Source organism: Amaricoccus tamworthensis, assembly GCF_049800875.1.
Classification (GTDB): domain Bacteria; phylum Pseudomonadota; class Alphaproteobacteria; order Rhodobacterales; family Rhodobacteraceae; genus Amaricoccus; species Amaricoccus tamworthensis.
In genome coordinates this window covers 1-57,671 of record NZ_JBNAFV010000010.1, presented here as the reverse complement: position 1 = coordinate 57,671, position 57,671 = coordinate 1, and the positions used below count along the sequence as shown (strand labels likewise).

Annotated in this window: 43 protein-coding genes, 1 tRNA gene and 1 pseudogene (1 of these 45 running past the window's edge); 28 read left to right on the top strand and 17 right to left on the bottom strand. The window is 59.0% G+C overall.

What is annotated here, in order from left to right:
* Positions 1-1,781, bottom strand: partial view of a CheR family methyltransferase gene (locus ACP15P_RS15100; protein ID WP_424929290.1) — the 5' portion only. Its footprint begins 763 nt before the window's first position; the window shows 1,781 of its 2,544 coding nt (coding positions 1-1,781); it begins with the start codon at positions 1,779-1,781; its stop codon lies beyond the left edge, outside the window.
* Between the two features lie 105 nt (positions 1,782-1,886).
* Between ACP15P_RS15100 and ACP15P_RS15095 the strand changes: the two genes are divergently transcribed.
* Both ACP15P_RS15095 and ACP15P_RS15090 read left to right on the top strand, forming a co-directional pair.
* Positions 1,887-2,252: a response regulator gene (locus ACP15P_RS15095; protein WP_424929289.1), complete on the top strand. Its 366-nt coding sequence runs from the start codon at positions 1,887-1,889 to the stop codon at positions 2,250-2,252.
* A gap of 62 nt (positions 2,253-2,314) precedes the next feature.
* A complete protein-coding gene (locus ACP15P_RS15090) occupies positions 2,315-4,612 on the top strand; it encodes an ATP-binding response regulator (protein WP_424929288.1) in 2,298 nt (765 codons plus the stop codon).
* Here ACP15P_RS15090 and ACP15P_RS15085 read toward each other — a convergent pair.
* Positions 4,590-6,458 carry a putative bifunctional diguanylate cyclase/phosphodiesterase gene (locus ACP15P_RS15085; RefSeq protein WP_424929287.1) on the bottom strand — a complete coding sequence of 623 codons (1,869 nt, stop codon included), beginning with the start codon at positions 6,456-6,458 and terminating at the stop codon, positions 4,590-4,592. The two genes, ACP15P_RS15090 and ACP15P_RS15085, sit on opposite strands and share 23 nt — an antisense overlap.
* Before the next feature lie 589 nt (positions 6,459-7,047).
* On the opposite strand from ACP15P_RS15085, the gene ACP15P_RS15080 reads away from it, so the two are divergent.
* The gene (locus tag ACP15P_RS15080) at positions 7,048-10,083 is read left to right on the top strand and encodes an ATP-binding protein (protein WP_424929286.1); all 3,036 of its coding nucleotides are present in this window, start codon (positions 7,048-7,050) and stop codon (positions 10,081-10,083) included.
* Positions 10,084-10,119: 36 nt separating this feature from the next.
* Positions 10,120-10,509 carry a response regulator gene (locus tag ACP15P_RS15075; RefSeq protein WP_424929285.1) on the top strand — a complete coding sequence of 130 codons (390 nt, stop codon included), beginning with the start codon at positions 10,120-10,122 and terminating at the stop codon, positions 10,507-10,509.
* 196 nt (positions 10,510-10,705) lie between these two features.
* On the opposite strand, the gene ACP15P_RS15070 is transcribed toward ACP15P_RS15075, so the two are convergent.
* Both ACP15P_RS15070 and ACP15P_RS15065 read right to left on the bottom strand, forming a co-directional pair.
* Positions 10,706-10,780: transfer RNA gene (locus ACP15P_RS15070), tRNA-Gln, on the bottom strand.
* Between the two features lie 91 nt (positions 10,781-10,871).
* Positions 10,872-11,900: a LacI family transcriptional regulator gene (locus ACP15P_RS15065; protein WP_424929284.1), complete on the bottom strand. Its 1,029-nt coding sequence runs from the start codon at positions 11,898-11,900 to the stop codon at positions 10,872-10,874.
* A 321-nt stretch (positions 11,901-12,221) separates the two neighbouring features.
* Between ACP15P_RS15065 and ACP15P_RS15060 the strand changes: the two genes are divergently transcribed.
* The 6 genes from ACP15P_RS15060 (at position 12,222) to ACP15P_RS15035 (ending at position 18,508) form a co-directional block, all read left to right on the top strand.
* The gene (locus tag ACP15P_RS15060; protein WP_424929283.1) at positions 12,222-13,457 is read left to right on the top strand and encodes an ABC transporter substrate-binding protein; all 1,236 of its coding nucleotides are present in this window, start codon (positions 12,222-12,224) and stop codon (positions 13,455-13,457) included.
* A gap of 95 nt (positions 13,458-13,552) precedes the next feature.
* The gene (locus tag ACP15P_RS15055) at positions 13,553-14,446 is read left to right on the top strand and encodes a carbohydrate ABC transporter permease (RefSeq protein ID WP_424929282.1); all 894 of its coding nucleotides are present in this window, start codon (positions 13,553-13,555) and stop codon (positions 14,444-14,446) included.
* On the top strand, positions 14,443-15,348 hold the full coding sequence (locus ACP15P_RS15050) for a carbohydrate ABC transporter permease (RefSeq protein WP_424929281.1): 906 nt from the start codon (positions 14,443-14,445) through the stop codon (positions 15,346-15,348). Before ACP15P_RS15055 ends, ACP15P_RS15050 begins: the two co-directional genes overlap by 4 nt.
* 4 nt (positions 15,349-15,352) lie before the next feature.
* Positions 15,353-16,438 (top strand): ABC transporter ATP-binding protein, encoded by a 1,086-nt coding sequence (locus ACP15P_RS15045; RefSeq protein ID WP_424929280.1) that lies wholly within the window; start codon positions 15,353-15,355, stop codon positions 16,436-16,438.
* A gap of 166 nt (positions 16,439-16,604) precedes the next feature.
* Positions 16,605-17,360, top strand: a complete 756-nt coding sequence (locus ACP15P_RS15040; RefSeq protein ID WP_424929279.1) for a sugar phosphate isomerase/epimerase family protein — start codon at positions 16,605-16,607, stop codon at positions 17,358-17,360.
* A gap of 14 nt (positions 17,361-17,374) precedes the next feature.
* On the top strand, positions 17,375-18,508 hold the full coding sequence (locus ACP15P_RS15035; RefSeq protein ID WP_424929278.1) for a Gfo/Idh/MocA family protein: 1,134 nt from the start codon (positions 17,375-17,377) through the stop codon (positions 18,506-18,508).
* Positions 18,509-18,714: 206 nt separating this feature from the next.
* Here ACP15P_RS15035 and ACP15P_RS15030 read toward each other — a convergent pair whose 3' ends face one another.
* From ACP15P_RS15030 to ACP15P_RS15020, 3 genes are all read right to left on the bottom strand, one after another.
* Positions 18,715-20,019, bottom strand: coding sequence for a TRAP transporter large permease (locus ACP15P_RS15030; protein ID WP_424929277.1), 1,305 nt, complete (start codon positions 20,017-20,019; stop codon positions 18,715-18,717).
* Entirely contained in the window at positions 20,006-20,500 is a 495-nt protein-coding gene (locus tag ACP15P_RS15025; protein WP_424929276.1) for a TRAP transporter small permease, read from the bottom strand. The genes ACP15P_RS15030 and ACP15P_RS15025 overlap by 14 nt, the downstream gene beginning before the upstream one ends.
* A gap of 77 nt (positions 20,501-20,577) precedes the next feature.
* Positions 20,578-21,558, bottom strand: a complete 981-nt coding sequence (locus ACP15P_RS15020; protein WP_424929275.1) for a TRAP transporter substrate-binding protein — start codon at positions 21,556-21,558, stop codon at positions 20,578-20,580.
* Between the two features lie 173 nt (positions 21,559-21,731).
* Here ACP15P_RS15020 and ACP15P_RS15015 point away from each other — a divergent pair, with 173 nt between their 5' ends.
* From ACP15P_RS15015 to ACP15P_RS14970, 10 genes are all read left to right on the top strand, one after another.
* Positions 21,732-22,511 (top strand): SDR family NAD(P)-dependent oxidoreductase, encoded by a 780-nt coding sequence (locus ACP15P_RS15015; protein WP_424929274.1) that lies wholly within the window; start codon positions 21,732-21,734, stop codon positions 22,509-22,511.
* 532 nt (positions 22,512-23,043) lie between these two features.
* Positions 23,044-24,621, top strand: a complete 1,578-nt coding sequence (locus ACP15P_RS15010; protein WP_424929273.1) for an arylsulfatase — start codon at positions 23,044-23,046, stop codon at positions 24,619-24,621.
* 157 nt (positions 24,622-24,778) lie between these two features.
* On the top strand, positions 24,779-25,762 hold the full coding sequence (locus ACP15P_RS15005) for an HAD family hydrolase (RefSeq protein WP_424929272.1): 984 nt from the start codon (positions 24,779-24,781) through the stop codon (positions 25,760-25,762).
* Positions 25,759-26,751 (top strand): AAA family ATPase, encoded by a 993-nt coding sequence (locus ACP15P_RS15000; RefSeq protein ID WP_424929271.1) that lies wholly within the window; start codon positions 25,759-25,761, stop codon positions 26,749-26,751. The genes ACP15P_RS15005 and ACP15P_RS15000 overlap by 4 nt, the downstream gene beginning before the upstream one ends.
* A gap of 1 nt (position 26,752) precedes the next feature.
* Entirely contained in the window at positions 26,753-27,739 is a 987-nt protein-coding gene (locus ACP15P_RS14995) for a DUF58 domain-containing protein (protein ID WP_424929270.1), read from the top strand.
* Positions 27,736-28,215 (top strand): DUF4381 domain-containing protein, encoded by a 480-nt coding sequence (locus ACP15P_RS14990; protein WP_424929269.1) that lies wholly within the window; start codon positions 27,736-27,738, stop codon positions 28,213-28,215. Before ACP15P_RS14995 ends, ACP15P_RS14990 begins: the two co-directional genes overlap by 4 nt.
* Entirely contained in the window at positions 28,212-29,195 is a 984-nt protein-coding gene (locus tag ACP15P_RS14985; protein WP_424929268.1) for a VWA domain-containing protein, read from the top strand. The genes ACP15P_RS14990 and ACP15P_RS14985 overlap by 4 nt, the downstream gene beginning before the upstream one ends.
* A complete protein-coding gene (locus tag ACP15P_RS14980; protein ID WP_424929267.1) occupies positions 29,192-30,763 on the top strand; it encodes a VWA domain-containing protein in 1,572 nt (523 codons plus the stop codon). The genes ACP15P_RS14985 and ACP15P_RS14980 overlap by 4 nt, the downstream gene beginning before the upstream one ends.
* Positions 30,760-32,067 carry a COG1361 family protein gene (locus tag ACP15P_RS14975; RefSeq protein ID WP_424929266.1) on the top strand — a complete coding sequence of 436 codons (1,308 nt, stop codon included), beginning with the start codon at positions 30,760-30,762 and terminating at the stop codon, positions 32,065-32,067. The genes ACP15P_RS14980 and ACP15P_RS14975 overlap by 4 nt, the downstream gene beginning before the upstream one ends.
* 178 nt (positions 32,068-32,245) lie before the next feature.
* Positions 32,246-33,241 (top strand): hypothetical protein, encoded by a 996-nt coding sequence (locus ACP15P_RS14970; protein WP_424929265.1) that lies wholly within the window; start codon positions 32,246-32,248, stop codon positions 33,239-33,241.
* 53 nt (positions 33,242-33,294) lie between these two features.
* Here the strand turns inward: ACP15P_RS14970 and ACP15P_RS14965 are convergent, their stop codons facing one another.
* Positions 33,295-34,281 (bottom strand): cyclodeaminase, encoded by a 987-nt coding sequence (locus tag ACP15P_RS14965; RefSeq protein ID WP_424929264.1) that lies wholly within the window; start codon positions 34,279-34,281, stop codon positions 33,295-33,297.
* On the bottom strand, positions 34,271-35,278 hold the full coding sequence (gene eutB / locus ACP15P_RS14960; protein ID WP_424929263.1) for a hydroxyectoine utilization dehydratase EutB: 1,008 nt from the start codon (positions 35,276-35,278) through the stop codon (positions 34,271-34,273). The genes ACP15P_RS14965 and eutB overlap by 11 nt, the downstream gene beginning before the upstream one ends.
* A 556-nt stretch (positions 35,279-35,834) precedes the next feature.
* On the opposite strand from eutB, the gene ACP15P_RS14955 reads away from it, so the two are divergent.
* The 4 genes from ACP15P_RS14955 to ACP15P_RS14940 all read left to right on the top strand — a co-directional run bounded on the left by ACP15P_RS14955 (position 35,835) and on the right by ACP15P_RS14940 (position 41,283).
* Positions 35,835-37,442, top strand: a complete 1,608-nt coding sequence (locus ACP15P_RS14955) for an ABC transporter substrate-binding protein (protein ID WP_424929262.1) — start codon at positions 35,835-35,837, stop codon at positions 37,440-37,442.
* 128 nt (positions 37,443-37,570) lie between these two features.
* Complete coding sequence (locus ACP15P_RS14950; RefSeq protein WP_424929261.1) at positions 37,571-38,527, top strand: ABC transporter permease; 957 nt, start codon at positions 37,571-37,573, stop codon at positions 38,525-38,527.
* A 12-nt stretch (positions 38,528-38,539) separates the two neighbouring features.
* On the top strand, positions 38,540-39,604 hold the full coding sequence (locus ACP15P_RS14945) for an ABC transporter permease (RefSeq protein ID WP_424929260.1): 1,065 nt from the start codon (positions 38,540-38,542) through the stop codon (positions 39,602-39,604).
* 2 nt (positions 39,605-39,606) lie between these two features.
* Positions 39,607-41,283, top strand: a complete 1,677-nt coding sequence (locus tag ACP15P_RS14940) for an ABC transporter ATP-binding protein (RefSeq protein ID WP_424929259.1) — start codon at positions 39,607-39,609, stop codon at positions 41,281-41,283.
* A gap of 85 nt (positions 41,284-41,368) precedes the next feature.
* On the opposite strand, the gene ACP15P_RS14935 is transcribed toward ACP15P_RS14940, so the two are convergent.
* The 3 genes from ACP15P_RS14935 to ACP15P_RS14925 form a co-directional block, all read right to left on the bottom strand.
* Positions 41,369-41,491, bottom strand: a complete 123-nt coding sequence (locus ACP15P_RS14935; protein WP_424929258.1) for a hypothetical protein — start codon at positions 41,489-41,491, stop codon at positions 41,369-41,371.
* A gap of 274 nt (positions 41,492-41,765) precedes the next feature.
* Complete coding sequence (locus tag ACP15P_RS14930; RefSeq protein ID WP_424929257.1) at positions 41,766-43,331, bottom strand: cisplatin damage response ATP-dependent DNA ligase; 1,566 nt, start codon at positions 43,329-43,331, stop codon at positions 41,766-41,768.
* The gene (locus tag ACP15P_RS14925; protein WP_424929256.1) at positions 43,328-44,338 is read right to left on the bottom strand and encodes a ligase-associated DNA damage response exonuclease; all 1,011 of its coding nucleotides are present in this window, start codon (positions 44,336-44,338) and stop codon (positions 43,328-43,330) included. Before ACP15P_RS14925 ends, ACP15P_RS14930 begins: the two co-directional genes overlap by 4 nt.
* Before the next feature lie 180 nt (positions 44,339-44,518).
* Between ACP15P_RS14925 and ACP15P_RS14920 the strand changes: the two genes are divergently transcribed.
* Positions 44,519-45,226 (top strand): tryptophan-rich sensory protein, encoded by a 708-nt coding sequence (locus ACP15P_RS14920; protein ID WP_424929255.1) that lies wholly within the window; start codon positions 44,519-44,521, stop codon positions 45,224-45,226.
* Positions 45,223-46,734: a cryptochrome/photolyase family protein gene (locus tag ACP15P_RS14915; protein WP_424929254.1), complete on the top strand. Its 1,512-nt coding sequence runs from the start codon at positions 45,223-45,225 to the stop codon at positions 46,732-46,734. Before ACP15P_RS14920 ends, ACP15P_RS14915 begins: the two co-directional genes overlap by 4 nt.
* Before the next feature lie 68 nt (positions 46,735-46,802).
* Here the strand turns inward: ACP15P_RS14915 and ACP15P_RS14910 are convergent, their stop codons facing one another.
* From ACP15P_RS14910 to ACP15P_RS14900, 3 genes are all read right to left on the bottom strand, one after another.
* Complete coding sequence (locus ACP15P_RS14910; RefSeq protein WP_424929253.1) at positions 46,803-49,934, bottom strand: efflux RND transporter permease subunit; 3,132 nt, start codon at positions 49,932-49,934, stop codon at positions 46,803-46,805.
* 3 nt (positions 49,935-49,937) lie between these two features.
* A complete protein-coding gene (locus ACP15P_RS14905; RefSeq protein ID WP_424929252.1) occupies positions 49,938-51,026 on the bottom strand; it encodes an efflux RND transporter periplasmic adaptor subunit in 1,089 nt (362 codons plus the stop codon).
* 242 nt (positions 51,027-51,268) lie between these two features.
* Positions 51,269-52,198, bottom strand: coding sequence for a LysR substrate-binding domain-containing protein (locus ACP15P_RS14900; protein ID WP_424929251.1), 930 nt, complete (start codon positions 52,196-52,198; stop codon positions 51,269-51,271).
* A gap of 124 nt (positions 52,199-52,322) precedes the next feature.
* Here ACP15P_RS14900 and ACP15P_RS14895 point away from each other — a divergent pair.
* Positions 52,323-54,757, top strand: a pseudogene (locus ACP15P_RS14895) (GcvT family protein).
* An 84-nt stretch (positions 54,758-54,841) separates the two neighbouring features.
* On the opposite strand, the gene ACP15P_RS14890 reads toward ACP15P_RS14895, so the two are convergent.
* Together ACP15P_RS14890 and ACP15P_RS14885 are read right to left on the bottom strand one after the other, a co-directional pair.
* Positions 54,842-56,104, bottom strand: a complete 1,263-nt coding sequence (locus ACP15P_RS14890; RefSeq protein WP_424929250.1) for an ABC transporter permease subunit — start codon at positions 56,102-56,104, stop codon at positions 54,842-54,844.
* Entirely contained in the window at positions 56,101-56,823 is a 723-nt protein-coding gene (locus ACP15P_RS14885) for an ABC transporter ATP-binding protein (RefSeq protein WP_424929378.1), read from the bottom strand. Before ACP15P_RS14885 ends, ACP15P_RS14890 begins: the two co-directional genes overlap by 4 nt.
* 81 nt (positions 56,824-56,904) lie before the next feature.
* Between ACP15P_RS14885 and ACP15P_RS14880 the strand changes: the two genes are divergently transcribed.
* Positions 56,905-57,671 (top strand): IS5 family transposase gene (locus tag ACP15P_RS14880; protein ID WP_424929249.1). Its coding sequence is split into 2 segments (ribosomal slippage): positions 56,905-57,229 and positions 57,229-57,671, totalling 768 coding nucleotides; the frame shifts between segments, so codons are not numbered across the junction.

Below are 57,671 nucleotides of genomic sequence, written 5' to 3'. Positions count from 1 at the left end.
TTGTACGGCTCCAACTGTCCCTGACGCAGTTTCTCTGTCGCAACGTTGATCGAAAAATGCAGATCCTTGTGGACTATGTCCTCGACGGTCCAGTCCGCCAAATTGTTCATGGTGTCGATAAAGGCGCTGGCAGCGCCGAACCAACCCAGGACCGAGCCATCAGCGGCCACGAGAATCGACGACGGCGCATACTTTTTGAGAAGCGCATCGTAGCTTTTGATGAGGGTGTCGCGATTGCGGATTTCCGCGATATCGGCTACCACCGAGCGATCCCGTCTCGGAATGTGCTGCTCTCTCACAACCGGTTCATGCTGGACTGACCGCAGCTTGTTGGGCATCAGCTGGCGATCGACAATTTTCTTGTGGGACGATTTCCGGAACAGCCGCCAGCGGTTGTCGACCACTTTGAACTCGTCCGTGAACCGCCCGAGGCTCTCGGACGATCCGAGCAGAAGGAAACCATCCTGGCGAAGACCGAACAGGAACATCGAAAGCACACGGGCCTGCGCTTCATCCTGAAAATATATGAACAGGTTGCGGCATGAAATCATGTCGAGGTTCATGAATGGTGGATCGCTCAGAACGTCATGTGTGGAGAAGATGATCTTCTGACGAATCATCGGATCGACAACGTATTGATCGCGGTTTTTCTCAAAATACCGGGACAGCAGACTTTTGGGCAGCCGGGCGACGGATTCCTCGCTGTAGATACCGGCAGAGGCCCGTTCGAGCGATGTGCGGTGGACGTCGCTGGCAATGATCCTGAAACGGCGCAGAGAGCCCGCCTTGGCCAAAGCCTCACTCAACTCGATGGCGATGGTATAGGCCTCTTCTCCGCTGGCGCAGGCGGGCACCCAGATGCGGATCGGCTTGTCGGTCGACTTGTCTGCCGCCAGAACATCGAGTGCCTTTGTCCGCAGAGCCTCCATGGCACCGGCGTCGCGGTAAAACTCCGTCACACCAATCAAAAGGTCGTGGTATAATTCATCCAGTACGCTCCGGCTTTCTGAAAGTAGCGCCAGATAATCTTCCGGATCGTCAATTCCACGCAGGAGGCGGCGCCGTTCGACCCTGCGGCGGACATTCGCGGATTTATAGGCCGAAAAGTCGACCTGGTAGGCATCCTCCAGAAGGCGGAATATCGCAGCGTGGGTCGTAACGCCGGCGGGGGGCAGTTCCGGCTTGTGATCCCGGTCAACCATGAATTCATGAATCGAACGTGGCATGTCTTTGGCTTTGAGGACACGGTCAACGGCGCCTTCACTGATGGCCGCGAGTGGCATCGAACTGAATGAGGATTCCGATGGAGACTGGACGAGAACGATCGCCCCCGCGTCGCGCAGGGCCCGCGCGCCACGGGACCCGTCGCTGCCGGAACCGGAGAGGATCACAGCCACGGTGCGGCTGACATCCCGCCTGGCGACCGACCGGAAAAACGCATCGATGGGCAGACGGGGCAGATGGTCCTGCTTGGTAAACTCATGGGTTCGGAACTCGTCACCGTCGAGTTCCGCAATCACGCTGGGGCGGTTGAGGTAGATCGTGTCGGCCTCAAGCTTCAGCCCGTTTTCGATATGCCTGATCCTCAACCTGGATTTGCGGCCAAGAAGCTCGTCCATCATGGATTTGTAATCGGGCGACAGGTGCTGAATTACCACGAAAGTCCATCCGGACTCCTCGGGAGCATTTGCAAAGAAACTTTCGAGAGGTTCCAGACCACCCGCGGAGGCGCCAATGACCACCAGCGGCACATCCGTGCTCATTTCACTGGAATCGGCCATTGGACTTCCTTCCTGGATTGGCTAATTATTCGCGCCTGATTTGCTTGGCGTTTTACGATTGTTAACACAGCATGTGGGCTTTTCAATCGATGGGGGAACAATACGGTGGCAAGAATACTTATTGCAGACGATGATGCCGATTATCTGCGGGTATTCCAAGAGGGAATGGAAGCTCTTGGTCACGAGGTCGAGGGGGTGCCCTCCGGCTCCGAAGTCGTTCCCATGCTCGAGAATGCCAAATTTGACGTGATTTTTCTTGATGTGGTCATGGCAGGTGGCGGAGCGATAACCGTGCTGCACGCCGTGAGGGAATACGACCCGGATATTCCTGTCGCCATTATTACTGGCCGGCTGGAACTGGCTGATTCTCCGCTGTTTTTGAATGGCCTGCGCCTGGCACAGGCAAAACTGCAAAAGACCGCCACGCTGGCGGAACTGGATAACGTCGTACGGATGCTGACCCGTCATTAAAATCTTTTGGGTCTGACACGGAGAAGCCCGCCCCGGAACCCAAACGCCCGGAAAGGACGCGAATGCTGTCCGAACGAACCAAGCAGACCAACGAACGCGACCGTATGCGCGGAAATGTCCGACAACTTGCGGTAATCTCGGACCTCGCGGCCGGCCTTGTTGCCCTGGTGGTATTGCTGGTTGGCTGGGGTGTCGGCATCGACTGGATCGTGCGTTTTGGAACGGGCGAATCCGCAATGGTGCCGGTGACGGCCGTTTGCGTTTTGCTGCTTGCCGTCGCGCAGTTGATCAGGGCGGTCAAACCCAATGCGCTATTGGGAACCATCGCCGGAGCTTTTGCGGGGACGGTGGTCCTGATCTGCCTCTGGTCCTACGCCACAGGTCCGCAGGAGCTGCCCGAGACCGACCGGATGTCACATGCGACCACCGCCAGCCTGATTATTGCGGCGGTTTCCGGCATGCTGCCTCCAACCCTCAGTGTGCGCACCTGGCTGGCCACGTTTGGTCTGATTGTGTCGCTGATTGGACTTGAAACCTACGCTGTCGATTCAGACGCGCTGCAGAACACACCATTTTTCACCGGGCTCTCCCTTCAGACAAGCGTCTGTCTTCTCTTCCTTTTTTTGGGGCAGATACTCAGGTATCCCGACCGGGGTTGGCTTGCGACCGTAACCGGAGATGGAACGGGAAGCGCCCTTGTCAGAAAGCTGCTGCCGCTGTGCACGCTGGCACCGCTCCTTCTGTTCTGGGGGGCACTCAGGACAACGGAAATCGGTTGGATCGACCCGAATTTCCGTCTGAGTGTTTTGGCCCTGTTGTTGGTTCTGGTCCTCGTCGTGATCCTCATTCTCGCCGCGCGGTATCAAAACACGCTGGATGCAAAAGAGCGCACAGGGCAGGAGCGGCTTCGTGCCGTTTTGAATGCTCTTGATACCGCTGTCATCGTGATTGGAACACCAGGCACTCCGGTCCTGACAAACAAGGCGGCTGACCTGCTGACCGGTCCGGATCTGGACCCTGAGACCTGGCTGGCCACGGCGGAATTTCACGCGATGGACACGCGCGAACCGCTGGCAAAGCACGCGAGGCCGTTTGAACGGCTGATAGAACGGGGTGAGACGTCGTCCCTTTTTGTGGGACATGTGGACCGGGATCACCGGGAACGGGCGCTGCATTTCACCTGTGCCAGGGTCGAAGCCATGGACGCATCCGGCCCCCTGCACGTCCTGGCCGTAGCGGACGAGAGTGAGGGATGGATCCTGCGCGAAAACCTGAGCCGGGGCGAACGGTTCGAGGCCATTGGCCAACTGGCGGGCGGAATTGCCCATGAGGTCTCGAACATTCTTGGGGTCATCCAGATTTCCGCTGACACGGGTCTGATGAAACGAGAGGTTTCCGCCCTTCGTCACTCGCTCGATACGATCAAAAGCGCCTGCCAGCGGGGGAATGAGCTTGTGACCCGCCTAACCAAGATGACGCGGGACGGTGGAGTGGCGGTAGGACGCACGGATCTGACTGCAGTGGTGCGACAGTCACTGGACCTGGTGCGGGCCTCCGTGCCACGCCGGTTTGAACTGACAAGCGAGTTGCCCGATGAATCGGTAATTGTTGCGGGCGATCCCAACGATGTCGAAACCGCCCTGCTCAACCTCATCCTGAACGCGAGAAATGCGATGGTTGAGGCGGGCTGCCGAAAGGGCAGCATACATGTCAGCGTTGCCCCCAGGGGTTCCGAAGTGCGCCTGAAAGTGACGGATAACGGCCCCGGAATGCCCGAAGACGTTCTGAAACGCGCTGTTGAGCCTTTCTTCACGACCCGGTCGAAAGAGGGCGGCAGCGGCCTCGGGCTGTCGATGGTCAGAAATTTTGCCCGGCGTATCGACGGCAGTTTTGAACTGGATTCCACCGAGGGACAGGGAACCGAGGCGGTGCTCACACTCCACACGGTGCAACCCGAGGAACCCGCCGAGCCGGAAGTCCGCGAGAAACTGGACCTGAATGGCCAAAAAATCATGATCGTGGAAAGCGATCCGCAGTTCCAGGTCATCGTGGCTGACGCCATCAGTGTCATGGGAGCCAAAACCGGCACGGCCTTCACTGCGCTGGAGGCCCTGGTCAAAATGCGCGAGGGTGGGCCTTACGACATTTTGATGACCAATGTGGGCCTGGCCGGGGAATTCGACGGTTACGACCTGGCGGTCAACGCGAAAGAGTTTCAGCCGGAGTTGCGGGTGATTTACACAACCGGTTACACGGAGCCGGTGCGGCGGGCGGACCGGATTGTTCCGGGTCTTGTTCTGCGCAAGCCCGTATCACTGGAAAAGCTGTTGAATACGGTCAGCCTGACACTTCAACACTGACAGGTGCGGCATCCGCGCGCTCGCCGGTTGGCATGAGGGCGGCCAGATCTATGCTTCGGGAAACCTCTGCGAGATGGTCGGCTGGAACCGCAGGCGAAAACAGGAAGCCCTGCCCGGAAGCGCAGTTCATTTCGACGAGGCGTCTGAGCTGATTGGGTGTCTCAATGCCCTCGGCAACAATCGCGAGATCCGCCCGCTTGGCGAGGCGAACGATGGCCTCCACGATGGCGCCATCCGTGGCGCTGTGTTCCATCCGGTCGATAAATCCACGGTCAATCTTCAGCACGTCCACCGGCCAGCCACCGAGATGCTGCAGGCCACTGTAACCCGTTCCGAAGTCATCGAGAGCCACCCGCGCTCCACGCAGGCGCAGTTCCTCAAGGGTTCGGAACACCTGACCGTTCCTCGGGCCAAGCATGATGCTTTCCGTGACCTCAATGACGATGGAATCCCAGTCGGGTCCGTTGGCGTCCGACAGAAGCGACTGAAACTCGAAAACGAATTCGGGATTCATCAGGTCGAACGTAGTCACGTTGATTGCCAGTGTTGGAGGTTTATTCCCCCGCCATTCAAGCGTTTCGAACACCTCGAAAGCCTGACGCACCATTGTATGGGTGAACTGCTCGGCATAGCGGTAATCGCTCAGGATGGCGGTCACCGTTTCCTGTTTCATCAGCCGCCGCTGGTCGTCCTGCCACCTGGCGAGCAACTCAAACCCCAGGCAGGCACCTGTCGCCAGATCGTGTATGGGCTGAAAGTGTGGCTGGATGCGGTCGGCCGATTTGGCTTCGCGGAACTTGCGACCGATTTCGCGTTTGTTGAAACGCTGGTGAACCTCGGGTGAGAACACGGTCTGCACGCCCCTGCCCGCATTTTTTGAGACGTAAAGAGCGCTGTCCGCGAGGTCGAAAAGGGTCTCGAATTTACGGCCGTGATCGGGGAAGAGCGCAGCCCCCATACTTACGCGGCCCAGATCCGGCTTGCCGAGCGTCGCCGTGCTGCGAAGGATGGACGTCCGACAACGCAGCATGGAGGACTCGAGGTAACTTCGGCTGTGTTCGGGAAGGTCGAGCAGAATGCCAAATTCATCGCCTCCCAGACGCCCTACGATCGAAGTGTCGGGGAAGGCATTGCGCAATGCCTCAGCGATTGTGCGCAGGTAGCCGTCACCGAATTGGTGGCCATAAAGGTCATTGATCGTTTTGAAGTGGTCGATGTCGAGAATGATGAGCGCCTTGCGCATTTCCGACTGACCAAACCGGGCATTGGCATGGCTCTCGAATGATACCGAATTCTCCAGACCAGTCAGCTGATCAACGCGTGACTGTTTTTCGAGCCAGACGATGCGCTTTCTCGCGGCGACCAGTTCCAGTTCGAGTTCGAGCTTTCCGCTTATGGAGCGCAGGAGTTGAGCCAGCATCCCGGCCAGCGCCTCCGCACGCCGTGTCATGTCAGGTGCGGGAACGAAATCCGGAATCAGGAGCATAGCGATGCTGCCCACCGGCGCGCCGTCGCCATCCCGAAGAATGCAGGACATGACGCAACCATCCAACCGCCCGTCCGACAGGAGACGCACAAACTCGAAATCCGAGAGGTCGGTCCCTGTCTCTATGGCTTCGAGAAACTCATCGAGATGTTCGTTGGCCAGCCTCTGCAGATCGGGGTCAGATCTGTTCAGGAAATCCAGTTTTATCATTCCGGAATGCCCGGGGCACGCCACAAGAGCCAGATCAAGAGCGTTGAAACAGGTCAGCGCCAGCGACTTCGCGCAATCCACGACCCCCTGAAACTCAGAGGCATATACCGAGTCTCGCTCCGCCGAGAAACTGTACCACGGATCACTCAAAGCGCTTCCTCTTGATCCCGCCGGCAACAAATACGCTACATAAGGCGAATAGCCCGGAATGCTCATCGACGGTGGACATGGGCAATGTACGGTCTCCCTGGACAGTCGAGGGTACAGGGCACATATCAGGCAATATCAAATCTCATTCTACACTTTTAACGCGATTAACACAGCCATAGTAAACGTAAATGAAGAGCCCAGCCTATTTTCATTGGATTAATTTCATAACCCACAAGCACAAGTTGTCAATCGTCTAACGAGCAAAACACGCGTTTCAAGATCAGATATGGGATACTGATCAGTACGGCATCATTAGTGTACGAATTAAGTCCGGCCTTGATTTTCATAGCTCCTGTAAACCGAAAATAAGCAGCGATATCCAACAGGGCGATGCTTTGTCTGCAAGGCAAATTTTACGCCAACACACGCATGTAATGCATCAGTTCTACTGAAACGCATCGAAGCCATGAGTGGCAACAGTAAATATTTGTCAACAGTTTGAGTATATTTCGACTGAACCTATCCCAAAATTTTACTTTTCGAGAAACGTCCAACCATTTTGGTTCGGCCGCATAAGGCACCTTGAGAAATGAAACAACGTGATACCATCAGGATCACGCTGGCCAGCTTGGCTCTGCTTACGGCGATGGCAGGGATTGTCAGTGTAATCTTCTACGGAAGTTTTGTCGGATCTTCGCACACACGCGAACTGGGCCGGCTGGAAAACCATCTCAATATTGGCATGTCGCATGTTGCGTCGCAGATCAACGACGCGAGACGGCACACCCTGAACCTTGCCAACTCAAGGGAAATTCAGGGGTTGGTACGCACCACCCATGAGGCTCAGACGCCCGCACCCGACGCCAGCACCAGCGAATACTGGAAAAGGCGCGTGGCACAGCGGTTTTCCGACCTGTCGATGAACAACGGCTACCTTCAGGTCCGCTTTATCGGAACCGCCGATGGGGGACGTGAAATCGTTCGGGTGGAAAGGCATGGAGAGCGGGTCGAGACAACGCCGAAGAAGGCACTTCAGCGCAAAGCCCACCGGCCCTATTTCAGGGAAACGGTCAAACTTGAAGCCGGGCAACTGTATCAGAGTGACATCGAACTGAACCGGGAGCACGGGCGCATTCAGACCCCACGCATTCCGGTTCTCAGAACGGCGACGCCCGTTTTCGATGACGCGGATCATCTGGTGGGAATTGTCGTCGTCAACATTGATGCGCGGCAATTGACAGGGCTGCTTCGTGGATCGCTTCCTGAACCAATAGAACTCTATGTTTCCCGAAGCGATGGACAGATAATTCACCACCCCGACCCGGACCAGGCTTTCCAGCGGTCGGCGGGAACCCCTTACACGATGGTGGATGAGTTTCCCACGCTTGCAAAAAAGCCGTCGGCAACCGGAGTTAACGGATTTGCCGGGATGGTGAGCAACACGACCGGCCAGAAAAAACTGCTGTTGCTCCGACGCGTGCTCACGGATCCCAATGATCCGGAAGATTATCACCTCGCTGGCCTGGCTGTTCCGGCGAACCGCTTGGAAGCGGGCATGGCGCAAACCATGGCACGGTTCGGTCTCTTGGCTGGAATTGCGATTCTGGCGCTCGGTTTTTTTGCAGCCTGGTCAGGTTGGCGCCCGTGGGGCCATTCAGGCGTCGCCGGGCAGACTGCCAACCGGGAAGCCGAAGATTTTATCGGCGCTCCATCAACGGACCAGCCCGGCACCTCAAACGAGATACATCGCCTGCAAAGCACATTTGCCGGTCTGATTTCCGCCCTTGAAGCCCGAGATACGCAGAACGAGGAAACAACCAGTCGGCTGCAGGCGGTCATGGACGGGATGGAGGACGCGATCTTTCTGATCGACACCAACGGACGGATCGAAATTGCAAACCGTGCCGCGCGCGACATGTTTGGATACCGGCCTGATAATCTGATTGGACGAAACGTCAGCATCCTGATGCCGCCACCCTATGCCCAGTATCACGACCAGTATCTGAGACAGCACCTGGATAAGGGCTCGACGTACCTCCTTGAGAAGGACCGGACTTTCGACGGGCTCAAAAAGGACGGCACGACCTTTCCGATCAATGTGAGGGTCAACGCGACCCAGCGTAATGGCGAGAAAAAATTTATTGGCCAGATCACGGACATCTCCGACTGGGATGCCGTTACCAAAATGAAAAGTGAGTTCGTGTCCACCGTCAGTCACGAACTGCGCACACCGCTGTCCGCGATGCGCGGAACACTTGGCCTGCTTCTCGCAGGCGTCGGTGGCGACCTGAACGATAAAGCAAAGGAACTGGTGGAAACGGCGTCTGCCAACTGTGCCCGGCTGATTGTTTTGATCAATGACATTCTCGACATAGAAAAGCTTGAAGCCGGGCAAATGAACCTGTCACTCGGGGCGACGGATCTCGCGGAGACTGTCGAAACAGCCGTACGCGAGTGCCAGGGTCTGGCCGACAGCTATGCCGTCTCCATTGTCACCGATATTCCAGCCGAAACCGCTACGGTGCGCGGTGACACCAACCGGCTGATCCAGGTCATTTCCAATTTCCTGTCGAACGCGTGCAAATTCTCCCCGCGCGGCGAAACCGTAACCGTGGGCGTCCAACGGATGGGAGAAAAATGGCGCGTGTGGGTTCAGGACAAAGGCCCCGGCGTGTCGGAGGAGTTTCAAAGCAAAATATTTCAGAAGTTCACGCAGGCCGACAATTCCACCACCCGGAAGGTTGGCGGGAGCGGCTTGGGTCTCTGCATTTCCAAGGCGATCATTGCCGCGCATGACGGCACAATCAGCTTTGAGACCAGCGAAAACGGCTCAACATTCTACTTTGAGTTGCACGCGTTGGAAGCGGCGGAAAACCAGATTGTACCATCGTCGCAGGCCAGGGGTCAGATGCTGATCATCCATGACGATGAAAAGGTCACGGAGCAGATCAAGGGCTCGGTAACACCGCTGGGTTTCGACACGGAGGTCGCCCATACCGTTGCAGCCGCCAAGGAAATCCTGGCGACCGGCCACTACGATGTTCTTGTCATGGACTGGGAGTGTCGCGATGACCAGTCGATCGAACTGTTTGAGTTTCTGAGCCAATCCAGCAACCACCGCGACATCCCCGTCATTGCGATCTCCCGTTCCGACCAGGATACCGAAGGCAGGGCTTCGCTCCTCTACTGGTTTCACAGGCCCACGCCGCAGGTTCAGATCCGGGAGTTGCTGAATTCGGTGCATCCCCGCAACGGCGTCGAAACACTACGCGTCCTGCATGTTGAGGATGACCAGGACCACCTGACGCTCGTTAGCGACCTGCTCCGAAACATTGCGGAAGTACACACGGCCAAGACGGTTTTGCAGAGCTCGAACCTTTTGTCCCGGCACCGCTATGACGTGGTCATTCTTGATCAAAAACTTCCGGACGGGACCGGACTGGACCTTTTGAAAATCATCAGATCCCAGGCCAATCCGCCGGAGGTTATGATCTATTCCGTCAAATCCGCGCCGGTGGGGCTGGACCATATGGTTGGCAGCTCGCTCGTGAAGACGGAAGTCGACAACGACATGTTGCTGAGTGAAATCAGGGCGTTACTCAGATCAGCACGCTGCCCGGACTAACCCTGCCCCACCCAAGTCAATAGATGGAAGGACGATATGGCAAAACTCCTTAAACGAATTCTGGTTGCTGAGGATGAACCCGACATCAGCAAAATCGCGGATCTGTCCCTCACCCATCTTGGAGGGTACAGCACCCATGTTTGTGAGGACGGGGAACAGGCAATCGCTGCGGCCGCGCATTTCAAGCCGGATCTGATCATTCTTGATGTCATGATGCCAAACCTCGACGGCCCGGAAACGCTCAAAGCGCTGCGCAAAATTCCTGAAACTGCGGATGTCCCGGTCGTCTTTCTAACCGCCAGAATCCAGCCGGATGAGATCGACATGTACCGCGAACTGGGTGTCCTTAATGTCATTGGAAAGCCGTTTGACGCGGTCGAATTGCCGAAAATGATAGATGAGATCTGGGAAAACCATGCGGCCTGAAGGGCGGCGGAAACAAAACACTGATCGGGATTTCCTGCGGGAAACCTGAAAACGGCCCATGTGGCCGGGGGGACCAACACCACCACGGAACTTGACCGTGTCAGGCACCGAAAAGCTTTGGATCGCGACGGTACAAAAATACCGTGTGCGCAGTTACCGTACGCCGGAAAAACGCTTCCAGCCCAGTCGGGGAAGATGGCTGGGGCGGCAGGATTCGAACCTGCGAATGGCGGCACCAAAAGCCGCTGCCTTACCACTTGGCGACGCCCCAGTATCGGGACGTTTTTAGTTATGGTGGGGCCCGACCACAAGACCGATTTTCGCCCCAATTTCGGTATTGCATCCGGACGAATTCCGCACGTTCAGATTTGAGGAACCTCAAGCGCCTGAAGCTGATTGGCCGGCACGCCGGAAAGCGCCTTGAGAACAGCATCGGCCAACCCATGGCCCGCCTCGAGGAAATCCTCGTGCACGGCAATAATGTCCTTCCGAAACTGCTGAAGAACCTCATAGGACTCCTTGGCCACCAGATCAAAATCCCGGCCGACCTCGTATCCAAGTGACTCCGCCGCCGTAATCGCAAAAATCGCTGAAGCAGGACTGGCACACACAAACCCGTCCGGCCGGTTTGGCGAGGACATAAGCCGCTTGACCTCGGCCTTGAAGGTTTCGCGGTCCGTGTCGATGTTGATCCCACGCGACGGAATATCCGCTAGCCCCAGTTCCGCGATGGCAGACGTAAAACCGCGCATCAGCAGCCCGCCATAGGTAAGGTCCATTGGCGCAGGCAGAAGTGTCAGTCTGCTCCGCCCCTTTGCTGCCAAACGCTTCACCCCAATGGAAGCAAAAGTCTCATTATCAAAGTCCCAGTAGGGATGCTCGAAATCCAGATGGGTCCGCCCATGCGTTGCAAACGGCACCCCTTTTTCACGAAGATAGATCGCTCTTGGGTCCTGCGGCATGGTCCGGGAAAAGATAAGCGCATCCGCGGAACCCGACTCCACGACATAACGCACCGGGATCATCGGGTCCGTCCCCACCTCGTAGGGCATGACCACCAGATGATACGGCGTTCCCGACAGCCGACTGGAAATCCCGTAGACCAGCTTGGAACTCAGGCCAAACATCTCCGTCTCCGTCGACAGGATCAGGGCAATCACATTGGTTTTTCCCGTGCGCAGACGCACACCCGCCCGGTTGGGCATATACCCAATCTCATCCGCGATCAGCCGCACCCGTTTCTTGGTCGCCGCACCGATATCCGGGGCGTCGTTCAACGCCTTCGAGACCGTCGTCACGCTCAGGCCGGTCATGTAGGCAATAGTTTTAAGCGTAGGGCGACCCGCCCTGACCCGCCCGCCTGCCTGCGTTACATTCCCGTCGTTTGACATCTTGATAGGCGTTCCCCCGTTGGCCGAACTCTGCATCGAATCTGGCTGTCTCCATAAACTGCAACGATTTAGAAATCGAAGTCAAACCTTTCAGAAAATGTCCAAAACCGGCATGTTTGACGACGGCAAAGTTTGAAATCAAACTTGACCTCTTCGTAGAGTTCGAAGAAAAAATAGAATTAATATTATATTTATCAGTGGCTTATCATTCGGAAAATCCATTCAACCCTTGCAACGACATTTTTTTGAATCCACCGTTGCGAAACGAAAACTCCTGAACTAGCATCCAACTGCAACGATAAAGTACCTTGGGAGGTTACAATGAAATTTCGCTCAATGGCGGCGGCGCTTGCCGCTACGGTTGCGCTGCCCGCAACACTGGCGCAGGCAACCGATCTGGAGGTCACGCACTGGTGGACATCCGGTGGTGAGGCCGCTGCGGTTGCAGAATTTGCCGACGCGTTCAACGCGACAGGTCACAAATGGGTCGATGGCGCGATTGCCGGCGGTGGCAGCACGGCCCGCCCGATCATGATCAGCCGCATCACCGGCGGAGATCCGATGGGCGCAACCCAGTTCAACCACGGCCGCCAGGCTGAGGAACTGGTTGAGGCTGGCATGATGCGCGACCTGACCGAAATCGCCGAAGCCGAAAACTGGGCGGAGATTATCAATCCGCCGTCGCTTCTCGAAAGCTGCACCCTTGACGGCCGGATTTACTGCGTGCCGGTGAACATCCACTCCTGGCAGTGGCTGTGGCTGTCCAACAAGGCTTTCGCCGACGCCGGTGTGGACGTGCCGACCAACTGGGATGAATTCGTTGCAGCCGCTCCGGCTCTGGAAGCCGCGGGAAAAATTCCCCTCGCCATGGGTCAGCAGGCCTGGCAGACGGCCGGCGCGTTTGACGTGCTGATGGTCACTCTGGCCGGTCCGGAGATTTTCAAAAAGGTCTACGACGACAAAGACGCTGAAACCGCCGGCGGCCCGGAAATTGCACGCGTATTTCAGGCTGCGGATGACGCCCGCAAAATGGCAGCGGAATCCAAGGTACAGGACTGGAACCAGGCCACCAACATGGTCATCACCGGCGAGGCTGGCGGCCAGATCATGGGCGACTGGGCCCAGGGCGAGTTCCAGGTTGCGGGCCAGGTGGCCGGTGAGGACTACACCTGTCTGCCGGGCCTCGGCGTAAACGAAATCATTTCCACTGACGGTGACGCCTTCTATTTCCCGGTTGTTGATGACGAGGAAATCACCGCGGCTCAGGGCGATCTCGCCTCAGTCATGGTGGCACCCGAAACCCAGGTGGCATTTAACCTTAAGAAGGGCTCCCTGCCGATCCGTGGCGACGTGGATCTGTCCGCTGCCAATGACTGCATGCGCAAGGGTCTCGAAATTCTCGCCTCCGGCAACACCATCGTATCGGTGAACCAGCTTCTGGATCCGGACACCAACACCCAGAAGGAAGACCTATTCGTCGAGTTCTTCAATGATCCGAGCATCACACCAGAGGAAGCCCAGGAACGCTTCGTAAGCCTGATCGAGAACGCGGGCTGACCCTGACGGGTTGACCGCCTGAACGGTGGCGCCGGCTCCCACGTGGACCGGCGCCATATTCCGACAGTCCCGCTCTACGCAATGGAGGTTCCCGTATGTCCTCGAACGGGCGACCCAGCCAGCTCCTGAAAAATCTCAACGCCAAAATCGCATCCATTCCAATGGTTCTGACGGCACTTGTGATTTTCGTGGGAGGCACGGCCTGGACCATTCTCTACTCCTTCACGGATTCCAAACTGCTGCCACGACTTCGGTTTGTGGGTCTTGACCAGTATGAGCGTCTCTGGAGTACCAACAGATGGGTTGTCTCCATCGAAAACCTGGCGATTTACGGGATACTCTCTCTCGTCTTCAGCCTGATCATCGGATTTCTGCTCGCAGCCCTTCTGGACCAGAAAATCCGGTTTGAGGACACGTTCCGAACGATTCTGCTCTACCCCTTCGCGCTCAGCTTCATCGTGACCGGACTGGTATGGCAGTGGATCCTGAACCCGGATTTCGGCATCCAGAAAATCATCCGGGGTCTAGGCTTCGAAAGCTTCGATTTCGATCCGCTCTACAACCCCGATATCGTGATTTACGGCGTATTGATCGCGGGCCTCTGGCAGGGAACGGGCTTTGTCATGTGCCTGATGCTGGCCGGACTGCGCGGCATTGATGAGGATGTGTGGAAGGCCACGCGCGTCGACGGCATCCCCACCTGGAAAACCTATGTTTTCGTCATCATTCCCATGCTGCGCCCGGTCTTCATCACCGCGCTGGTCATCATCACCAGCGGCATCGTGCGGCTCTACGATCTGATTGTGGCCCAGACCGGCGGCGGCCCGGGCATCGCATCTGAGGTTCCGGCCAAATACGTCTACGACACCATGTTCCGCAACCAGAACCTCGGTCAGGGTTTTGCCGCATCCACCATGATGCTTCTGGCCGTGGCAACCGTCGTCATTCCGTGGGCATTTCTCGAATTCGGGGGCAAGAAACACAAATGAGCATGTCCCAAAACATCAGCGATACCGGACCGCGCGGCCCGAAGCCGACGCGGCGCATTTCCCGCCGGAACATCTTCCTCTATGGCACCCTGATCGTCATATCAGTCTACTACCTTCTGCCGCTTTATGTGATGGTTGTAACCTCGCTTAAGGGCATGCCGGAAATCCGGCTTGGGAACATCTTTTCCCCGCCCGTTGAGATTACATTTGAGCCCTGGGTCAAGGCCTGGTCGGCGGCCTGTACCGGCCTGAACTGCGATGGTCTGAGCCGCGGCTTCTGGAACTCCGTCCAGATTACCGTGCCATCCGTCATCATCTCGATCATCATCGCGTCGGTGAACGGATACGCCCTCGCCAACTGGCGGTTCAAAGGCGCGCAGGCCTTTTTCACCATCCTGATTTTCGGGGCCTTCATCCCTTATCAGGTGATGATCTATCCCATCGTGATCATACTGCGGGAAATGGGCCTTTATGGAACGCTCTGGGGACTTGTGATCGTTCACACCGTCTTCGGCATGCCCATTCTAACTCTGCTCTTCAGGAACTATTTCACCTCCATCCCGGAGGAGTTGTTCAAGGCCGCCCGCGTGGACGGGGCCGGTTTCTGGGGCATCTATTTCAAGATCATGCTGCCGATGTCACTGCCGATATTTGTGGTGGCGATGATCCTGCAGGTCACGGGCATCTGGAACGACTTCCTGTTCGGCGTGATCTACACAAAGCCCGACCTCTACCCAATGACCGTGCAGCTCAACAACATCGTCAACTCGGTCCAGGGTGTGAAGGAATACAACGTCAACATGGCGGCCACCATTCTGACAGGGCTCGTGCCCCTGATCGTCTATTTCGTGTCCGGAAAACTGTTTGTGCGCGGCATCGCAGCCGGCGCGGTGAAGGGGTAATCGTATGGAACCCAGTGTAGCGGTCAAGGATCTGACCCTTTCCTTTGGAGCCGTCGAGGTTCTCAAAAAGCTCAATCTCGACATCGGCCAGGGCGAGTTCCTGGTGCTGCTTGGACCTTCCGGATGCGGCAAGTCCACGCTTCTGAACTGCATTGCGGGTCTCCTGGACATCACGGACGGCCAGATCTTCATCAACGGCAAAAACGTCACATGGGAGGAACCCAAGGACCGTGGGATCGGAATGGTCTTTCAGTCCTACGCGCTCTACCCGCAGATGGACGTGCGCGGGAACCTGTCCTTCGGGCTGAAAAACGCCGGCTTCGACAAGGCCGAGATTGCGAAGCGGATCGAACGCACCGCCGAAATTCTGCAGATCCAGCCCCTGCTCGACCGCAAACCGGCCGCGCTCTCTGGCGGCCAGCGTCAAAGAGTGGCGATCGGCCGGGCCCTTGTGCGGGATGTGGACGTATTTCTGTTCGACGAGCCGCTGTCCAACCTCGATGCCAAGTTGCGGTCGGAACTGCGCGTGGAGATCAAACGCCTCCATCAGCAGCTCGAAAACACCATGGTCTACGTCACCCACGACCAGATTGAGGCGCTTACGCTTGCGGACAGGGTCGCCGTGATGCGCGGCGGTGTCATCCAGCAACTGGCGGATCCCAAGACGATCTACAACAAACCCGCGAACCTTTTCGTCGCCGGATTTATTGGATCGCCTCCGATGAGCATGCTGGAAGGCAAATTGCGCGATACGGGCGCCGAGATGAATTTCGTAGCTGACGGCATCGACATTCCGCTTGCGGGATATGATGGCAACCTGTCGGGCCAGGACGGTGCCAGCGTCGTGCTTGGCCTGCGCCCGGAACACATAGTCATTCACGAGGATCTCGATGGCCCCGGCCTTCAGGCGACTCTGGATATCGAGGAACCGATGGGATCGGACACCCTGATCTGGCTTCGTACCGAGGGGCGGCAGATTTCCGTGAGAACCGGAACCGACCACCCGTTCAGGCCAAAACAGGACGTGAGGCTGGAACTCGACATCAGCAAAGCCTCGATCTTCGACGTCGGAACGGAGCGCCGCCTTTAACGCAGGCTCCCTCCACTTCGGGTCCCGCGCCAGTTGAGCGGGACCTTCCACATCGAAACCTGAAACACCGCGGCCACTAAGCAAGGCGCCCTCGCCTTTTGCCGGGGATGCAGCTTCGACGGATCGGAACATGAAAAACCAGAGAGGAAACACCAGAGAGGCCAACATGACAGATTTTTCCTACCAGCTTTACAGCTCCCGAAACTTTGGCCCGCTGGGTGATACGCTTTCGATGCTGGCGGAAGCCGGCTACAGAGGCGTCGAAGGTTACGGCGCGCTCTATGCCGACGCATCCAAGGTCGCGGAGCTTCAGGCCAAACTGGACCAGAGCGGCCTGATCATGCCAACGGCCCATGTCGGTCTCGACATGATCGAAAATGATGCGGCGACCGTACTTGCACTGGCGTCCGATTTTGGCATCCAGACCGTCTACTGCCCTTTCCTCACACCGGATCAGCGCCCGAGCGACGCGGATGGCTACGCCGCATTCGGACGCAGACTTCAGGAGGCGGGAAAACCGTTGAAGGATGCGGGCCTCGGCTTCGGCTGGCATAACCACGACTTTGAGTTTGTGGCACTTCCCGATGGGGCCATTCCTATGCAGGTCATGCTCGGGGCTGCGCCGGATCTTGAATGGGAAGCGGACATTGCCTGGGTGATCAAGGGCGGAGCCGATCCGCTCGAATGGATCGCAAACCACGGTCCGCGGATATCCGCGGTTCACGTTAAGGACATCGCTCCGGCCGGCGAGGCCACGGACGAGGACGGATGGGCCGATGTGGGACACGGAACCGTCGACTGGCCCGGCCTGATGAAAGCGTTGCGGAACACACCGGCAAAGCATTTTGTCATGGAGCACGACAATCCCAATGACGACGTCCGGTTCGCCCGCCGCTCGCTTGAAGCTGCCAAAACCTACTGACAGGACAAGAGAAAATGACTGATACCCTCGGGGTCGGCGTTATCGGATGCGGTAACATCTCGACCGCATATTTCAGACTGGCGCCACTGTTTGCCGGCATGGAAATCCGCGCCTGTACCGACCTGAACATGGACGCGGCCCGCGCCCAGGCCGCAAAATTTGATGTGGATGCCAGAGAGATCGGGGATCTACTGAAATCGGATGACATTGACGTCGTCGTCAATCTGACAATTCCCGACGCGCATTCGGCGGTCTCCTGCCAGGCAATCCAGGCTGGGAAACACGTCTATTCCGAGAAGCCGCTGGCACTGACGCTCAGGGACGGCGTTGAGATGCAGCGCCTCGCGCGCGAGCATGGTGTCTCGGTCGGCTGCGCGCCGGATACCTTCCTGGGTGGCGCGCATCAGCACGCGCGGCACCTGATTGATGCGGGCGAAATCGGTCGTATCGTGGCCGGAACCGCCCATGTCATGAGCCATGGCATGGAGCACTGGCATCCGAACCCCGATTTCTTCTTCAGGGTTGGCGGCGGACCGGTTCTGGATATCGGACCCTATTACGTGGCCAATCTCATCAACCTGATAGGTCCAATCAAACGTGTCGCGGCCCTGTCCAGTTCGGCCACACCGACCCGGACAATCACGTCCCAGCCCCGTGCGGGTGACGTGATTCCGGTTGAGACGCCGACCAACGTCCATGCTCTGCTGGAATTTGAGCAGGGTGCGACGGTCACTCTCTCGACGAGTTGGGACGTCTGGGCGCACGATCACGGCCGGATGGAACTCTACGGTACCGAAGGCTCGCTGTTTGTTCCCGACCCCAACTTCTTTGGTGGTGACCTGCGCATGGCCAAGCGGGATGCGGGTGTCATGCCGGTGACAGGCTGGCACCATCCCCTTTCGGTTCCGAACGATCCCCATGGTGAGGGCATGATGGCCAACTATCGCACCGTCGGTCTCGCGGACATGGTCGCCGCCATTCGCGACGGGCGGGACGCGCGCTGTTCCATCGACCGGACCCTTCACGCCCTTGATGCGATGGCGTCAATCCTCATGTCAGGCGAAACGGGTCAGTTTGTGGACCTGACCACCACATGCTCCCGCCCAGAACCACTGGACCCTGCATCGGCGTCGGCCCTGATGCGGTGAAGTCCACAACGTTCTAGGAATGCCGCCGGGCCCCGAAAGAGGCCCGGCGTTTTTTTGGGGTGACCTGAAACCTGCAAATCCGCCTCAAACCATAGTCCGGTTTCAAAATATATCCGCGGATATATTATGGAGAGCGGTCCGATTTTGAAGGTTTGCAAGCCCCATCTCCCTGAATCGGACGTTGGCGACCGGTTCAGGGACTTGGGTCAGTCTACGAAAGCTGGCATAATCCAGCGCGGCAGGGCGAGGATCAGGTCCGGCATTACGATGATCAGAAGCAGAACGCAGATCATCGGGAACAGGATCACAACCACGTTCCGCAGTGCGTCCACCAGCCTGATCTTACCGATCGATGCCGCAATCAGGAGGCAAAGACCGTAAGGCGGCGTGACCAAGCCGAAGGCTAGGCTCATCACGCCGATGATGGCGAAATGGATCGGGTGCATTCCGACATGCTGGGTCACCGGGTAGAGCACGGTGCCGAGGATGATAATCGCCGGGATGGCGTCGATGAACATGCCTATCAGAAGAAAAGCCAGCGCGCTCATGATGCCAATGCCGATGATCCCAAGACCCATCTGGTCGATCTGCTCAACCAGGGCGGCGGGGATTTTGAAATAGGCAAGGCACCACCCGAAAGCCGACGCGGTCCCGATACAGAACAGCGTGATCGCGGCGAACCGGGCGCTGTCGTAGAGCACTTTCGGGATCTCGTGGATGGCGATGGTGCGGTAGACCACAACTCCGAGGATAAGCGAGTAGATCACCGCGACGACGGAAGCCTCGGTCGGGGTAAAAAAGCCACCGACAATACCGCCGACAATGATAACCGGCGTCATGAGAGCCAAAGCAGCGGAGGCCGCGGCGCGCATAAGCTCGATCAGAGTGGAGCGGCTGTGGACCGGATATCCGTTCTTTTTGGCGTAAATATACACCGTGATCATCTGCGACCCGGCGATCAGGATGCCGGGAACGACCCCCGCGAGGAACAGGCCGCCAATGGACACCGACATCAGACCACCCCAGACCACCATGAGGATCGAGGGCGGAATGATCACGCCCATCACACTGGAACAGGCCGTGATAGCCACGGCAAACGGGGCGTCGTAACCTTCCTTGCGCATCTGCGGGATCAGCAGCGAACCGATGCCGGCGGCGTCAGCGGTGGAGGAGCCCGAGATCCCGGCGAAGAGCATGGACACCACGACGTTGACGTGGCCGAGACCGCCAGGCAGATGACCCACCATCGCCCTAGCGAGCCGGATCAAACGGTCGGTAATGCCCGACGAGTTCATCAGGTTAGCGGCCAAAAGGAAGAACGGCACCGCCAGGAGGACGAAAGAGTTGTAGCTCTTGAACATCTCCCGCATCAGAAGGACGGGTGTCAGGCGTTCCTCAATGAAGAAAACCGGGACGACCGCCAGGCCCAGCGCGAATGCGACCGGCACACGAAGGAAGACAAGAACACCAAAGGTTCCGAACAGGATTGCGGCTACTTCACCCGGCCCCATGAGTTGCGCCCTCCCCTGTACCGGTGAAATCGTTCCAGATCCGCTCGATGATGAACGCCGCCCAGGTCAGCCCGGCGATGGGCCAGCCTATGTAGATCGCGAGCATGGGCAGACCCGAAATCTCGGATTTCTGTCGCATTCCAAGTTTGCCAAAATCCCATCCCCACCAGAGGAAGGACAGAGCCATTACAAACATGGCCATATTGACGAAAGTCCGGAAGCACAGCTCCACCGTCGGACTTGAGCTGTGGGGCAGAACATCAACATCGAAATGGGTACCATCCCTGACCGCGATCATTGCTCCAAGCATGATGATCCAGACAAAACAGAAACGGGCGATTTCCTCGGTCCAGATGTATCGTGGGATCAGCCCGGTGTATCGGCTGAGGATCTGCATCGCGACGGGGACGATCAGCGCGCCCATCAAAATGGTCAGCAGAAGCTTCAGGAAGCGGTAATAACCGTCCAGCAGGGTTCGCATCGGCAATCACTTTGTGAGTTGGGTATGAAGTCGTGCGGGAACACGCCACCCGGACGGGCGGCGTGCCCCGTCAGCGCTTACTGTACGGCTTCGATCGACTCGAGAACGTCGGTCGCGCCAAGTTCCTCGGCGTAGGCCTGTTTCACCGGTTGAGCCAGTTCGAGCAGCTTGTCGCGCTCGGTGAACTCATGGGTGGTCAAAAGACCCGCCTCTTCCATGGCGTTTAGCTTTTCGCTGTCCTGGCCGCTTTCGACCTCACGACCAAGCTTGCCTCCGGCCTTACCGGCCTCAAGAACGCATTCCTGCTCCTCTGGTGTGAGGCGCTCGAACGTCGCGTTGGAGAACGCGATGGGACGCACGGTGATCGCGTGTTTGGTCAACGCGATGTCCGGACCAACTTCGTAGAACTTCATCTGCTCGATACCGGCAGCCTCGTTCTCGGCGGCGTCGATCACGCCGGTCTGGATGGCGTTGTAGACCTCATCATAGGCGATCACGGACGGTGCGGCCTTGATGGCCTCAAAAATCCGCGTCTGGATCGGGGCGCCCATCACACGCATCGGAAGACCCTCGAGCTCTTCCATGTTGGTGACCGGCTTGTTCACGATCAGGTTTCGTGTGCCGCCACCGGCATAACCGATCAGACGGACGTCAGCCTGTTCCAGAACGTCCAGGGCGAGCGGCGCGAGGGCGTCCTGCTCCATCACGGCATTCCAGTGATCGAGATCCCGGAAGAGGAACGGCATGTCCATCAGCGGAGCCTTCTGACTGAAGGTCGACATGTGCGAAGGGCTGACGATTGCGTAGTCGATGGCAATGCCCTGGCTCATGTTTTCGAAATAGTCTTTTTCCAGACCAAGTTCCGAATTCAGGTGCAGATCGAAGGTCAGGGACCCGCCGGAACACTCGGAGGCCACACGCTCAAACTCGCGCAGTGCCTTGGTAAAGGCATGCTCCTCGTCGAACTGCACCGCACCCACAAGTTCGGTTGCAAAAGACGGAGTTGCCACAAGTGCCACAAGGCTGGCCCCGAAGGCCAGTTTCGAAATTTTTTTCATTTTTCCTCCCGTTACCAGCCGCATTTTTCGCGCCCGGCTTGTCTTGCTGTACCCCGGAGTATTGCGCGACCTTGCATTCTGACGCAAGAAGTGTCTGTCCGGTTCCGCGCAAAAACCTGACATCGCGCGAATGAAACCGAATGAAAACACAGCCCAAATGGTGAGGAAACCATATGTCGAACGCTTCATTGACCATGCCCGAATTTGCGGGAAAACCGATCCTGATCACCGGGGCATCCACGGGTATTGGGGCCGCTCTTGCCCGCGCTTTTGCCAAACAGGGCGCGAAGGTCGGACTGCATTACAACTCCAGCGCGGACGCGGCGAATGCCCTGGCTGATGAGATCCGCAACGATGGCGGGACCGCTGCCCTCATCCAGGCGGATGCCTGCAATTCTGATGCGTTTGGCAAAGCCGTTGACGAGGCCGCCGAGGCGCTTGGGGGTCTTGAGGGTTTGATCAACAACGCGGGCGGCATGGTGCGGCGTATTCCCTATGCGGAGGCCAGCGACAGGGACTATGAAGAGATCATGGACCTGAACGCGCGCTCCGTCATCACGGCGTCCCGCAAGGCGTTGCCGCATCTGAAAAAGAACGGTGGCTTTGTGATCAACACCACGTCCGTCGCCGCACGAAACGGAGCCGGTGGTGGTGCGGGACTGTACGGATCCTCAAAATCCTTCGTGTCCAACGTGACACGTGGCATGGCCAAGGAATGGATTGAATTCGGCATTCGGGTGAATGCGGTTGCTCCCGGCGTAATCACCACACCGTTCCATGAGCGGTATTCGACCGAGGAACAGCTTGCCGCAATGAAAGCCACGGTGCCGCAGGGACGCCTCGGTGTGGCAGAGGACTGCGTCGGGGCTTACCTGTTCCTCGCCTCGGACGCGCTGGCCGGGTATATTATTGGCCAGACGATCGAGGTGAATGGCGGGCAGCTGATGCCCTGATCCTCTGGATTTACGGTACTGCGCCGGGGGGGGGGGGGGATCACTGGCTCCCTCGGCGCGGCCTACCGGGGCGTTTGTTTTACAAAAATTTCATCTTTGCCATTTTTAGGAAGCAGAAATCCCCACGGCCGTGATCGCTAAATATAGGCATTTGTGTGCCGGACGCGCACCTGAGATGAGGTGACGGATAATCAGGCTCACGCATCGATACATAAGTACATGATATTTAATTTAAAAAATGAACTGAGCCAATATTTTCGGATCGGGGCGGGCACATACTGCAGGTCCAAACCACGAAACACCATCAACCCGGCCAACCACACGAATCCGTGAAAAACGATTTTCCACCCGTTTGCGCACCTCACCCTCTACCACCCATAAAATGTCAAGCAAAATCAAAGGCAAACTTCGTAACGAAGCCGTTGCAAGGTAACCGGTGGTTGAAATAAGGTGAACAAACTTGGCCCCTGGCCAACGCATGTCCACAAACGAGACCTGCGGTTCAGGGCCCGTAACCGTGGGAGAAGTGACCTTGGATCACTCAATTTTTTCGAAAAGTATTAGGGTGGCCGCAGCAGCACTGCTGCTTTCAGCCACACCGGTATTGGCGCAGGATGGTGCCGATGCCGAAAAACCGAACATCCTGGTAATTTGGGGTGACGATATAGGTCAGGCCAACATTTCAGCCTACACTAAAGGGCTGATGGGCTACACGACGCCAAACATCGACAGCATCGCAAACGAAGGCATTATCTTCACTGACTACTATGCTGAACAGAGTTGTACCGCAGGTCGCTCGACCTTCATCACCGGTCAGTCAACTTTGCGCACAGGCCTGTCCAAGGTCGGCCTCCCCGGGGCGCAAGCCGGCATGCAGGATGTTGATGTCACTATCGCCTCAGCGCTGAAGGATCATGGCTACGCCACGGGTCAGTTTGGCAAAAACCACCTCGGCGACCGCGATGAGCATCTGCCGACCGCACATGGGTTTGATGAGTTCTTTGGAAACCTCTATCACCTGAATGCGGAAGAGGAGCCGGAAAACTTCAACTACCCGCAGGATCCGGAATTCCGCGACCGCTTTGGCCCCCGTGGCGTTATCCGCGCTTCCGCCGATGGCGAGATTGAGGACACCGGACCGCTGACCAAAAAGCGGATGGAAACCGTCGACGAGGAAACCTCTGCCGCAGCCATCGACTTCATGCAGCGCCAGGTGGACCAGGACACGCCGTTCTTTGTGTGGATGAACGCAACCCGGATGCATTTCCGTACCCATGTGAAGGACGAAAACCGTTCCGAACCTGGCCTGACCGCACTCACCGAGTATGCGGATGGCATGGTCGAGCATGACGCGATTGTTGGTCAGATCCTCGACTCGCTCGACGAGATGGGCATCGCGGAAAACACCATCGTGATGTATTCTACCGACAACGGCCCGCACCAGAATTCCTGGCCTGATGCCGGAACAACGCCTTTCCGCAGCGAGAAGAACACCAACTGGGAAGGCGCATTCCGCGTGCCGGCAATGATCAAGTGGCCGGGTCACATTGAGCCTGGTTCCGTCGCGAACGAGATGTTCTCGGGCCTCGACTGGTTCCCGACGCTGATGGCAGCCGTAGGCGACACGGATATCAAGGAACGCCTGCTTGAAGGTACGACGATCAACGGTAAGGAGTACAAAAACCATCTGGATGGTTACAACCAACTGCCCTACCTGACCGGCGAAACCGATGAGGGCGCCCGTGACCGCTTCTTCTACTTCAATGACGATGGCGAAGTGGTAGCGCTGCGCTACGAAAACTGGAAATTCGTTTTCAAGGAACAGCGTGAAACCGGCACACTGAACATCTGGGCGGAGCCTTTCACGTCGCTGCGGCTTCCGAAGATATTCGATCTGCGGGCGGACCCCTATGAGCGGGCTGACATAACGTCGAACACCTACTGGGACTGGGTACTGGACCGCGCCTATCTGCTGGCTCCGGCACAGGCCGTTGTTGGTGAGTTTCTTGCAACCTTCGAAGAGTATCCGCCGGCGCAGCGTCCGGACAGCTTCTCGATCGACCAGATCCAGGAAGAACTGAACGACAGCCTTCAGTCGATGGGTCAGTAAAGACTCCGGCCGGGGGGCGTTTTCCCGCTCTCCGGCCAGCCACTTTGGCTGGGCCAGGCGTCACCTGGAACCGCGACCGGATACAGAACACCCTCCGGCCGAAGTTACAAAAAAATGCGGCAAACTTCGCCGCGGTCCCCGGTCGAAGGAATTTTAGATGACCCGGATGCCATTTTTCCTTGCTACCGCAATTACTTTTTTTGCCGGCGCAGCCTTCTCTGATCCCCTACCCTCGTGGAACGACGGGGGCACCAAAACAGCAATTATCGAATTTGTTGATAGTGTTACCGATCCAGACGCGGACACTTACGTACCCGAGCGTGACCGGATCGCCGTATTTGACAATGACGGGACCCTGTGGGCCGAACAGCCTGCCTATTTTCAGGTACTCTATGCCCTCGATATTCTGAAGGAAAAAGCAGCCGCCGATCCGTCGATACTGACCTCCGACGTGCTCAGGGCCGCGAATGACGGCGACATGGAGGGGATGATGGCCAATGGGCTGGATGGCCTACTGGAGATCATCAACATGAGCCATTCCGGCATCACCGCCGAGGATTTCAAGGCGAGCGCCCATGAGTGGCTCACCAACACCACCCATCCCACGATGGAGATGGAATACGCCGCCTTGACCTATCAGCCGATGGTCGAGTTGCTCCGCTATCTGCGCGATGAGGATTTCACGACATACATCGTGTCCGGCGGCGGCATCGATTTCATCCGCGCGATCTCTCGGAAGGCTTACGGCATTCCACCCTGGCAGGTTGTGGGAAGCGAGGGCAACACGTCCTACTCTGCGGAGAGCGGCACACCGACCATCACCAAGGATGGCGGAATTTCCTTCGTGGATGACAAGGAAGGCAAACCGGTCGGCATCATGCGTCATATTGGTCAACGCCCCATTTTGGCGGGCGGCAATTCCGATGGCGATTTTGCGATGCTGGAATGGACCACTGCGGGCGAAGGGCCGCGCTTTGGCCTGCTGATCCATCACACGGATGCCGAGCGGGAGTTTGCATATGACCGTGACGGCCATATCGGTGTCCTCAACCGGGGGCTTGATGAAGCTGGGGAGCGTGGCTGGACCCTCGTTGACATGAAAGAGGACTGGTCCCGGGTCTGGACGGGAGCGTCCGAATGACAGCGAGAGACCAGATAGACAGCCTACGCGAGCGCATGGGGACGGCCATCATCGGGCAGCGGGATGTGATTGACCGGCTGCTAATTGGTTTGCTGGCCAACGGTAACCTGCTGGTTGAGGGGCTTCCCGGGCTTGCTAAGACACGTGCGATCAAGGCTCTGGCCAAAAACCTTGAATGCGATTTCAGCCGAATTCAGTTCACGCCGGACCTGCTTCCGTCAGATGTTACCGGCACGGAGGTATACTACCAGTCCGGGGGCGGCGGGGATTTTCGGTTCGAACCCGGTCCGATTTTTGCCAACATCGTGTTGGCCGACGAGATTAACCGCGCACCGGCAAAGGTTCAGGCCGCTCTGCTGGAGGCGATGGAGGAACGTCAGGTCACGGTTGCCGGCAAGACCCACGTCATGGAACCACTCTTCATGGTCATGGCGACCCAGAATCCCATTGAGCAGGAGGGCACCTACCCCCTGCCCGAGGCGCAGATGGACCGGTTCCTGATGCATGTACTGATCACCTATCCGCCGGTTGAGGACGAGGTCGAGGTGATCCGCCTCGTGCGCGGCGAGGAGATTGCCGCGAATACCGCGTCCGATGACCCCGGTGCCGCGACTGCAAAGCCGCCCGCGATCCCGCAGGACGCGGTTTTTGCCGCACGTCAGGAGATCAGTGCCATCCACGTGGCCGAGCCCATGGAACGCTACATGGCGGACTTGGTCGACGTGACACGGAACCCGGACGGCTTCGGCGATGACCTGATAAACTGGATCGAGATTGGGGCGAGCCCGCGGGCCTCGCTGGCGCTCGACAAATGTGGACGGACCCATGCCTGGCTTGCCGGGCGTGATTATGTGGATCCGGAGGACGTAAGGGCCATTGCGCCGGATGTATTCCGTCACCGTCTGAAGCTGACCTATGCCGCGCAGGGCGAGGGAGTGACCCCGGACCGGGTTGTCGAGGAGATGATCCGCCAGGTCGCGCTGCCCTGACATGGCGACTTCAGACCACGCGGCACGGGTACGAACGGGAACGGTCCCGGCGACCGCGTCCGCCAGTGCGGTCGATCCCCGGATCAGCGTCGATCTTGCCCATCTTCGCTCACTTGAAAGCCGCGCAAAAAGCCTGACCTTCCTTCCCCGCCAGCCCGCGCGTTCGGTTCTGAACGGCCGACACGCATCGCGGCTGCGGGGGCGTGGTCTGAATTTTGAGGAACTGAGAACCTATTTGCCGGGCGACGACGTGCGCTCCATCGACTGGAAAGTGACCGCGCGCACCGGCAAGCCGCATGTGCGGGTCATGACGGAGGAGAGGGACCGACCATCCCTGATCGTTGTGGACCAGCGCATGTCTATGTTCTTCGGCTCGGAACTCAACACCAAGGCCGTGACGGCGGCGGAAGCGGCAGCGCTTGCCGCGTTTCGCATTTTGGAACAGGGCGACAGGATCGGCGGCGTGGTGTTCGGGGATGAGATTGTGGCCGAGATCAGACCCCAGCGCAGCAGAGCCGCGCTGGACCGCCTGCTCATGGCATTGGCCGAGGCAAACGGGCTGCTCCACGCCGAGGCCCCGGCGGTTGAGCCAATACCGCTCACCCGCATTCTGCAATCCGTGGCCCGAATGGCCCCCCGCAATCATCTCATCATTATCCTGAGTGACTTCGACGTGGTCGATGATGAGACCGAACGCCTGGTTACCGCGATTGCGCGGAGGAATGATCTGGTACTGGGGTTGGTAAGTGATCCGTTCGCGGACAACGTGCCAGCGGACATGCGTCTGGTGGTGTCGGACGGATCGCTGCAGGCGGAGATCGATACCGGGGACCGGACCGCACATCAACGCGTCGCGGATATGGCCACAGGACGGCTCGCCACCATCCTTGACTGGCAACGGCGTCTGGGCGTTCCGGTTCTGCCACTCTCAGCGGCAGAGGAGACGCTGCCACAAATCCGTCGCCTGATGGGGTTACGTCAGAGATGAACGGGGAAGACAACCAAGCTCCGGACACGTTGATTGACCTGCTCAACCAGTTGGCGGAGCCGGAACGACCCGCACCGGTTTCAATGCTACCCCAGACCGCCGGCTGGCTGGTGCTCGCCATTCTGATTTTGGTTTTGATAGCGTATTTGGTCTTTCGGATCTGGCGTCGGTGGCGGGCTGCGGCCTATCGCCGGGCCGCGCTGGATGAACTGGTCCAGGCGGGCGACGATCCGGTTGCGGTGGCGGACGTTCTGCGGCGCACCGCCCTTGCGGCCTGGCCGAGGTCGAAGGTCGCCGGTCTGACCGGTGGTGACTGGCTTGCTTTTCTGGACGCAACCGGAGACGGCAGGTTCTCCTATGGGCCGGGGCGCGCCATAGTCCATGCGCCCTATGGACGCGGGGCAAGACCCGTTCCCGGGTTGGGCGAGGCGGCAAAGCGCTGGGTTCGGGGGCATAAGGTGGAGGATGCGACATGATGTCCCTCAATGCCCCATTTGCTTTGGTACTGCTTCCCCTGCCCCTGCTGGTGATGTGGCTGGTGCCGCCGCGCCGGGAACGGGTGCCCGCACTGCGCTTTCCATTCTTCCGCAGGATCGTTGATGCGGCCGGCGCGGAATCAGGTCCGGGCGCCATTGTTATGGCCCGGACCCGCCTGCAACTTACGGCGGCAGCGCTGATCTGGTGTCTGTCGGTTTTGGCCCTGGCACAGCCCGAACGGGTTGGAGAGCCCGTCGAGATTACGAAGGCGGCCCGCGACGTGGTGCTCGCTATCGACATTTCGGGATCAATGGATGCGCGCGATTTTGCGACGCCGGATGGCCGGTCGAAACAGCGGCTTGAAGGCGTGCGGGACGTGGTCAGCGCATTTGTTGAGGGGCGCGAGGGCGACCGGATGGCTCTGATCGTGTTCGGGTCCAAAGCCTATGTCCAGGCGCCGCTGACGGAAGATCTTCAGACCATAACCGCGCTGCTCAACCGCACCGAGGTTGGAATGGCAGGGCCGCATACGGCGCTGGGCGATGCAATTGGCCTCGCGATCCGCACCTTTGAGGCCAGTGAAATAGAACAGCGGCTGTTGATCCTTCTGTCCGACGGCAGCGATACGGCGAGCCGTATGAGCCCGGTCAATGCAGCCGAGATTGCCGCGGGTGAGGACGTCGAAATTCACACCGTTGGGGTGGGCGATCCGGACGCCACCGGCGAGGACCGCGTGGATCTCGTTGCGCTTCAGGACATCGCGTCGCGGACCGGCGGGGAATTTTTCTTTGCGGGCGATGAGGCGGCGTTGCGGAAGGTTTATGAACGTATTGATGAGCTGTCGCCACGGGAGGTGGAAACCCTGTCCTACCGCCCGCGTCAGTCGCTCGCCTGGATCCCGATGGGCGCGGCCGCGCTGATCGGGGTGTTCACGGTGCTGTACCTGTCCCTCACCTCCCTGCGGAAGGCGGCCGCATGAGTTCGTTTGAGATCGCCCTCGGCGCGTTTCATTTCATCAGGCCCTATTGCCTGCTTCTTATTCCCTTCATTGCCTGGGTTTGGTGGCGCATCAGGCGGCAGCACCAGCGGCGCGACATGCCGACCGACCACATCGCGCCGCACCTGCGCGAGGCCCTGACGGTCGGGAACGCGAGCGGTCGCCGGATCATGCCAATAGACGGGGTCGCGCTGGCCCTGGCGCTGCTCTCTATTGGTGCGGCCGGACCGACCTGGTCGAGGATGCCCGACCCGTTTGTGGCCCAATCCGCGCCAGTAATCGTGGTGCTGAAAGTGGCACCATCCATGGAGGAAACGGACATCGCGCCCTCCCGGCTCGAGCGGGCGAAACAGAAAGTTCGCGATCTGCTGTCATTGCGTGCGGGCGCCCGTACCGCTCTGCTGGCCTATGCCGGGAGTACGCATGGTGTCGTGCCCATGACCGAGGATCCGGATGTCATGACGCCCTATCTCGCCGGTCTGACCCCTGACATCATGCCGCGGGATGGGGCACAGGCGGCGGACGCGCTTATGCTGGCTGAGGAAATGTTGGCCTCGGAGGCGGCCCCCGGTGGGATCCTGTTTGTAACGGACAGTCTGGACCCGGCGGATGTTTCGGCACTGGATGCCAGTGAGCATCCGGTTGCGGTGCTGGAAATGCTGCCCGGGGGAACCGCTGACCGTGGTCTTGACGCGCTGACCTCCGTTCAGGTCGTCCGCGCGACCCCCAATGACGGGGACATAAGGCGAATCGACAGCCTGCTGAATGCCGCGTACCGACAGGCGATGCTGGAAAATGCGGACCAGCCCTGGCTGGACCGCGGACACCTTCTTGCCTGGCCGGTGGCGCTTCTGACGCTTCTGTGGTTCCGGCGGGGTTGGACGATGCGGTGGAGCGTCATCTTTCTGGCCTGGGGCGTCACATCGCATGACCCGGCCCATGCTGATGGACTGGCCGTCTGGTTCTTCACCCCGGACCAGCAGGGAAACATGGCGTTTGAGGACCGGGATTTCTCGCGGGCTGCGGAACTTTTCACCGACCCGCTCTGGCGCGGATACGCCCTCTACCGGGATGGTCAGTACGATGCTGCGGTTGAAGTTCTAGACCGTGTTGAAACGGCCCAGGCCGCCTTCATCCAGGGCATGGCCCAGATCAAGTCGCGAGCCTATCGCGACGGTGTGAGATCGTTTGAAACGGTTCTGGACCGCGATCCCGAATACCCGAATGCCACCGAAAATCTGGAGTTGGCCAACCGCATTGTCACCTATGTTGAGGAAACCCGGGCGCAGTCGGATACCGGCGAGGACTCGGGCATCGGAGCCGACGATGTCGTTCTGGACAACGAGTCCAATATGGGTGCCGACACGGAAATGGAAGCGCCCCAGGAGGGCGGATCCGGGCTTTTGACCACTGAACAGTGGATGAACACGGTGGACACGCGTACCGGCGATTTTCTGCGTCAGAGGTTTGCAGTTGAGGCGACGCGCGGGGAAAGCTCAGGAAGCGGTGAAGCAGCAGAAACCCCGGAAGCGGAGGTTGACGGCGAATGAAAAAGCTGGCGCTCATCACGGTTATGATGCTGCTGGCGCCACTGGCAAACGCTCAGGAAGAGAATGCCGGCGCGGAAGAAATCCTGATCGAGGCGGAAAACGGCCAGGCGGTTCTTGAGGTTTCCTTTCCGGAGACCGAGGCGATACCCGGCCAGCCTTTGGAACTGCGTCTGACGGTTCTTGTCCCGACCTATCTGCCCAGCCCGCCGGTTTGGCCGGGACTGGAGGCGCCCAATCTGCTGATACGGCTTCCGAGCAGATCGACCAATCCGCGCAGCGCTCCGGTGGATGGTGAGACATGGAATGGAGTATCCAGGCTCTACCGGATTTCACCGATGGTTCCAGGCGACTTTTTCATCCCGCCGCAGGAGGTCACGGTCACTTATGCCGATCCGGACACAAATGAACCGGTGACGGCGACGCTGAACACACCGGAGCTCGGGTTTGCCGGGGTCCTGCCTGCCGGGGCCGAAAACCTCGATCCATTCGTCGCCGCTGCATCGCTTGAACTGGAGCAGACGGTGGATGGAGATCCCGCCGGGATGACACCGGGAGACAGCGTCAAAAGGACCATAGTTGCAAAGGTGTCCGGCACATCCCCGATGTTCCTGCCGGCATTGATGACGCAGGCGCAGATCGAGGGAGTGGCCGCCTATCCCGATGAGCCGGTGATGACGGAGACGGAAGACCGGGGCGAGATTGGCGGAACGCGCACCGAAAGCACGACCTTCGTCGCGGAAGGCGGCGGAAGTGGCGAGGTGCCCCCGGTCACGGTTGAATGGTACAATCTGGAAACGGAGACTGTGGAGACCGCGACAGTTGAGGGGTTTTCCATCTCGGTTGACGGGCCGCCAGCCAAGAGCGACGAACCGCCGCGGGACTGGCGCCTTTTGGCTCTGGCCGGAATTGCAGGTTTGATAACCGTTGCGATAGTCGCGGTACTGTTCCGTAGGTTTCGGGAGCCGGTCTCACAGCACTTCGCGGAACGCCGTGAAGCACGCCTCGCATCGGAGGAGCATGCGTGGAGACAACTGCACAAAGCCCTGGCAGACAGAGACGCGGCCGCGTTGCGTCCCGCGCTCGACGTCTGGGCTGGGCGGGTCCGCGGATCTGACCCGCGGCAGAGGCAGGGTGTTCAGAAGGCACTGATCGCGTTGGGAGCGGCGAAATATGGCCGGGGTGCGACGGGATCCAATAGCGATGCGTGGCGCATGCTCAACGATGCGCTGACTGCGGCGCGGAAGACGGCACGGCATGAGACGGCTACCGCGGCTGCCCTGCCCGGACTAAACCAGCGGGTCTGAAGGCCGATTTGCAGCAACCGATGATTGCAAGGGGCTTCACAGAAAGAAGAGGCCGGCTAGTCCATTAGTATGTTTGTGTGAATGGACTAACCATAGTACTCTCGGGGAAGTTCACGACCCGACGTAGTACCTGAGCGCGGCCGGGCAGAAACAGGTGACAAAAAGGGGGGAATTACTCATGTCGCAACAGCCAATTCTGTTCGGAGCGGGAGGCGCCGTCGTCGGGCTGATTGCCGGTATTCTGTTCAGCGGGGGGCCCGGTGAGGAGGACATCAGTTCAGCGGTTTCCGAAGCACTTGCTCCGGGCCAGGAGGCGGCCGAACAAACCGCAAGCGCGCAACAGGAGGCCATAGCCGCACTGAACAAACGAATTGCGGCACTCGAAGCCTCCATGCCGGAAGCGGGCGCGGTAACCGAACAGATTCACGCGGCAATGGATGAGAAGTTGTCGGGCCTGACCGGCGAGCTTTCCGCCGCAATTTCCAATGCCACGGATCAGCAGAAAGCGGCGTTTGACTCGGCAATGGCCGAAATTACCTCCGGCCTTGAACAGAGCGCACAGGCGGCAGCCGCAGCCGTAGCGTCCACTGCTGGTCCATCCGGAGATGGTGACATTACCGAGGCCGACGGCGTGGCGGTGAGCGATCCATTGAAACCGGGGCAGACAGCCATGTTCGCTGATGGCAAGGTCCGTGCCTTCGTATCAAGGCTCGACCCGAGCGGTGGCTCCGTGCGCATGGTTATAAACCAGGAACCGGTCAGCCTCGGCGCCGGTGGTTCGACGCCGGTAAGTTTCGATGGAATGAACTGCTCCATTGTTGTACTCGGCATGACGGATGACGGCGCAAAGATCGGCTCAGACTGCGATTCCGCGCAACCTGCCGAAAGCTCCGGTCAGGCTGATGCCGGTGCATCGGATGGCGGAGTGCCTCCGGCCCCTGAAGATGGTTTCCGTCCGGGGACCGTAGCGCAGCTTGCTGACGGGGCGCTGCGGGTCTTTGTGTCGGGCCTGTCCGCCGATGGCTCCGCCGCACGGATCGCAGTGAACGGGGTGACGACCCAACTCGTTTCGGCCGGCGAGAGCGTCGAAGTGACCTCGGGTGACCAGTCCTGCAACCTGACGGTTACGGGTGTCGGCAACGGCATGGTTGGCTTGGAGGGCTCCTGCGGCTGAGGCCAAAATGATTGCGGTCTGTATCCGGAGTAATCCCGGGTACAGGTCACGGTTCAGGTGGAAACCACGGTTCCGCCTGAGCCAATGAGCGGGAAAACATGGCTGGCGATTGCCGTGTCCTGCGCCCCGGTTCCGGTCAGGTCAGCTACGGTCACCGCGCTATCGGATGTGCGACCAGGGTGATTTCCGGTAATGATCCGGCCCAACTCGGTCGGCAGTTGCCGAAGGTCGAGCCCAGCGGCCCGAACGGCTTCCAACTCGCCCGACGTTTCGCATTGCGACAGCCTGTCCGCCACGTAGAGGTCACAACCGGCAATTGCGTTTGGATCAATCTCATTTTTCCCGGCCTGATCCGAACCCATTGCCGTGACGTGTAGCCCCTCGTGCAGCCAGGATGCGTCTATCAGAGGCTCACGTGACGGAGTGGTCGTAACGACCAGTTGTGACCGGGCGACAAGATCCGCACCGTTTTCGACGACCTCAGCCTCAATATTGAGAGTTTCCGCCAGATCGCGCGCACACGCTTCCGCTTTGCCGATGTTGCGCCCATGAACAAGGATGCTACGGAATGGCCTGACCAGATGTGCCGCCCGCATCTGAAGGCGCGCCTGCACGCCCGTACCGATCACCCCTGCGGTTTCAACCTCAGCGGGGGCAAGATGTCGCGCAGCGACGGCGCCAGCGGCAGCCGTACGAATATCGGTCAGGTAGCCATTATCGAGGAAAACCGCTTCAACCAAACCGGTCCGCGCAGAAAACAGAATCATGAGGCCGTTGAGACTCGGCAGACCAAGGCCCGGATTGCCGAAAAACCCTGGGCTCACCTTGATCGCGAATCCGTCAAAACCCGGAATGTAAGCGGTTTTCACGTCGACCTCCCCGTTTACCTCGGGCAGGTCCATCGAAAGGATCGGTGGCATCACGACCCCACCGGTATCAAGCGCGGCGAAGGCGCGTTCGATGACGTTGACCAGATCCAGATCCAGTTTGACCAGGCCACGCAACTGGGCCTCGGTCAGAATTCTGATGTCACGGGTCATAGGATCGGCCTTTCAGGGTGTAGTCGCCCAGCATAACGTCCTGCCCGGCCATGATGCGCTGAAACTGCCGCATATCAAGGTTGCGACCGGTGACAATCGTGCCGACCGGTCCCGCAGGTTCAGGCAGCAGACCCGCAAGGTATGCGGCGATACCAACGACCGAGGCACCTTCACCAACCATTCGATCCTCGTAGAACAGGACCTGCATTGCGTCGCGGATCTGTTCTTCGGTGACCACAACGATGTCGTCCAGATATTTCCGGCAGAGAGAAAAACTGTATTTGTTGGCATTTCCAATGCCGCCGCCAAGACTGTCCGCAAGGCTGGGAACCTCCTCGACCTCGACGGGGTGTCCGGCTGTCACGGATGCAAACATTGCAGCGCCACGGTCCATTGAGATGCCGATGACCCTGACGTCAGGATCGAACGATTTGGCGGCAAAGGCGACCCCGGCGGCCAAACCTCCGCCCGAGAGCGGGACGAGGATCTTGTCAAGGTCCGGTCGGGCCTCCATCATCTCGAGGCCGATGGTTCCCTGGCCCGCGATGACTTTCAGGTCGTCAAAAGGCGGGATCTCCACAAGTCCCTCCCGTTCGACAAGGCGTAGGCACTCCGCCTGCGCATCATCCTGGCTGCTGCCCGAAATATGGACATCCGCGCCCAGCGCCCTGATCCCCTCGACCTTTGCCTGCGGCACCAGCTCGGACATGCAGATCACCGCCTTCAACCCACGTTTTGCGGCGGCATAGGCTACGCCTCTTCCATGGTTGCCGGTCGAACAGCAGGTCACGCCGCGGCTGCCATCGGGCAAGGCCATGATCGCATTGTATGCGCCGCGGAGTTTGAACGCCCCGATCGGCTGGGCAATTTCGAGTTTCAGGAGAAATTCCGTGCCAAGCCTGGAGGACATGAACGGCGACGGCACCATCGGCGTTGCATCGGCCACGCCGCGAATGATGTCGCGGGCTGCGACGATATCGGACCGGGTCAGAGGCAACGGGCCCTCCCCACGGGGGCGCCGACGGAATTTACCACATTTTTGGTTGTCGACAGCATTTAACCCAAGCTCTGTTTTCAGCCAAACTGTTCTTCTATTGGCGCATTTACAACACCTCCTACCCGACGATTGCAACAGCGCCGGAGGGATCCTGGAAGGCCTGAGAATAAACCGCGGCGACAACTGCCGGGAGGCAGGGACCGTTCATTGTTCCAATTAGATGCCAGACTGGTCGGAATTCACCAGGTTCGTGGCAAATATCCTTGAAAACCAGATGGCTTCGCGTTGGTTTTGAAGCGGCAATGTCAGTCAGTTAACCGATTCCACAAAACTACAAAGTTCGTCGATCGAATGAAAACTTTCCGGGATTTTCGCCCATAACGGGACAATGACCACTGGAATAGACCATATTTTCCCGGAAAACGGGCTTTAGTCCCGGCATCAATCATGTTTTGTTAGACAGTGTGAGTGTGTGCGGGCGAAAGAACTGCCTGTATACTCAACGGTCAATCGGTCGCACTGGACTAAGGTGACAGACGGAAAACAGGGAGTACCAATGACCAAACCTTCTCGAATTAACATGGATCGTCTTGCCCATGAGGCCCGGAGGGGCAGCATTTCGCGGCGGGACTTTCTGAACACCGCTGCAGCGGCAGGTATGACGACAACGGCGGCAACCGGCCTTTGGACGAGCAAGGCCCACGCCCAGCCGAAAAGCGGTGGCCATTTCCGCTGGGGTTTGCATGACGGCAACAGCGCCGACACGCACGATCCCGGCACATATCTGTCGCGCCAGCAGATCTATCTGGCGCATACACATCGCTCCTATCTGACGATGATCAACGGCGATGGCTCACTCGGTCCCGACCTGGCAACCGCGTGGGAAGCCAGCGACGACGCGTCAGAATGGACGTTTGAGCTGAACCCGAACGCGGTGTTCCACAGCGGACGTCCCGTAACCGCCAATGACGTTATCGCTTCGTTCAACCACCACCGTGGCGACGCATCAACCTCGGCCGCCAAGGCTCTGCTCACGGACGTGACGGATATCACCTCTGACGGCGACCATACCGTAACCTTTACGCTTTCGCGGGGTAACGCCGATCTCGGCTGGCTGATGACCGACTACCATCTTGCGATCTGCCCGGCCAATGAGGACGGCACGATCGACTGGCAGTCCGGCGACGGTTCCGGCCCGTACAAGATCGACAATGTGGACTGGGGTGTTCAGATTTCGCTCAGCCGCCACGATGGCTGGCACGGGGAAGGCGCTTACTTTGACAGTGTTGACCTCATCGTTCTGAACGACCCGAATGCCCGCCAGACCGCTCTGGTGACGGGCGATGTGCATGCGGTTTCGCTCATTGAGCTGAAGACCATGGCTCTGCTGCAGCGTGATCCAAACATCGTGATCCACAACATTCCGTCGGCAGGTGCGATTACCATGCCGATGCATTGCGACACCGCACCGTTTGACAATGTCGACGTACGCAACGCGCTGAAACTTGCCATCAACCGCGAGGAGATCATTGAGAAGATCGCCTTCGGAGCAGCCACGATGGGCAATGACTTCCATCACTCGCCGGCACAGCCATACTGGCCGGAAGGAATCGAGCAGCGCACTTACGACCCCGATCAGGCGAAATCGCTGCTGGCCAAGGCCGGTGCCGAAGGGCTTACGATCAACCTGTCGACTGCGGACAGTCTGTTCTCGGGTGCCGTGGACATGGCCGTTCTCTACCAGGAGCAGGCCAGAGCCGCGGGCATCAATATCAACGTGGTGCGCGAACCGAACGACGGATACTATTCGGAAGTCTGGCTCAAAAAACCCTTCCAGATGGTTTCCTGGGGCGCCCGCCCGACGCCGGACGTCATGTACACGCTGGCGTACAAGGACGATGCGGCCTGGAACGAAAGCCGTTGGCAGAACGAGCGGTTCAATGAACTGCTGCTTCAGGCCAAATCGGAACTGGACGACGGACTGCGTGCGGAAATGTATCGCGAGATGGCTACGCTCGCGCGGGACGACGGTGGCACGATCATCCCGTTCTTCAACAACTTTGTCTACGCCAACCGCGCCAATGTCGGCACCCCCGAACAGATGGCCGCGAGCTGGGAAAACGACGGTGCGCGTGCGGCAAGCCGCTGGTGGTTTGCCGACTAGGCCCGCGCCATGACCTGCCGGGCTCCGGAACCACTCCGGGGCCCACCGACCGGGACGGGCGTTCTGACGTACTGTCTGTCCTGGTCCACTGACCCGGCTGCGGGATCCTGACAAAAACGGGGGAATACATGGGTGATATAGTCACTCTTATAGCCAAGCGACTCGGCCTGGGGCTGATTACGCTACTGATCATTTCGATCATCATTTTCTTCATGGTCGAACTTCTGCCAGGCGACATTGCGCAGGCGGTTCTCGGACAGGGCGCCACGGAGGAAAATCTCGCCGCACTACGGGAACAGATGGGACTGAACAAGCCCGCTATTGTCCGCTACTTCGAATGGCTTGGTGGTGCGGTTGTCGGTGACTTCGGAGAATCCATTGTAACCGGTGAAAGGGTCAGTGCCGTAATTTCCGACCGTTTCGTCAACACCCTCTTCCTCGCGGCCTATGCGGCGGTCATCGCCGTTCCGTTCGCGATCACGCTTGGCATAATCGTGGCTCTTCTGCGCAACACCCTGTTCGACCGGGTTGCCAACGTGCTGACGCTGACATCGATTTCGAGCCCTGAGTTTTTCCTGGGCTATGTGCTCATCCTCTTTCTGGCCGTTAAGTCCAGCGCCTTTCCGGCGATTGCGAGCCTCAGTGGCGATCTTAGCTTCGGTGAACTGCTCCACCGGACGTTCCTGCCCGCACTGACGCTGGTTCTGGTTGTGACAGCACATATGATGCGCATGACAAGGGCGGCCATCATCAACCTTCTGGCCTCCCCCTATATTGAAATGGCCCGCCTCAAAGGCACACCGCCATGGAAGGTGATTGTGAAGCATGCGCTCCCCAACGCCTGGGCACCGATCATCAACGTGGTTGCACTCAACCTCGCCTATCTGATTACCGGTGTGGTGCTTGTTGAGGTTGTGTTCGTGTATCCCGGCATTGGTCAGTCGCTTGTCGACGCGGTATCAAAACGCGACTTCCCGGTGGTTCAGGCCTGCTGCCTGATCTTCGCGGCAACCTTTATCCTTCTCAACCTTGCAGCCGACGTTGGTGCCATCCTGACCAACCCGCGCCTGCGGCATCCGAAGTAAGGGAGCGGGATCATGGAACTTTTTGTAATACTCTACTTCGCCTCCCTGATCATCGCATCCTGTATCGCCGCCTACTTCCAGCGGCGTGGCGTGTTCATGACGGTGTTCTCACTCACCCTGGCGTCCTTCGTGCTCGGTATCGTGGGTGGCGTGGGAGCCCTGCGGTTTGTCGCAATGGCTGCCGGTATCCTTGCGTTCGCAGCGGGTATTTCCTACGCGTTTAAGGAATTCCTCGTCATCATCACGCCGAAAAACACGTCCAAGGAGCTGAAAACAGCCCCACTGACGGCGGCCTTCGGTATGTTCGTGATTTTCACTTACGCCATCGCCGGAATTTTCGCTCCGTGGATCGCGCCTTATGGGGAAAGCGAGGTGATCGCCTCAGCCTTTGCTCCTGCGGACGAAAACATGCTGCTCGGCGCGGATCAGCTTGGCCGGGACATGTTCAGCCGCATCATATTCGGCGCGCGCAACACCGTTGGTCTGGCACTTCTGGCTACGCTGGCGGCATTCTTTATGGGTGCACTCGCGGGGCTTCTCGCAGCGGTTAAGGGTGGATGGTTCGATCAGTTCATGGGCCGTTTTGCGGACGTAATCATGTCGATCCCGTCGCTGATCTTCGCCCTTCTGATGCTCTCGATCTTCGGCCCACAGATCTCCGTGATCATCATCGCGGTTGCCATTATCTACGCGCCGCGGGTGTTCCGACTTACGCGGGCGGTGGCCGGGAACGTAGTGGTCATGGACTACATCGAGGCTGCCAAGCTTCGTGGTGAGGGAGACTGGTACCTGATCCGCAGGGAAATCCTGCCGAACTCCACGGCTCCGCTGGTGGCAGAATTTGGTCTGGAGTTCTGCTTCGTGTTCCTGCTTGTCGCCGGTCTGTCGTTCCTCGGCCTTGGCATTCAGCCTCCGACTGCTGACTGGGGGTCGATGGTGCGCGAGAACGCCACACTTATCTCGTTTGGGGACATAACCCCGCTTATTCCTGCTGCGGCCATTGCGCTGCTCACGGTTGCGGTCAATTTCGTCGTTGACTGGATGCTGTGGCGCTCCTCCGGCCTGAAGGAGATGTGATCATGACCGATATGACCAACAATGACCCGAAGAAGAAAAAGCAGGTCCTGCTCGAGATCAAGGATCTGAAAATTGAGGGCTACACTGGCGAAAACTGGGTGCCAATCATCAAGGGCGTCGACCTTACCCTGCACAGGGGTGAGGTCATGGGCCTCATCGGTGAGTCCGGAGCGGGCAAGTCCACTATTGGCGCCGCCGCCATGGGGTATGCCCGTGATGGCACCAGGATTGTGGAAGGCTCATCGATTGAGTTTGACGGCATCGAAATGACTACGTCGACCTCAGCCGAGAAACGCGCTTTGCGTGGTTCCAGGATCGCGTATGTCGCGCAGTCCGCGGCAGCCTCGTTCAATCCGGCGCACAAGTTGATTGACCAACACACGGAGGCGCCGGTCCAGTACCGCATCAAGAAGCGGCTGGAGGCACAGGAAGACGCGATCGAACTCTATGAGCGGCTGCGCCTTCCGAACCCGGAGGAGATCGGTTTCCGGTATCCACATCAGGTGTCGGGCGGACAGCTGCAAAGAGCGATGACGGCGATGGCGATGGCCTGTCGTCCGGATCTTATCATCTTTGACGAGCCCACCACGGCACTTGACGTGACTACGCAGATCGAGGTCCTGGCCGCGATCCGTGACATCGTCGATCAGTTCAACACTGCGGCGATTTACATCACGCACGACCTCGCGGTGGTCGCGCAGATGGCCGACACGATCAAGGTGCTGCTGAAGGGCGAGGAAGTCGAAGAGGCTCCGACCGAGCAGATGCTGAAAAACCCCAAGGAAGATTACACCAAATCCCTTTGGGCCGTGCGCAGCTTCGAGCGTCCACAGAAAGAGCGCCCCCAAAACGCCACGCCGCTCGTCTCCGTCCAGAACATCGATGCCGCCTACACAGGTGGGGTCAAGGTTCTCGACAATGTGTCCTTCGACATCCACGAGGGCATGACGGTCGCGGTGGTTGGTGAATCAGGTTCTGGTAAATCCACAACGGCGCGGGTGATTACTGGACTCCTGCCCCCCTCCAACGGGCAGGTTCTTTTCCGCGGTGAGCCCCTGCCCCCCAAATACACTGACCGTAGCAAGGATCAGCTTCGTCAGGCACAGATGATCTATCAGATGGCGGATACGGCGCTGAACCCCAAGGTCCGGATTTCCGAGATCATTGGGCGCCCGGCGCGGTTCTATTCCGGGCTCTCGGGCACGGCGCTGAAGTCACGGGTCGATGAACTGCTGGACCTGATCGAACTGGAGCCGTCGAAATACTACGACCGCTTCCCGCCAGAACTGTCCGGTGGACAGAAGCAGCGCATCGGGATAGCCCGCGCGCTGGCTGCAGAGCCCAGCTTTATCATCTGCGACGAGGTCACGAGCGCACTCGACCAGCTCGTTGCCGAGGGCATCCTGCGGCTGTTGGACCGGCTGCAGAAGGAGCTCAACCTCGCCTACATGTTCATCACCCACGATCTCGCGACGGTCCGCGCAATCGCCGACGAGGTGGTGGTGATGCAGCACGGCAAGGTGGTTGAACAGGGCCCCAAAACCGAAATGTTCACCCCGCCGCACCATCCCTATACCGATCTTCTGCTGAGTTCGGTGCCGGAGATGGACCCCAACTGGCTCACCACGCTGCTAGAGGAACGGGGTGTCGACAATGTCGGTGAGGCCGCCGACGTTTAACGCAGCGCTAACAGCAAAACCGCCCAAGGGCGGTTTTGTAATCCGTAGAGATAAATCCGGCTCAGGGCACATGCCCTGACAGGCGTCAGACGATGAAAGACGCCGTCGCAACCATCGTCCCGATGATCAGCGCATAGACCAAAAGCAACGCCGAGAATGTACCGCTCCGGGCACGATATTCACGGATCAGACTATCACGTGTCAGCATCTCGACCTCCTTCATTCACTGCGCCCGAAACCGGACCGAATCACTGTGCTTCAAAGTCACCGTTAGTAGACTTGCCTGAGTCGATCAATCTTGAACTGGCACATAGATATAATTGCCAATACTTTCTCTCGACGGCGTGAATCCAACGACACCATTGCGGGGGAAATTGGGATGAGCGGTGAGATTACAACCGGTCAATAATCCCATTCACGACTTTGCGAACGGTTTCCGGAGCTGCCTGCCTGCTCCCTAGCGAGACAAGCGGAACGCCGCATCAATCTTTCGGCAGGAATTCCCGGAGGTTGCTGAGGGTGTCAGCTTCAGCAGCGGGTTTATCGTCGCGGATGCGGGAAATGCGTGGGAAGCGCATGGCGACGCCGCTTTTGTGGCGGGTTGAGCGGTTGAGGCCTTCGAACGCGACTTCAACGACCTTTGTAGGAGCCACGGCCCGGACGGGGCCGAAGCGGTCGGTGGTGTTGTTGCGAACGAAACGATCGAGTTCACGAAGCTCGGCGTCGGTGAAACCAAAATACGCCTTGCCGACCGGCACCAACTGGTCACCGGCCCAAACGCCAAAAGTAAAATCGGAATAATAGCCCGACCGCTTTCCATGACCATGTTGCGCGTAGAGCAGCACCGCGTCGATCAGCATGGGGTCGCGTTTCCATTTGAACCAGGGGCCCTTCATACGGCCTGCCAGGTATGGGCTGTCCAGACGCTTGATCATCACGCCCTCTACCACCGCATCCGGTGGATCGGCGCGAAGTGCGGCAAGATCTTCCCAGGCCGCAAATGGCAGGAGCGTTGAGATGTCGATGCGGGGCTCATCGATCTCGCTAACGAGGTTTTCGAGCGCTTTGCGTCGCCGTTCGAAAGGCAACTGTCGCAAGTCCTCACTGCCATGTACAAGGAGGTCATACGCGCGCAGTGCGGCGGGGTGGCTTGCGCGCATCTTCGCGGACACGGTTTTGCGGCCAAGACGCTTTTGCAGGTCACCAAACGGTGCCACCCGATCATCACGGCGAACCAACAGTTCACCGTCAATGGTGCCTCCAAAGTTCAGGGCCTCAATGATGTCGGGAAAGGCGTTGGAAATATCCTCACCGGTTCGGGAATAGAGTCTGCGGGTGCCACGGTCGTTGGTGGCCTGAACGCGAATGCCGTCCCATTTCCACTCCGCGGCGAACAGTGCTGGATCGAGGCTTTCCAGCGCTTCGATGTCCGTGGCTGTTGAAAGCATGACCGGCCGGAACGGGGCATGCGCGGCGGCTTCGGGGCGCGGTCCACCCTCCGCCCAGGCGAAGAGTTCGGTGAATGGCGGCTCGAGACCGTGCCAGACTTCCTCGATACCTGTGACGTCCAGATCGCCATATTCCGCGACCGCCATGCGGGCCATACGCGCGGACACACCCACGCGCATCCCGCCGGTTGCCAGTTTCAAAAACGCGTATCGCTCTGACGGTCCAAGCTCATCCAGCTGATCTGATATAAGGCGCGGCAGCTCTGCTTTGGGTGTCTCCTGAAGGGTCTTGATCAATACCGGCAACGGCGGGTCCGCGCCCTGATCCGGTCCGTCCCAGATTAGCGCGATGGTTTCCGCGAGGTCTCCGACGAAGTCGTAGGACAGTCGAAACAGTTCCGGATCCACCCGCTCCCCGACGAGGCCACGCAGCAGGGATGGAGAGACGCGACGCAAATCGAGATCCCCGGCGAGTGCCGCAAGCGCAAGCCCGCGGGTCGGATCGGGCGTGGATGCAAAATAGTCCACGAGATGGCGGATCTTGCCAAGGCGTCGTGGCGTAAAGGCAAGCCGTTCGAGAAGGAGCGCGAACTGTTTCATGACTCCACCTCGTCCTCGTAACCGACGAGGCGCAACGGCCTGGCCGCATGGTCATTCATCTCACACCAGCGGATCACCGCGTCCTCGCGCCCATGGGTCACCCAGGTTTCCTCCGGATCGAGCTCGGCTATCGTGCGGGTGAGGTCCGGCCAGTCGACATGGTCGGAGATAATCAACGGAAGCTCCACGCCTCTCTGGCGCGCCCGCGCCCGCACCTGCATCCAGCCGGACGCGAAACAGATGACCGGATCAGGGAACCTCTGCGCCCAGGTAGAGGCAAACGCCGATGGCGGACCAAGTATGATAGCGCCGGCAAAATCGGCTTTGCCGCCGCGTTCGACCGTTGCCGCACGCAGATCGCCCAGCGCCACACCCTGACTTACGTGATATTCGCAAAGGCGCGCCAGCGCGCCGTGGATATATATGGGCCCGTTCCATCCGGAGAGGCGCAGCAGCATGATGACGCGTTGTGCCTTCCCAAGAGCATAAACGCCAACGAGGTGGCAACGCTCGGGGAAGGACTGCACGGAGACCAGCAGTTTTGAGATTTCCTTCATCGGGTCCGGATGACGAAACACGGGCAGACCAAATGTCGCTTCAGTTACGAAAATTTCGCAGGGCACCGGCTCGTACGGGGCGCAGGCCGGGCTTGGCACGCGGGAATAGTCGCCCGAGACAACCGCCCGCCGACCGCCCTGCTCCACCGCTATCTGGGCTGAACCCAACACGTGACCTGCCGGGTGAAAAGTGACTCTGGTATCGCCGACGGTCGTGGCTCCGTCGGCGATCTGACGTGACCCGGTGAAATCCTCGCCATAGCGGATGGCCATGATATCAAGGGTTTGCGCTGTTGCGAGCACTGCGCCATGACCGGCCCGGGCGTGATCGGCATGGCCGTGGGTGATCAGCGCTTTGGGAACCGGCCGCACCGGGTCGATGTGAAAGCCGCCTGCGGGACAGTAGAGTCCCTCCGGCGTGTTGGTCAGGATATCGGCGGCACTGTCCACTGTTTTTGATCGATCCCGGGGTCTATTGCGTAGATTTGGTAAAGCGAAGTTACTCCCTGCCAACTCGCATGTCTCGGGTGCGGTTCCCCGAAACGACAGAACGACAGGAACGGATAGGGACATCCGGGTGTTGTGCGTTGGTGCGACAGGACACGGACAGGGTCGGGATTTGATAAAACGATGAAGACGGAAAACTGGGCTATCATGGTAGCGGCCGCCGCGGTTGCATTTACGATTGCACCGACATTGACCGAGCCGTTTCAGGGCTATTCGGCCGATCAACTGCCCTATCCGCAAACCGACCGCGCCATTCAGCCGCCGGGCTGGGCATTCTCCATTTGGGGTGTGATTTATCTGTGGATGGTTGCCGGCAGCCTCTATGGAGTATGGAAGGCACGCGGAAACCCACGTTGGGCGGCAATGCGCCCGCCACTTTTTGTTGCTTTGGCGCTTGGGACATTCTGGCTTGCGATTGCCAACGCGTCGCCGCTCCTTGCCACGCTTGCGATCGTGCTCATGGCCGGCTTTGCGGTCGTGGCACTCCTTCGCACGACTGATGAGGACTGGTGGTGGCAGGCCGCGCCGGTGGCGCTGTTTGCAGGCTGGCTGACGGCTGCAACCGGCGTCGGCACCGCCATCGTACTTGCCGGATACGGTGTCTTGAGCGGGACCGCTGCGGGAATCGCCGCTCTTTTCACCGTACTTGTTGCGGGCTTCGGCGTGCTGGCCGCGAAGCCGGGGGCCTGGCCCTACGCGCTGGCGGTTGGCTGGGCTTTGTTCGGGATAACGGTTGGAGGCCTGGGAGGCGACGAGCGCATCGTACCTGTCATCGCGGGGCTCGGACTTGTGGTACTAACGGTAAAAACTGTTCGGGGAGTTTTGCGATGACGCGGGGTCTGCATTTGATTTTGGGAGATCAGCTCACACCATCTCTGCTCGATGAGTGCGATCCGGACAGGGACGTGGTGGTGATGGCCGAGGTTCGCGCGGAGGCAACCTACGTTTCCCACCACCCCAAAAAAATCGCCTTCTGTTTTTCAGCCATGCGCCATTTCGCTGAAGAGTTGCGCGATGACGGTTGGACTGTTGATTACACGAAATACGACGACAGCGACGCAAAAACATCGATTTCAGAGGCGCTGGAGGCCGCGGTAAAGGAGCATGATCCAGACGAGATCCACGCGGTTGAACCTGGCGAGCATCGGCTGGTTAAAGAGCTGTCTGACTTCAAGCACGAAGTCACCATGCGCCAAGACCCTCGGTTCATCTCAACCGCTGAAGCTTTTGAGGAATGGGCCGACGGGCGCAAGGAGTTGCGCATGGAATGGTTCTATCGCGACATGCGGAAACAAACCGGCCTGCTTATGGAGGGGGACGATCCGTTGGGGGGCAAGTGGAACCTCGACGGGGAAAACCGCGAAGCCGCCGGATCCGATATAAAGTTGCCTGAGCCCAAGACCTTCGAACCGGACGAGATAACGGAAGAGGTTCTCGACCTCGTTGAGAAGGAGTTTGGGGACAACTTCGGAACGCTCCGCCCGTTTAAATTCGCTATCACGCGAAAGGACGCGGAGGCCGCTTTTGATCATTTCATTGAGAAGGCCCTGCCCGATTTCGGCACCTACCAGGATGCCATGCTGACCGGTGAGCGGTTTCTCTTCCACTCAGTCATTTCGCCCTATCTGAACGCAGGGCTTCTCGATCCATTGGACGTCTGCAGGCGCGCGGAGCAGGCCTATCACGACGGCGATGCACCGCTGAACTCCGTCGAGGGTTTCATCCGGCAAATCATTGGATGGCGGGAATACGTGCGGCGCATCTACTTTCATGACGGGCCGGGATACACCGAACGCAACGGGCTGAAAGCCAAACGGTCCCTTCCCAAATACTACTGGACCGGCGAAACCGACATGCGCTGCATGTCGGAGGCGATCACCCAGACGCGCGACGAGGCCTATGCCCATCACATTCAGCGGCTGATGATTACGGGCAATTTTGCCCTGCTGGCCGGGGTTGATCCGGCGGAGGTGCATGAGTGGTACCTGGCGGTTTATATCGATGCCTATGAGTGGGTTGAGGCCCCCAATACGATTGGAATGAGCCAATACGCCGATGGCGGCCTTATGGGCTCGAAGCCCTATGTGTCGGGCGGCAACTACATCAATAAGATGTCCGACTACTGCAAGAACTGCTCCTACAAGGTCAGCAAGAAAACGGAGGAGGACGCCTGCCCGTTCAACGCGCTTTACTGGCATTTCCTCGACCAACACCGCAAAAAGCTGGGGGACAATACCCGGTTGGGCAACATGTACCGCACCTGGGACCGCATGGCCGACAAACAGGAAGCCTACCTCAAACGGGCAAATGATCTGCTGGAACGGATTGACGATCTTTGATCGGGTAGTCGCCCGGCCGCAGCTCAAAATATTACTTCACCGCTGCACACGCGGAGTATGGCTCTCGGCTAGAGTGAATTCTCCTGTACGTTTTTCGGTTTCCCTTTCGCCCATTCCCGCAGGGACTGGAGCAGCACATAGAGCACCGGGACGATAATCACGCCGATAATACTGGCCGCCAGCATGCCCCCGAAGACGGCGACGCCGATTGCCTTCTGGCTTGCGGCACCGGCGCCCGAAGCGGCGATGAGCGGGACTACACCAAGCAGAAAGGACAGGGCCGTCATCATAACGGCGCGGAACCTTTGGCGGGCGGCCTCGAGGGCCGCATCACGGATCGAGGCCCCCTGGGCGCGTTGCTCCATCGCAAATTCGACGATCAGGATGGCGTTTTTGGAAGCCAGACCCACAAGCATGATCATCCCGATCTGCGTGTAGAGGTCCACATCACGCCCGGTAACAAGCACGGCCGCGAGCGCGCCGAAAAGTGCGACGGTAACTGACAGGAGAATGCCAGTCGGAATCGTCCAGCTCTCATACTGTCCAACCAGGAACAGGTACCCGAACACGATGGCGGCCAAAAGCACCAGCACAACCGTGCCACCGGCGTCGAGTTGCTGCTGCGCCGTGCCGGTCCACTCATACGCATACCCTGGCGGCAGAGCCGTCTTGGCCTCTTCCTGCAGGATGCGAATGGCGTCGCCCGTGGAATACCCTGGCGCGGGAACAGCCGTGACGGTCGCGGCACGGAAAAGATTGTACCGGTTCAGCAGGACGGGCCCGAGGATTTTTTCGACGTTAACGAGTGTAGCGAGCGGAACCATCTGTCCGTTCGCGTTGCGCACATGCAGGCGTCCGATATCCTCTACCGTGTCGCGGTATGTGGCGTCGGCCTGGATCATCACGCGGTACACCTTGCCGAACAGGTTCATGTCATTGACATAAATCGAGCCCAGATGCGCCTGAAGCGTCTGAAACACGTCGCTGATAGGTATCCCAAGACTGCGGGTCTTCTCCCGGTCGAGGTCGACGTAGAGTTTCGGGACGGTTGCACTGAAACTGGTGTAGGACTGCGCGATTTCCGGGCGTTGATTGGCGGAGTAGACCAGCGAATTGACGGCGGCTGACAGGTCGCCCGGGGTGCCGCCACCGGTCTGCTGGACCTTCATTTCAACACCGGCGCTGACGCCCAGACCGCTGATGGGAGGCGGGTTGAAGGCAATCACCTTTGCTGACACCTCCTGGTTCGCGATGCCGTAAATGCGTTGCAGAATGCCACCCGCGCTCAACTCCGGCGTTTGGCGTTCCTCCCAGTTGTGCAGGTTCACAATGATCATCGCACCGTTGGACCCCACGCCGTTGAGCATGCTGAAGCCGTTGACCTCAACGGTGTTTGCAACACCCGGCAGTTCCTGAAGCTGCTGGTTGATCCGCGCGGAGACAGCCTCCGTCCTCTGAACCGTGGCGGCGTCGGGTAGCTGGATGTCCACGAAGAGGTAGCCGTTATCCTCAAGCGGCAGAAAGCCCTTTGGCAGGGAGGTCATCATCGTGGATGATGCGGCACCAAGCGCGATCAAAATCGCCAGGCCAATCAGAGGCACCCGCAGAAGCCGCCCGACGATGCCGGCATACCCGTCCCGGGTCGCCCCAACGCCTTTTTCAAATTTCGCAAGCAACCCCTTCGGTGGCCCCGACCGCTTTTTCAGAACCATCGCGCAAAGCGCCGGTGACAGGGTCAGCGCGTTGATTGAAGAGATCACAACGGCCACGGAGATGGTCACAGCGAACTGCGAAAAGAGCCGCCCCGATATGCCTGGCATGAACGTCACCGGCACAAAAACGGCCAGCAGGACCAGCGTGGTCGCGATAACAGGTGTCGTGATCTGCCCCATGGCCTTGGCGGTCGCCTCCGCCGGGCTCAGCCCCTCCTCCGCGATTATGCGTTCGACGTTTTCAACCACGACAATAGCGTCATCAACCACGATGCCAATGGCCAGAACGAGCGCGAATAGTGAGATCGTATTGAGCGACATGCCCAGCAGAAGCAGAAAGGCAAACGTGCCGATCAGGGAGACGGGAATGGCGACGGCAGGGATGAGCGTGGCGCGGAAGCTGCCGAGGAAAATGAAGACAACCGACATCACCAGAACGAATGTCAGGATCAGGGTCGAGACCACGTCGTTCAGGGACTGCTGGACGAAATCGGTACTGTCGAACGGCACGGCATAGGTCACGTCCTGAGGGAATGCACGCGAGAGCCGTTCAAGCTCGGCATAAACACCTTCGGCAACGGCGAGAGCGTTTTCACCCGGGGCCTGGTAGACGGCAAGCACGGTTGCAGGCTGCCCCGCGAAGCGACCGGAGACGGAATACGTGCTGGCCCCGAGTTCAACACGCGCGATGTCACGGATGCGCAGGACGCTACCGGACTCGCCTGCGCGGATGATGATGTTTCCAAACTCTTCGGCCGTGGTGAGGCGGCCCTGGGCGGTAACAGTGTATTGGAACTGCTGGTTTTCCGGAGCGGGCGGTGCGCCGATGGCGCCTGCCGATACGGTCAGGTTCTGCTCACGGATGGCGTTGATCACGTCGCTCTGCGTGACCCCAAGTCCGGTCATGCGGTCGGGATCCATCCAGATGCGCATGGCGTATGCGAAATCAGTCAGAACCTCGGCCTTGCCAACGCCCGGCACACGGGCAAGAGCATCTTTCAGGTTGATCGAGGCATAGTTGGACAGGAACACCTCGTCATACGTGCCTTCCGGAGAAAACAGCGTAGCCACCAGAAGCATGCTGGTGGATGATTTTTCAGTCACAACGCCCGTCGAGGTAACCTCGGTGGGAAGGCCGGACACCGCCTGCGCCACGCGGTTTTGCACATTGACCGTAGCGATGGTCGGGTCGGTCCCAACCTCAAACGTGACGGACAGGCCATAACTGCCCGTATCCGTGCTGTCGGAGGACATGTAGATCATGTCCTCAACGCCGTTCACCTCCGCCTCAATAGGTGCGGCAACAGTGTTCTCAACGGTTTCCGCATTGGCACCGGTATAGCTGGCGGAGACGTTCACCACCGGCGGGGTAATGTCCGGAAACTGCTCGACCGGGAGAACCGCATACGCGATCAGGCCCATGATCGTGAGAACGGTCGAGATAACAATGGCCAGCTTGGGCCGTTTGATGAAGACCGTTGAAAGCATGGATCAGTTTCCTCCGGCGTCACCGATGGCGGTGCCTGACAGCACCGCGTCGACGGCCACACCCGGTCTGACCCTCTGTAGGCCCTCGACTATGATGCTTTCGCCCTCACGCAGCCCATCAGAGACGACCACCTCGGTGCCTTCCTGCGGTCCGAGACGAACGTAACGCTGCTCGACGAGTTGCTGGTCGGTCACGACAAGGACAAAGTCACCCCGCTGGTCCCGCTGCACCGCATTTTGAGGGATCAGCACGCTCAGGGTCGGTTCGAGCGCCTCAATCACCACGGAGACAAACCCGCCATCGAGGATAAGCTGCCGCTCGTTCTCAAATTCGGCGCGGACGGCGATGGTCCCAGTCGTGGGATCGATACGGTTGTCGAGAAAAACGAGCCGCCCGGCTTCCTCCACCAGAGTGCCGTCCGGCAGCTGCACAAAAACCGACGGAGATTTGCCGCTGGCAACAAGTTCCGCAATTCCTACGTCAAGCTGGCTCAGTACGGTCAGAAGCTGCGGTTCGGAGAGCGAAAAAGTCACGTACATGGGGGAGTCGCGCACGATGGTCGCCAGAACGCCCGAAGACGGGCCGACGAGCGCGCCGGGGCTGACATTGGTACGGCCGATGCGGCCTTCAAACGGAGCTTTGATTTCCGTGCGGGCCAGGTTGAGTTCCGCCTGCTGGAGAGCGGCTTTGGCCGACGCGAGGTCAGCCTCGGCGACTTTGGAGTCAGCCTCGGCAAAATCGACTTCGGACTGCGAAATGGTGTCGCGCTGAAGCAATTCGGTTTTCCTCGCCAGTTCAAGGTGAGCAAGGTTCACATTGGCTTCGGCGCGCTGAACAGCGGCCTGCTGCGCTGCGACTTCCGCCTCGTATGTGTCCGGTTCGATGCGGAAAATCAGATCACCCTGGTTCACCTGGGCGCCGTCCGCCACGACTATTTCCACGAGGCTTCCCGTGACCTGGGCTATCAGATCCGTTTTTTCGTGTGCCTCACCACTTCCGATAAAGGTCGCCTGACGCGTGAGCTCCTCGGTATAGGCGGCCGAGATCGTAACTTTTGGAGCGGTGTCATCCTGAGCCCGGGCAGTTGACATTGCGAACAACGCCAACGTGCAGACCAGTGCAACGCAGCACGCTGCCAAGGGACGACGGAAACTTTGGACGGGAATGGCAGCCATGGGATATCACCTCAAGCCGGGGCACTACATCGCCGGTACTTTGAAAGGTTCCCATGGAAAAAGCCACCTCAGTTTGGGTGTAATTGGCCCCTCACCTCCAAATTTGATCGTCGCCAGATTTCTCCGTTATCGGGCCTGCTTGGACAATGCGATGAACCTTAGATGTCGGCACGGACGATCAACTCATCCACCTGGCCGCCCGCGAAATACCCGGTGCAGCGGTCAACAAACATCCTTACCAGACGCCTCTGCGGGCCGGAGGCAAGGCCAACCGAGAGCGTAACGCCCGACCCCTTGCCCGCAATCGGAACACAGCTGATACCCTCGCCGGCATAGGCCGGCACGGACCGGGGACGCATGTTCAAAAGACAGACGCCCAGCCCTTCGGCAACAAGGGAGCGCGCCATCTCTGTTGAATTGGTCGTGGCGACGATCCTGAAATGCGCCCCGCTTTCCTCAATCAGTTCCATGTAATACCCACGCGCGGCCGGCCGATCGAGCAGGATCAGCGGTTCGCGCCCGAATTCCGAAATTGTCACGGACTGCCTGCCGGCCAAAGGCGACTGCTTCGGACACAGGCAATACGTGGGCGCGAACACCAGTGGTTGCACCGCAATTTGCGGGTGTGGCACCTCCTCGACGAAGAAAATAACGTCGAACTGACCCTCGAGGAGGCCGTTACGGACCGTATCGTTATTCCCTTCCGTGAATGAAAACGTCACATCCGGATGTTTTTCCTGCAGCGGATGTATGATTGAGGGCAGGAACGCGGGCGCGATGGGGGCATTGTATCCGATCGAGAGCGTTCCGGTCACGCCCGACTGCAGATCCGACACGTCACTCAGCAGGAGGTCATAACGCTCCAGCAGGTCATCGATCCGCCGAAGCACATCGCGTCCCGCGCTGGTCGGGAAAACGCCCTTTGACCGCGCCCGAGTGGCCAGTGGCATCCCGAAAACCTCCTCCGCCTGGCCCAGGGCCGAGGCAATGGCCGACGGAGCGACATACATCACCCCGGCCGCGGCACTGATGCTGCCGCTGCGCAGGGCCGCCTGAACGTATCGCATGGCGCGGAGAGAGAGGTCCAATTCGATTCCCTGAAAAAACAGAGGATATACACCTCATAAATCTGTTTTTCATCGGTATGCGCAAGCGGATAGTTCTGAAGGCAACCCACGGACTCACCATCGCGCCACGAAAGGAACGCCCCTCATGAAAAGCAGAACCCGGGTCGCCGTCATAGGAGGTGGTATAGCGGGCTGTTCCACGCTCTATCACCTGACAGAGGAAGCCTGGACCGACGTCGTCCTCATTGAGCGTGACGAACTGACCAGCGGTACGACCTGGCATTCGGCTGCGCAGGTGACGAATTTTGGCATGACCCAGACCATGGTCGGCCTCAAGTCCCACTCCATCGCGCTTTACAAAAAGTTGCGCGATGACCTTGATTACCCTGTGGGCTACCATCACGGCGACGGCGGCATCAGGCTGGCCAATACCGAGGCACAGATGCAGGTTATCGCCATTTCGCGTCCATGGCGCGGGGCATGGGCGTGGAGTTCGAGGTCATCGACGCTGAGGAATGCGCCCGGCGTCATCCGCTGATCTCGACGGACAACCTGATCGGAGGGTTGTGGGATGGCGAGGATGGCGACATAGACCCCGCACAACTTTGTCAGGCCCTCGTCTTCCATGCCCGGCGGAAAGGGGCCGAGGTTTATCGGCAGACTAGCGTCACCGCCCTGACGCAGCACGCGGACGACACCTGGACGGTTCACACCGACAGGGGTGATATCGACGCTGACATCGTGGTAAATGCCTGCGGTTACCGGGTTAACGAGGTGGGCGCGATGATGGGAGTGCACCATCCCGTCGCCTCAATGGAGCACCAGTATTTTGTGACCGAGGACATCCCCGCCGTTATTGAGGCCGGACACCGTATGCCTCTGCTGCGCTGCTCTATCAGCGACTACTATTCGCGGCAGGAGAAAAACGGCCTTCTGGTCGGTTTCTACGAGCAGGACTGCAAGGCCTGGGGCATGGACGGCATCAGCCCGGGCTTTACCAATGACCTCTGCCCTGACGATCTCGACCGGGTCATGGACGTCCTGGAGGGCGCGTTCGAGCGTATGCCGGTTCTTGCCGAAGTGGGCATCAAACGCATTGTCAACGGCCCCATCACCTATACCATCGACGGCGCACCGCTGGTCGGCCCCATACCCGGAAAACGCAACGCGTTCTGCATCATTGGACTGCGCGCCGGTCTTGGCGAGGGCGGCGGGCACGGGTGGCTGTTGGCGCAGCAGATCGTGCATGGAGAGGCATGCTATGACACCTGGGTGATAGATCCGCGCCGGTTCGCAGGGCACACCAATGTCGAACTGACCGTACTCAAGGCAATTGAGGATTATCAAAACGAGTTCCGATTCCATTTCCCCCATGAACACCGCCCCGCCGGACGCCCCGCCAAAACTACGCCTTTGACCCCCATTCTGGCGGCGGAGGGTGCAGAGTTCACAATTGTGAACGGCTGGGAGCGGATGGAGTACATCAAGCCCTCGCCCGATTTCCGAACGAGCCACAGCTTCAACTTCGATGAGGCAATTGATGTGGTTGCGGGCGAGGTTCTTGCGGTGTCCACATCGGTCGGGCTGACGGAGGTCAACGGTTTCAACCGTATCGAGATTACTGGTGCGGATCGGCACAGGTTTTTGGACAGGATGATTTGCGGGACGGTGACCAGGCGGCCGGGGCGCGTTGGTCTCGGGTACCTGCTGAACCATCACGGTTGCCTCAAGGCGGAGGCCACGCTGGCCAACCTGCCCGCATCGGATCGTGGCCCGGAACGGGTCTGGTACGGATCGGCGGCGGCAAGTGAACTGCATGACATGGACTGGCTCCAGGCTCATGTCCGGAAAGGCGAGGATGTTCAGTTCCGAAGCCTGACGAATGACCAGGCCATTCTCGTACTGGCAGGTCCGAAAGCGCGCGCGGTGCTTTCAGACTGTTCGCGTGATGACTGGTCGAAAGAGGCGTTTCCTTGGCTGTCGGTCCGCGAGTGTTTCGTCGGTTTTGCGCCCGCCACCGTTCTTGGGGTCAGTTTCTCGGGCGAACTGGCCTACGAAATACACGTGCCCAATGCCTCTCTTTATGCCGCCTGGCTTGCCCTGCGAAAGGCCGGGGAAGCGCATGGGCTCAAACTGTTCGGCGCGCGTGCGGTGGACAGTATGCGAATGGAAAAAGGTTTTCTGCATTGGAAAGCGGACATTCTCACCGAGTTCGACCCGTTCGAAACCGGCCTCGACCGTTTCGTTAAACTGGACAAGGGTGATTTTGTTGGACGCGAAGCTCTGTTGAAGCGACGGGAAAACGGACCAACACAACAGCTCGTCACGCTCCGGATTAATACGGATGAGGCACCAGCGCATGCAGGCGCCTCACTGATGCTGGACGGCGAGGTCGTGGGCACCGTGACGTCCGGGGACTGGGGCCACCGGACCGGTTTGAACCTCGCCTATGCGTTTATGAAACCCGTCTATTCCGACGCAGGAACGAAGGTTCAGGCTGACATGTGCGGCAAACTGGTCAGCGCCGAGGTGATCGCATCCTGTCCATACGATCCTTCCTACGCATTGATGCGGAGCTGACGCCCTCGCCCAGCCGACGTGTTGAACGAAAAAAAAGGGCGCCGTGTTTTGCGGCGCCCTCTCTTCTTTTCATTTGTATCCGGGTCAGGATTTGCCTTTCCAAGGCACCAGCCAGACCTCAGCCTTCCGCATAACGATGTCGATGGCAAAGCCAATCAGACCAATGATCACGATACCCATGATAACGATGTCGGTTGCCTGAAACTTGGATGCGGCCACGATCATCTTACCCGCGCCCTTTTCAGCGGCGACGAGTTCGGCGGCCACGACCGTGCCCCAGCAGACCCCCATCGCGACGCGCGCTCCGGTGAAGATCTCGGGCAGCGAGTTCGGCACGATGACGTAGCGTAGGACCTGCCATTTGGAGGCTCCCAGCGAATATGCTGCGTGAACCTTGCTGATGTTCACGCCGGAGACACCTGCCCGCGCCGCGATAATCATCACCCATAGCGCGGCCAGAAACAGCAGTACGATTTTGCCCTGCTCACCAATACCGAACCAAATGATGACCAGCGGGATCAGCGCCAGTGGAGGCACCGGTCGCATGAACTCAACGATCGGATCAAACCAGCCCCGCGCCCAGCCCGAGAGGCCCATGGCGTAGCCCAGAGGGATACCAATCAGCGAGCCAAGGACAAAACCGGCTAGCACCCGCCAGAGCGACCAGCCCACATGTTCAAGCAGCCCGACATTTTGGTACCCGTCACGGGCAATCTCGATCAGGCGGGCGACCACGTCCTCCGGCGGCGGCATCCAGATCGCCTCCATCTGAAGGCCCTTGTTCGGCGTGAAGTTCAGCGATCCTTTTAGGGTCATGGTCACCGAGCCATGCGGCACCTTGACCGTGCCACCGGGCTCAATCGGTTTGCCCTCGACGGAAACAATCGTAGCGTCATCGCCGTCGTTCCGTTGTGCCGAGACCAGCACCGAACGCCACGCGGCTACCGTTGCGGCGTCCCCCTGAGCGAAACCTTCGGATGAGCCGGGCTCGGGATTCTCAACGTCCGCGCCCATTTCGTGGACGATGACGTTCACGGTTGCGGACGCCTGCGCCCCGTCCGGAGCCTCAGCGGTGTATTCGAAGGCCGTCTCGCCCAGATATGGGCCGGGCACATGGAACGGCACCAGTTTCGAGCCGGTAAACGCCCCCCAGACCAGGAACACCACGACCACCGAGATCACGGAGGCCATCCGGTCCGGCACCACAGCACTTTCGTCGCCGAACGTGACCGTTTTCAGCGACCGGAAGTCGGTCATCGAGTGCATGGACCGCCGGACCAGGGTCACGGCGGCGGCCGTCACGAAGAAAAGCGCCACATAGACGATCAGAATAAAAAGTCCAGTCATGCCTCTGCCCCGCTCATGATCTGCTCTTCCATTTCCCAGATCATGCTGAGGATTTCCGTCTTGGTATGCGCAAAGCCGGGATCATCCTTTACCTCGCGCAAATCCCCCGCCACCGCACGTTCGGCAAATGGCAGCCGGTATTCGCGGTGGATACGACCCGGACGCGGCGCCATGACCAGCAGCCGCTCACCCAAAAGCAGCGCCTCATCGACCGAGTGGGTGATCAGAATGATCGTTTTGCCGGTCTTTTTCCAAAGGTTCAGGACGAGCCCCTGCATCTTTTCCCGGGTCAGCGCGTCGAGCGCACCGAGCGGTTCGTCCATCAGGATCACATCGGGGTCATTTGCAAGACATCGCGCCAGAGCCACGCGCTGCTGCATCCCGCCCGAAAGTTCGTAGACGGCCTTGTCCTTAAACTCATGCAGACCGACCGTATCGAGCAGATTTTCAACAATGGTGTTGCGCTCGGTTTCCGGCATCCCTTTCATGCGGGGACCGAATTCCACATTGCGACGCACACTCATCCATTCGAACAACGCGCCCTTCTGGAACACCATTCCGCGCTCCGGTCCTGGCGCGGTGACCTCGCGTCCTTCCAGTGTAACCTTACCGGAGGTTTGGGCGAGGAAGCCCGCGAGAATGTTCAGCAGCGTCGATTTACCACAACCTGACGGGCCAAGAACGGAAAGGAGTTCGCCCTTGCCGATGGCAAGCGAGATGTCCTCTAGGCTCTGTACTCATAAACAGGATTCTCATCGGGCTTTGGGTGTGATTCACTTCTTCAAAACGGAGGTTGGATCATGGCGCGGTTTGATTTGAGCGATGTGGAGTGGCGGATCATCGAACCGCTCTTACCGGACAAGCCTCGCGGGGTGGCGCGGGTGGATGACCGGCGTGTATTGAACGGGATATTCCACATCCTGCGCACCGGTTCGCCCTGGCGCGATCTGCCCGAGCGATACGGCCCCTACACCACAGTCTACAACCGCTTCAACCGCTGGGCCAAGGCTGGCGTTTGGGTCAATGTCTTCAATACCTTGGCGGCGCAGTCCCCAGAATCCATGGCTTTCATCGACAGCTCCATCATCCGGGCCCACCAGCACGCGGCGGGCGCAAAAAAGGGGGCGCGGATCACGCCATTGGCCGCTCTCGTGGCGGACTGAGCACCAAGATCAACGCGGTCGTGGACGAGGCGGGTCTGCCGATCCGGCTGTCGATTAGTCCCGGTCAGGCCAGCGACAAGGCGGCGGCCCCTGCCTTGATCGACAGCCTCACGCGAACGGATCATGTCGTGGCCGACCGCGGCTATGACGCGATGGCACTGATCGCGCGGATCGAGGCGCGCGGCGCCGCTGCCCACATTCCGACCCAACGCGACCGAAAGGTCCAGCGATCCGTCGACCGCGCGATCTATCGGCAACGGAACCTGGTGGAGCGATACTTCAACAAGCTCAAGCACTTCCGCCGCATCGCCACCCGTTTCGAGAAACTCGCAGTCACCTATCTCGCGGCCGTCGCCCTTGCTTCAGCCAGACTTTGGACAAGAACTTATGAGTCCACTACATAG

Excerpts from the sequence above, each read along its gene's own strand:
- ACP15P_RS15090 (WP_424929288.1), top strand. The coding sequence starts at position 2,315 with ATGCTGTCCGAACGAACCAAGCAGACCAACGAACGCGACCGTATGCGC.
- ACP15P_RS15080 (WP_424929286.1), top strand. The coding sequence starts at position 7,048 with ATGAAACAACGTGATACCATCAGGATCACGCTGGCCAGCTTGGCTCTG.
- ACP15P_RS15075 (WP_424929285.1), top strand. The coding sequence starts at position 10,120 with ATGGCAAAACTCCTTAAACGAATTCTGGTTGCTGAGGATGAACCCGAC.
- ACP15P_RS15065 (WP_424929284.1), bottom strand. The coding sequence starts at position 11,900 with ATGTCAAACGACGGGAATGTAACGCAGGCAGGCGGGCGGGTCAGGGCG.
- ACP15P_RS15060 (WP_424929283.1), top strand. The coding sequence starts at position 12,222 with ATGAAATTTCGCTCAATGGCGGCGGCGCTTGCCGCTACGGTTGCGCTG.
- ACP15P_RS15055 (WP_424929282.1), top strand. The coding sequence starts at position 13,553 with ATGTCCTCGAACGGGCGACCCAGCCAGCTCCTGAAAAATCTCAACGCC.
- ACP15P_RS15050 (WP_424929281.1), top strand. The coding sequence starts at position 14,443 with ATGAGCATGTCCCAAAACATCAGCGATACCGGACCGCGCGGCCCGAAG.
- ACP15P_RS15045 (WP_424929280.1), top strand. The coding sequence starts at position 15,353 with ATGGAACCCAGTGTAGCGGTCAAGGATCTGACCCTTTCCTTTGGAGCC.
- ACP15P_RS15040 (WP_424929279.1), top strand. The coding sequence starts at position 16,605 with ATGACAGATTTTTCCTACCAGCTTTACAGCTCCCGAAACTTTGGCCCG.
- ACP15P_RS15035 (WP_424929278.1), top strand. The coding sequence starts at position 17,375 with ATGACTGATACCCTCGGGGTCGGCGTTATCGGATGCGGTAACATCTCG.
- ACP15P_RS15030 (WP_424929277.1), bottom strand. The coding sequence starts at position 20,019 with ATGGGGCCGGGTGAAGTAGCCGCAATCCTGTTCGGAACCTTTGGTGTT.
- ACP15P_RS15025 (WP_424929276.1), bottom strand. The coding sequence starts at position 20,500 with ATGCGAACCCTGCTGGACGGTTATTACCGCTTCCTGAAGCTTCTGCTG.
- ACP15P_RS15020 (WP_424929275.1), bottom strand. The coding sequence starts at position 21,558 with ATGAAAAAAATTTCGAAACTGGCCTTCGGGGCCAGCCTTGTGGCACTT.
- ACP15P_RS15015 (WP_424929274.1), top strand. The coding sequence starts at position 21,732 with ATGTCGAACGCTTCATTGACCATGCCCGAATTTGCGGGAAAACCGATC.
- ACP15P_RS15005 (WP_424929272.1), top strand. The coding sequence starts at position 24,779 with ATGACCCGGATGCCATTTTTCCTTGCTACCGCAATTACTTTTTTTGCC.
- ACP15P_RS15000 (WP_424929271.1), top strand. The coding sequence starts at position 25,759 with ATGACAGCGAGAGACCAGATAGACAGCCTACGCGAGCGCATGGGGACG.
- ACP15P_RS14995 (WP_424929270.1), top strand. The coding sequence starts at position 26,753 with ATGGCGACTTCAGACCACGCGGCACGGGTACGAACGGGAACGGTCCCG.
- ACP15P_RS14990 (WP_424929269.1), top strand. The coding sequence starts at position 27,736 with ATGAACGGGGAAGACAACCAAGCTCCGGACACGTTGATTGACCTGCTC.
- ACP15P_RS14985 (WP_424929268.1), top strand. The coding sequence starts at position 28,212 with ATGATGTCCCTCAATGCCCCATTTGCTTTGGTACTGCTTCCCCTGCCC.
- ACP15P_RS14980 (WP_424929267.1), top strand. The coding sequence starts at position 29,192 with ATGAGTTCGTTTGAGATCGCCCTCGGCGCGTTTCATTTCATCAGGCCC.
- ACP15P_RS14975 (WP_424929266.1), top strand. The coding sequence starts at position 30,760 with ATGAAAAAGCTGGCGCTCATCACGGTTATGATGCTGCTGGCGCCACTG.
- ACP15P_RS14970 (WP_424929265.1), top strand. The coding sequence starts at position 32,246 with ATGTCGCAACAGCCAATTCTGTTCGGAGCGGGAGGCGCCGTCGTCGGG.
- ACP15P_RS14965 (WP_424929264.1), bottom strand. The coding sequence starts at position 34,281 with ATGACCCGTGACATCAGAATTCTGACCGAGGCCCAGTTGCGTGGCCTG.
- ACP15P_RS14955 (WP_424929262.1), top strand. The coding sequence starts at position 35,835 with ATGACCAAACCTTCTCGAATTAACATGGATCGTCTTGCCCATGAGGCC.
- ACP15P_RS14950 (WP_424929261.1), top strand. The coding sequence starts at position 37,571 with ATGGGTGATATAGTCACTCTTATAGCCAAGCGACTCGGCCTGGGGCTG.
- ACP15P_RS14945 (WP_424929260.1), top strand. The coding sequence starts at position 38,540 with ATGGAACTTTTTGTAATACTCTACTTCGCCTCCCTGATCATCGCATCC.
- ACP15P_RS14940 (WP_424929259.1), top strand. The coding sequence starts at position 39,607 with ATGACCGATATGACCAACAATGACCCGAAGAAGAAAAAGCAGGTCCTG.
- ACP15P_RS14935 (WP_424929258.1), bottom strand. The coding sequence starts at position 41,491 with ATGCTGACACGTGATAGTCTGATCCGTGAATATCGTGCCCGGAGCGGT.
- ACP15P_RS14930 (WP_424929257.1), bottom strand. The coding sequence starts at position 43,331 with ATGAAACAGTTCGCGCTCCTTCTCGAACGGCTTGCCTTTACGCCACGA.
- ACP15P_RS14920 (WP_424929255.1), top strand. The coding sequence starts at position 44,519 with ATGAAGACGGAAAACTGGGCTATCATGGTAGCGGCCGCCGCGGTTGCA.
- ACP15P_RS14915 (WP_424929254.1), top strand. The coding sequence starts at position 45,223 with ATGACGCGGGGTCTGCATTTGATTTTGGGAGATCAGCTCACACCATCT.
- ACP15P_RS14910 (WP_424929253.1), bottom strand. The coding sequence starts at position 49,934 with ATGCTTTCAACGGTCTTCATCAAACGGCCCAAGCTGGCCATTGTTATC.
- ACP15P_RS14905 (WP_424929252.1), bottom strand. The coding sequence starts at position 51,026 with ATGTCAACTGCCCGGGCTCAGGATGACACCGCTCCAAAAGTTACGATC.
- ACP15P_RS14890 (WP_424929250.1), bottom strand. The coding sequence starts at position 56,104 with ATGACTGGACTTTTTATTCTGATCGTCTATGTGGCGCTTTTCTTCGTG.